The sequence below is a fragment of the Paenibacillus jiangxiensis genome, from assembly GCF_046098255.1.
Lineage (GTDB): Bacteria > Bacillota > Bacilli > Paenibacillales > Paenibacillaceae > Paenibacillus > Paenibacillus jiagnxiensis.
In genome coordinates this window covers 1-57,671 of the sequence record NZ_JBJURI010000030.1, presented here as the reverse complement: position 1 = coordinate 57,671, position 57,671 = coordinate 1, and the positions used below count along the sequence as shown (strand labels likewise).

53 protein-coding genes (1 of these 53 running past the window's edge) are annotated in these 57,671 nt (G+C 48.8%); 8 read left to right on the top strand and 45 right to left on the bottom strand.

Annotated features, from left to right (window positions below; translation table 11 throughout):
- The 13 genes from ACI1P2_RS24615 to ACI1P2_RS24555 form a co-directional block, all read right to left on the bottom strand.
- Window positions 1-1,541, bottom strand: partial view of a type 2 periplasmic-binding domain-containing protein gene (locus ACI1P2_RS24615; protein WP_355324174.1) — the 5' portion only. The gene continues 139 nt to the left of window position 1, outside the view; only the first 1,541 of its 1,680 coding nucleotides appear in the window; the start codon lies at window positions 1,539-1,541; its stop codon lies beyond the left edge, outside the window.
- A gap of 99 nt (window positions 1,542-1,640) precedes the next feature.
- Complete coding sequence (locus ACI1P2_RS24610) at window positions 1,641-3,278, bottom strand: response regulator (protein ID WP_355324171.1); 1,638 nt, start codon at window positions 3,276-3,278, stop codon at window positions 1,641-1,643.
- Window positions 3,271-5,031, bottom strand: coding sequence for a sensor histidine kinase (locus tag ACI1P2_RS24605; protein ID WP_355324168.1), 1,761 nt, complete (start codon window positions 5,029-5,031; stop codon window positions 3,271-3,273). Before ACI1P2_RS24605 ends, ACI1P2_RS24610 begins: the two co-directional genes overlap by 8 nt.
- A 184-nt stretch (window positions 5,032-5,215) precedes the next feature.
- The gene (locus tag ACI1P2_RS24600) at window positions 5,216-6,184 is read right to left on the bottom strand and encodes a formylglycine-generating enzyme family protein (protein ID WP_355324165.1); all 969 of its coding nucleotides are present in this window, start codon (window positions 6,182-6,184) and stop codon (window positions 5,216-5,218) included.
- 61 nt (window positions 6,185-6,245) lie between these two features.
- Window positions 6,246-7,706, bottom strand: coding sequence for a sulfatase (locus ACI1P2_RS24595; RefSeq protein ID WP_355324162.1), 1,461 nt, complete (start codon window positions 7,704-7,706; stop codon window positions 6,246-6,248).
- A gap of 53 nt (window positions 7,707-7,759) precedes the next feature.
- Window positions 7,760-8,797, bottom strand: coding sequence for a LacI family DNA-binding transcriptional regulator (locus tag ACI1P2_RS24590; protein ID WP_355324160.1), 1,038 nt, complete (start codon window positions 8,795-8,797; stop codon window positions 7,760-7,762).
- A gap of 228 nt (window positions 8,798-9,025) precedes the next feature.
- Window positions 9,026-10,513 carry a sulfatase-like hydrolase/transferase gene (locus ACI1P2_RS24585; protein WP_355324157.1) on the bottom strand — a complete coding sequence of 496 codons (1,488 nt, stop codon included), beginning with the start codon at window positions 10,511-10,513 and terminating at the stop codon, window positions 9,026-9,028.
- Window positions 10,514-10,535: 22 nt separating this feature from the next.
- The gene (locus tag ACI1P2_RS24580) at window positions 10,536-11,927 is read right to left on the bottom strand and encodes an MFS transporter (protein WP_355324154.1); all 1,392 of its coding nucleotides are present in this window, start codon (window positions 11,925-11,927) and stop codon (window positions 10,536-10,538) included.
- Between the two features lie 344 nt (window positions 11,928-12,271).
- Window positions 12,272-12,445: a hypothetical protein gene (locus ACI1P2_RS24575; protein WP_355324151.1), complete on the bottom strand. Its 174-nt coding sequence runs from the start codon at window positions 12,443-12,445 to the stop codon at window positions 12,272-12,274.
- A 28-nt stretch (window positions 12,446-12,473) separates the two neighbouring features.
- Window positions 12,474-12,656 (bottom strand): small acid-soluble spore protein H, encoded by a 183-nt coding sequence (locus ACI1P2_RS24570; protein WP_355324148.1) that lies wholly within the window; start codon window positions 12,654-12,656, stop codon window positions 12,474-12,476.
- A 182-nt stretch (window positions 12,657-12,838) separates the two neighbouring features.
- Entirely contained in the window at window positions 12,839-14,320 is a 1,482-nt protein-coding gene (locus tag ACI1P2_RS24565; protein WP_355324245.1) for a DHA2 family efflux MFS transporter permease subunit, read from the bottom strand.
- A 52-nt stretch (window positions 14,321-14,372) separates the two neighbouring features.
- Window positions 14,373-14,960 (bottom strand): TetR/AcrR family transcriptional regulator, encoded by a 588-nt coding sequence (locus tag ACI1P2_RS24560; RefSeq protein WP_355324145.1) that lies wholly within the window; start codon window positions 14,958-14,960, stop codon window positions 14,373-14,375.
- Between the two features lie 234 nt (window positions 14,961-15,194).
- Window positions 15,195-15,716 carry a DinB family protein gene (locus ACI1P2_RS24555; protein WP_355324143.1) on the bottom strand — a complete coding sequence of 174 codons (522 nt, stop codon included), beginning with the start codon at window positions 15,714-15,716 and terminating at the stop codon, window positions 15,195-15,197.
- A 195-nt stretch (window positions 15,717-15,911) separates the two neighbouring features.
- Between ACI1P2_RS24555 and ACI1P2_RS24550 the strand changes: the two genes are divergently transcribed.
- Entirely contained in the window at window positions 15,912-16,832 is a 921-nt protein-coding gene (locus tag ACI1P2_RS24550; RefSeq protein ID WP_355324140.1) for an NAD(P)-dependent oxidoreductase, read from the top strand.
- A 71-nt stretch (window positions 16,833-16,903) separates the two neighbouring features.
- Here the strand turns inward: ACI1P2_RS24550 and ACI1P2_RS24545 are convergent, their stop codons facing one another.
- The 10 genes from ACI1P2_RS24545 to ACI1P2_RS24500 form a co-directional block, all read right to left on the bottom strand.
- Window positions 16,904-18,805, bottom strand: coding sequence for a beta-glucoside-specific PTS transporter subunit IIABC (locus tag ACI1P2_RS24545; protein WP_355324137.1), 1,902 nt, complete (start codon window positions 18,803-18,805; stop codon window positions 16,904-16,906).
- Between the two features lie 253 nt (window positions 18,806-19,058).
- Window positions 19,059-19,607: a GNAT family N-acetyltransferase gene (locus ACI1P2_RS24540; RefSeq protein ID WP_355324134.1), complete on the bottom strand. Its 549-nt coding sequence runs from the start codon at window positions 19,605-19,607 to the stop codon at window positions 19,059-19,061.
- 148 nt (window positions 19,608-19,755) lie between these two features.
- Complete coding sequence (gene srtB / locus ACI1P2_RS24535; protein WP_355324131.1) at window positions 19,756-20,556, bottom strand: class B sortase; 801 nt, start codon at window positions 20,554-20,556, stop codon at window positions 19,756-19,758.
- Window positions 20,557-20,570: 14 nt separating this feature from the next.
- Window positions 20,571-21,344: an ABC transporter ATP-binding protein gene (locus ACI1P2_RS24530; RefSeq protein ID WP_355324128.1), complete on the bottom strand. Its 774-nt coding sequence runs from the start codon at window positions 21,342-21,344 to the stop codon at window positions 20,571-20,573.
- On the bottom strand, window positions 21,334-22,320 hold the full coding sequence (locus tag ACI1P2_RS24525) for a FecCD family ABC transporter permease (protein WP_355324125.1): 987 nt from the start codon (window positions 22,318-22,320) through the stop codon (window positions 21,334-21,336). The genes ACI1P2_RS24530 and ACI1P2_RS24525 overlap by 11 nt, the downstream gene beginning before the upstream one ends.
- A gap of 55 nt (window positions 22,321-22,375) precedes the next feature.
- Complete coding sequence (isdE, locus tag ACI1P2_RS24520; protein ID WP_408976334.1) at window positions 22,376-23,269, bottom strand: heme ABC transporter substrate-binding protein IsdE; 894 nt, start codon at window positions 23,267-23,269, stop codon at window positions 22,376-22,378.
- Window positions 23,270-23,508: 239 nt separating this feature from the next.
- Window positions 23,509-27,042, bottom strand: a complete 3,534-nt coding sequence (locus ACI1P2_RS24515) for an NEAT domain-containing protein (RefSeq protein WP_355324122.1) — start codon at window positions 27,040-27,042, stop codon at window positions 23,509-23,511.
- Between the two features lie 47 nt (window positions 27,043-27,089).
- Window positions 27,090-27,551, bottom strand: coding sequence for an NEAT domain-containing protein (locus ACI1P2_RS24510; protein WP_355324119.1), 462 nt, complete (start codon window positions 27,549-27,551; stop codon window positions 27,090-27,092).
- A gap of 31 nt (window positions 27,552-27,582) precedes the next feature.
- Window positions 27,583-28,320, bottom strand: a complete 738-nt coding sequence (gene isdC, locus ACI1P2_RS24505) for a heme uptake protein IsdC (RefSeq protein ID WP_355324116.1) — start codon at window positions 28,318-28,320, stop codon at window positions 27,583-27,585.
- A 194-nt stretch (window positions 28,321-28,514) separates the two neighbouring features.
- Window positions 28,515-28,697, bottom strand: coding sequence for a hypothetical protein (locus ACI1P2_RS24500; RefSeq protein WP_355324113.1), 183 nt, complete (start codon window positions 28,695-28,697; stop codon window positions 28,515-28,517).
- A 68-nt stretch (window positions 28,698-28,765) separates the two neighbouring features.
- Here ACI1P2_RS24500 and ACI1P2_RS24495 point away from each other — a divergent pair, with 68 nt between their 5' ends.
- The 5 genes from ACI1P2_RS24495 to ACI1P2_RS24475 all read left to right on the top strand — a co-directional run bounded on the left by ACI1P2_RS24495 (window position 28,766) and on the right by ACI1P2_RS24475 (window position 32,103).
- Window positions 28,766-29,734, top strand: a complete 969-nt coding sequence (locus ACI1P2_RS24495; protein ID WP_355324110.1) for an ABC transporter substrate-binding protein — start codon at window positions 28,766-28,768, stop codon at window positions 29,732-29,734.
- A complete protein-coding gene (locus ACI1P2_RS24490; protein WP_355324108.1) occupies window positions 29,731-30,738 on the top strand; it encodes a FecCD family ABC transporter permease in 1,008 nt (335 codons plus the stop codon). The genes ACI1P2_RS24495 and ACI1P2_RS24490 overlap by 4 nt, the downstream gene beginning before the upstream one ends.
- Window positions 30,735-31,541 (top strand): ABC transporter ATP-binding protein, encoded by an 807-nt coding sequence (locus ACI1P2_RS24485; RefSeq protein WP_355324105.1) that lies wholly within the window; start codon window positions 30,735-30,737, stop codon window positions 31,539-31,541. The genes ACI1P2_RS24490 and ACI1P2_RS24485 overlap by 4 nt, the downstream gene beginning before the upstream one ends.
- A complete protein-coding gene (isdG, locus tag ACI1P2_RS24480) occupies window positions 31,538-31,885 on the top strand; it encodes a heme oxygenase (protein ID WP_355324102.1) in 348 nt (115 codons plus the stop codon). The genes ACI1P2_RS24485 and isdG overlap by 4 nt, the downstream gene beginning before the upstream one ends.
- An 80-nt stretch (window positions 31,886-31,965) precedes the next feature.
- Window positions 31,966-32,103, top strand: coding sequence for a hypothetical protein (locus tag ACI1P2_RS24475; RefSeq protein WP_355324100.1), 138 nt, complete (start codon window positions 31,966-31,968; stop codon window positions 32,101-32,103).
- A gap of 70 nt (window positions 32,104-32,173) precedes the next feature.
- Here ACI1P2_RS24475 and ACI1P2_RS24470 read toward each other — a convergent pair whose 3' ends face one another.
- The 7 genes from ACI1P2_RS24470 to ACI1P2_RS24440 form a co-directional block, all read right to left on the bottom strand.
- Window positions 32,174-32,668, bottom strand: coding sequence for an SRPBCC domain-containing protein (locus ACI1P2_RS24470; RefSeq protein WP_355324097.1), 495 nt, complete (start codon window positions 32,666-32,668; stop codon window positions 32,174-32,176).
- A gap of 33 nt (window positions 32,669-32,701) precedes the next feature.
- Window positions 32,702-33,118: a DoxX family protein gene (locus ACI1P2_RS24465; protein WP_355324239.1), complete on the bottom strand. Its 417-nt coding sequence runs from the start codon at window positions 33,116-33,118 to the stop codon at window positions 32,702-32,704.
- A gap of 6 nt (window positions 33,119-33,124) precedes the next feature.
- Window positions 33,125-33,616, bottom strand: a complete 492-nt coding sequence (locus ACI1P2_RS24460; RefSeq protein WP_355324094.1) for an SRPBCC family protein — start codon at window positions 33,614-33,616, stop codon at window positions 33,125-33,127.
- 147 nt (window positions 33,617-33,763) lie between these two features.
- Window positions 33,764-35,239 carry a protein adenylyltransferase SelO gene (locus tag ACI1P2_RS24455; protein WP_355324091.1) on the bottom strand — a complete coding sequence of 492 codons (1,476 nt, stop codon included), beginning with the start codon at window positions 35,237-35,239 and terminating at the stop codon, window positions 33,764-33,766.
- A gap of 202 nt (window positions 35,240-35,441) precedes the next feature.
- A complete protein-coding gene (locus ACI1P2_RS24450) occupies window positions 35,442-35,714 on the bottom strand; it encodes a DinB family protein (RefSeq protein ID WP_355324088.1) in 273 nt (90 codons plus the stop codon).
- A gap of 153 nt (window positions 35,715-35,867) precedes the next feature.
- Window positions 35,868-36,032 (bottom strand): hypothetical protein, encoded by a 165-nt coding sequence (locus ACI1P2_RS24445; protein ID WP_355324085.1) that lies wholly within the window; start codon window positions 36,030-36,032, stop codon window positions 35,868-35,870.
- A 143-nt stretch (window positions 36,033-36,175) separates the two neighbouring features.
- Window positions 36,176-36,604 carry a MarR family winged helix-turn-helix transcriptional regulator gene (locus ACI1P2_RS24440; protein ID WP_355324082.1) on the bottom strand — a complete coding sequence of 143 codons (429 nt, stop codon included), beginning with the start codon at window positions 36,602-36,604 and terminating at the stop codon, window positions 36,176-36,178.
- Between the two features lie 206 nt (window positions 36,605-36,810).
- Between ACI1P2_RS24440 and ACI1P2_RS24435 the strand changes: the two genes are divergently transcribed.
- On the top strand, window positions 36,811-38,124 hold the full coding sequence (locus ACI1P2_RS24435) for an amidohydrolase family protein (protein WP_355324079.1): 1,314 nt from the start codon (window positions 36,811-36,813) through the stop codon (window positions 38,122-38,124).
- Window positions 38,125-38,190: 66 nt separating this feature from the next.
- Here ACI1P2_RS24435 and ACI1P2_RS24430 read toward each other — a convergent pair whose 3' ends face one another.
- The 14 genes from ACI1P2_RS24430 to ACI1P2_RS24365 all read right to left on the bottom strand — a co-directional run bounded on the left by ACI1P2_RS24430 (window position 38,191) and on the right by ACI1P2_RS24365 (window position 55,026).
- Window positions 38,191-38,955, bottom strand: coding sequence for a M15 family metallopeptidase (locus ACI1P2_RS24430; RefSeq protein ID WP_408976335.1), 765 nt, complete (start codon window positions 38,953-38,955; stop codon window positions 38,191-38,193).
- 143 nt (window positions 38,956-39,098) lie between these two features.
- The gene (locus ACI1P2_RS24425) at window positions 39,099-40,937 is read right to left on the bottom strand and encodes an IucA/IucC family protein (RefSeq protein ID WP_355324073.1); all 1,839 of its coding nucleotides are present in this window, start codon (window positions 40,935-40,937) and stop codon (window positions 39,099-39,101) included.
- The gene (locus ACI1P2_RS24420) at window positions 40,934-42,145 is read right to left on the bottom strand and encodes a type III PLP-dependent enzyme (protein ID WP_355324070.1); all 1,212 of its coding nucleotides are present in this window, start codon (window positions 42,143-42,145) and stop codon (window positions 40,934-40,936) included. Before ACI1P2_RS24420 ends, ACI1P2_RS24425 begins: the two co-directional genes overlap by 4 nt.
- Window positions 42,142-42,921, bottom strand: a complete 780-nt coding sequence (locus ACI1P2_RS24415; protein ID WP_355324067.1) for an HpcH/HpaI aldolase family protein — start codon at window positions 42,919-42,921, stop codon at window positions 42,142-42,144. The genes ACI1P2_RS24420 and ACI1P2_RS24415 overlap by 4 nt, the downstream gene beginning before the upstream one ends.
- Window positions 42,918-44,690, bottom strand: a complete 1,773-nt coding sequence (locus ACI1P2_RS24410) for an IucA/IucC family protein (protein ID WP_355324064.1) — start codon at window positions 44,688-44,690, stop codon at window positions 42,918-42,920. The genes ACI1P2_RS24415 and ACI1P2_RS24410 overlap by 4 nt, the downstream gene beginning before the upstream one ends.
- Entirely contained in the window at window positions 44,665-46,347 is a 1,683-nt protein-coding gene (locus ACI1P2_RS24405) for an IucA/IucC family protein (RefSeq protein WP_355324061.1), read from the bottom strand. Before ACI1P2_RS24405 ends, ACI1P2_RS24410 begins: the two co-directional genes overlap by 26 nt.
- Complete coding sequence (locus tag ACI1P2_RS24400; protein ID WP_355324058.1) at window positions 46,316-47,746, bottom strand: MFS transporter; 1,431 nt, start codon at window positions 47,744-47,746, stop codon at window positions 46,316-46,318. The genes ACI1P2_RS24405 and ACI1P2_RS24400 overlap by 32 nt, the downstream gene beginning before the upstream one ends.
- A gap of 8 nt (window positions 47,747-47,754) precedes the next feature.
- The gene (locus tag ACI1P2_RS24395; protein ID WP_355324055.1) at window positions 47,755-49,101 is read right to left on the bottom strand and encodes a diaminobutyrate--2-oxoglutarate transaminase; all 1,347 of its coding nucleotides are present in this window, start codon (window positions 49,099-49,101) and stop codon (window positions 47,755-47,757) included.
- A 74-nt stretch (window positions 49,102-49,175) separates the two neighbouring features.
- The gene (locus ACI1P2_RS24390) at window positions 49,176-50,174 is read right to left on the bottom strand and encodes an ATP-grasp domain-containing protein (RefSeq protein ID WP_355324052.1); all 999 of its coding nucleotides are present in this window, start codon (window positions 50,172-50,174) and stop codon (window positions 49,176-49,178) included.
- Between the two features lie 243 nt (window positions 50,175-50,417).
- Window positions 50,418-51,194: a (2Fe-2S)-binding protein gene (locus tag ACI1P2_RS24385; protein WP_355324049.1), complete on the bottom strand. Its 777-nt coding sequence runs from the start codon at window positions 51,192-51,194 to the stop codon at window positions 50,418-50,420.
- Window positions 51,166-51,987: an ABC transporter ATP-binding protein gene (locus ACI1P2_RS24380; RefSeq protein ID WP_355324046.1), complete on the bottom strand. Its 822-nt coding sequence runs from the start codon at window positions 51,985-51,987 to the stop codon at window positions 51,166-51,168. Before ACI1P2_RS24380 ends, ACI1P2_RS24385 begins: the two co-directional genes overlap by 29 nt.
- Window positions 51,988-52,004: 17 nt before the next feature.
- Window positions 52,005-53,045, bottom strand: a complete 1,041-nt coding sequence (locus ACI1P2_RS24375; protein WP_355324043.1) for a FecCD family ABC transporter permease — start codon at window positions 53,043-53,045, stop codon at window positions 52,005-52,007.
- A complete protein-coding gene (locus ACI1P2_RS24370; protein WP_355324040.1) occupies window positions 53,042-54,055 on the bottom strand; it encodes a FecCD family ABC transporter permease in 1,014 nt (337 codons plus the stop codon). Before ACI1P2_RS24370 ends, ACI1P2_RS24375 begins: the two co-directional genes overlap by 4 nt.
- A gap of 2 nt (window positions 54,056-54,057) precedes the next feature.
- A complete protein-coding gene (locus ACI1P2_RS24365) occupies window positions 54,058-55,026 on the bottom strand; it encodes an ABC transporter substrate-binding protein (RefSeq protein ID WP_408976333.1) in 969 nt (322 codons plus the stop codon).
- Window positions 55,027-55,346: 320 nt separating this feature from the next.
- Between ACI1P2_RS24365 and hmpA the strand changes: the two genes are divergently transcribed.
- Entirely contained in the window at window positions 55,347-56,528 is a 1,182-nt protein-coding gene (gene hmpA / locus ACI1P2_RS24360; protein WP_355324035.1) for an NO-inducible flavohemoprotein, read from the top strand.
- A 224-nt stretch (window positions 56,529-56,752) separates the two neighbouring features.
- Here the strand turns inward: hmpA and ACI1P2_RS24355 are convergent, their stop codons facing one another.
- Complete coding sequence (locus tag ACI1P2_RS24355) at window positions 56,753-57,088, bottom strand: EthD domain-containing protein (RefSeq protein WP_355324032.1); 336 nt, start codon at window positions 57,086-57,088, stop codon at window positions 56,753-56,755.
- Window positions 57,089-57,671 lie beyond the last annotated feature (583 nt).

Here is a 57,671-nt window from a genome sequence, read left to right as displayed (position 1 = left end):
ATTTTGTTCAGATAGTCCAGCTTGGATTTCATCGTTTCCGTAGTCGGTCCAGTGAACATATTTTTCTTGGAAATATCCTGCTGTTGCAGAAGGACCTGAGCCGCTTCAGGTGTGTCCTTGCCGTAGTTTACCGCAACGTCTTTTTCCAGGCGTGTCACCGGCTCTCCTCCTTCAGCCAACTTGAGCAGAGCTTTCATTTGAGCGTCCGGAATGCGCGCCCCGTCTCGGACGAGCAAATAACGCACTACATTCACATAACCGCCTTCAATCTGGTCCATGGGAACCATCTTCCCGTTCGCATCAAGATCGTAGTCATATCCTTTAAAGAGGCCATTCTTAAATTCGCTGTCCGGGTCGGAGGTCGCGAAATGATCAAAGAGATAGTTCTGGTACGTAAAGAAGGCCTCAGGATGCTCCATCTTTTTGTTGATCAGCACAACACCGTTCGTAAACTGGGTGCCATGCCGCATGGCCGTGCCGTCCGGCCCTGTCGGAATTGTAATTGGTCTCCACACGGCGTTCGGTGCGTTCTTCACCGTGTCCTGCAGCGGCCAGCCGCTCATCCAGTAAGGTCCCGGAATAATGCCTGCCGTACCTGCAGCAGTAGGTTCAGCCGTTTTATTTTCGTCCCATAGAGCTGCTTCCTTAGGGATATAACCTTTGCTCATCCAATCCTTGAGCTTCTCAAGCCCCTGCTTCATCCCTGGATGAATAGAGCCGTACTCCAGCTGGCCGTCTGCTCCGGCATTCCACTGCTGTGGCAAAGTACCGTAGGCGCCGAATACCCATGACGGATCACCCATCCAGGTATTCATGGACGTTTTAAAGCCGATGCTGAGCGGGATCACTTTGTCCGGTGACAAGCCGTCCGGGTTCCGGTTTTTGAAGGCATCCATGACTTTTTCCAGCTCGTCCATCGTTTTTGGCGGTGTCAAACCGAGCTTGTCGAGCCAGTCCTGGCGAATCCACAACACATAATCATGGTTGTAGGCAAAATCCAGCACCGGGATGCCCATTCTCTTGCCGTCACGGGTGTACTGATTCCATACCTGCGGGTCCTGGTTCATCGCTTCCTTCCAGGTGTCTGAGGCATATTTATCAAATAACGGCCCCACTTCCGCATACATACCTGAATCGATCAAGTCCTGTGCCAGCGTATTGTTCTCCGTACCGATGGTCACCACATCCGGCATTTCCTGTCCGGATGACATCGCCAGCCGCAGCTTGGTGGCAAATGCACCGTTCGTATCCGTTACCGACCAGAGAGATTGGATATTAATCCCGAACTTCTCTTTGGCCCACTGGGTGGCGACATTATTCTCAATCGTCTCGCCGTTCTTGAACTTCAATTGAGGGTCTACTCCCCATACCGTTTTAATAGTAACTTCCGGGTCGTACTTCTCTTTGTACACGTTTTCAGTATTTACCGCGCCGGATGAATTGCTTTCAGCTTCCTTCCCCGAGCATCCGGCAAGACCTGCACCCAATACCAAAGTGGCGGCAAGCATAGGCAGGAAGCGTTTTCTTGAAAAGGCTTGCATGAATGTTCCCCCTTCATTACAGTTCTACAATGTCATTATAGAGGGCTAAGTCACACCGGCCTATGTCATTAAATGAACATTTCTGCACCTTTGCCAACATCATTGATCCCTGAACTCGTTTGGCGTCATTCCGTAATGCTTTTTGAACATTTTGCTGAAATATTGCGGATTTTGATAGCCCAGCTCGGTTGTAATTTCATAGATTTTCTTGTTCGAATGCTTCAGCAGATACAGCGCCTTTTCCATACGCATGCGGATGATATAGTCCCCCAATCCCTCGCCAGTTTCCGCCTTATAAATTTTGGACAAATATACAGGATGCAGATATACCTGGTCCGCAATGGTCTTGACGGACAGCTCCTGACCGTTGTCGTTGGACACGAGCTCCTGCACCTGCTTGATTACAAATCGCTTGGACTGCTGTTCATTCGCCGCCAGCTCCCTCTTCAGCCTGTCCATGACCGCACGTGTCCACTCCTTCAGCTTCGGCAGCGAATGAATCACCTCCTGAACAGCCAGCGGATCAATCCCGGTTTGATCAAGCTGGTAGAACAGGCGGCCCTGTTTGTGAGATATGTACATAAATGCATTGGTTACAGACAAATACATCTCATGCAGATGCTCGCGTGAATAGGCGTTGTTCTCCATCTCCGCAAAAACCTGTTCCATTTTACTGCCCGCCGCCTCCCACTGCATCGATTCCAGCAGGTGTATGAGCGTCGGCGGTTTATATAAGGCTTCCAGAGGCTTTACTGCTGCGGGCCGATTCGGCTGATCTTCAAGAAAGAGCACAGCCCCCGCTTCAGCATGCTGCGACAAATACAGCGAGCTCAATCCTGTCCGGTATGCTGCCGGCAGCCCCTCCGGGAAGCTGAACCAGTCTGTAATTAACACAGTAACGCTCCCTTTCAAATAACTGCTGACATGCTTGCGAAAAAGTTCGACATCCTGCTCCAGCCGCTCCCGGCGTATCCGGGCATCATCCGTACCCCAATCTGTGCTGCTCCGGTTCCCCTCCTTCGGCTGCACCAGCAGAACGAGACAGTCATGCGGAGCTTTGCAATGCCACACATGAAAAGCGCCCGCAAAAACCTCCTCCGAAATATTGCCGATCGCATATTCAATGAGAGAAACCGAATGATGGTCCATATCCGTAAAATGTCTGCCAAGCTGGATCAATAGCATAACGGCGGGAGCATCGGTATAAAAGGAGATCTCATAAGCGCTCAATTTATCCTGAATACTTCTCATTGACAGCTGCCTGCCCAGCATCAGATCATGCATTAGCTGGGTCCGCAAAATGCCAATGTCCGTTTTACGGCTGTACATCAGCTTGTGCATTTTCTCAAAGGCCTCCCACTCTTCCTTTAAGGAAGCAACTGCGTTTGTTACGCTCTCCACCAACTCCTCATCATTGACCGGCTTCAATATGTAATCGACGGCCTGCAGTTGAATCGCTTTCTTTGCATACTCAAAATCCGAATGACCTGTCAGCAAAATGCGGCGGATATGCGGCCAGCGACTGCCTGCCGCTTCGATCAGTTCCAGCCCGGTCATGCCTGGCATGCGAATATCCGTAACGAGAATATCGATATCCTGCTCCTCCATAACGGAAAGCGCCTCTGCGCCCGAGGCCGCCTGAAAAACCCCGCTAACGCCCATGTCCTCCCATGGAAGAGTAAGGGCCAGACTTTCCGTTACATAGGTCTCATCATCAACCAGCAATATATTAATCACTTCCGTCTTCCTCCAGTGCACTTATAGATTCAGAATCAGTCCAGTACAGGGTTGCCCTTAAACCGCCGTATGCAGAACGGGAAAAAGCGAGACCCGCGCTTTCGCCGAACCGCAGCCGCATGCGCTGGTATACATTCCATACGCCGCAGCCCATGTGTTCATCCATTGGACGGTGCAGCTTCTGTTCCAGCGCGAAAATCTCCATCTCGCCCATGCCCCTGCCGTTGTCATCCACATGCACCTTCACGCAGCCTTGATCGAATTCCGACGTAATGCGAATCAGACCGTTCTCTGCATGCTGCTCGATGCCATGGATAACCGCATTTTCCACAAGAGGCTGAAGCATGAGCGGCGGAACGGACAGCCTGCCCACCTGCTGCGGCAGATCGATGCTGTAGTTGAGGCGGGGCATGCGCATGTTCTGGATCTCCAGATAGTGGGTAACAAATTCAATCTCCTCCTCCAGCGGCACAAGCTCCCGCTCCTGTCTTGTCGTATAGCGGTAATATCTCGACAGATGATGGGACATGGCAATCACCGCCTCATGCTTCTTCAGCTTCGCCATACTGGTCATGAATGAGAAGCAGTTATAGAAGAAATGGGGATTAATCTGCGACTGCAGCTGCTTCAGTCGTGCTTCCCGGACATGAATCTTCTCCATATACACCTTTTCAAAAAGCTGCTGAATCTGCTCCACCATCTGATTGAACCGATCAGCCAAAAAGCTGAACTCATGGCTGCCCTTGAGCTGCATACGCACAGCGTAATCTCCGGCCGCAAGCCTCTTAAAGCCCGCGACCAGCTGGCGGATGGGAACCTGCACCTGCGAATACAGCATGTAAGCGGCAAGGAAGCTGAGCAGCAGCAATCCGCCTGCGGATACATAAAACAACCGGTTGGACTGATCGATGGGCTGCATAATTTCGGAGAGCGGCATATAGTCGATCAGGTACCATCCGGTGTCCTCAGATAAAACCATGCTGACCATATATTGATTGCCGTTCACCTCCAATATCCGCTTTTCACCATCCTTAAGCTGGCCGCCTCCCATATCCCTCAGCAGCCGGCCAATAAGCTCATGATTCGCAGTGCGGTTGTAAATGACCCCCATATCTTTTCTGAAATAAAACGGATCGCCACGACCATCGCTTTTAAAACGGTCCAGCATGTCCTGAATGTTGCTGCTGTCGAACTCCACTTTAATAATCGTATTGGCTGTTTCCGGATGCCGCTCTGCCGAGAATGGAGACACTGTGTACCAGGAAAACACGAACCGTTCTCCCTCATCTTCCGCGACTTTCTCGACCTGCCAGCCCGGCCTGATCTCCTTGTTTAAGTCCTTTGCTTCATACCTTTGCGCATCCCGCTCGGTAACCACCCTGCCCAGCGACGGCGAATAAATGGAAATGCTGCTGTCCCAATTGGACGAACTTTCCTGAAGGCTCAGCTTGGTCTGAATGCGCTTGACCAGATTGATGGCATCCAGATTCAGGTACTCGTCCTCCAGAAAAATATCCTGAAAGCTCAGGATATCAGGATCATGGATCAGCAGATTCGGCCAGGAAGACACCAGCTCAATGTTCGTATTCACCTGGTTTTGAAAGAACACCAGCTGATTGATGTTCGAGGCGCCCAGTTCCTCGCTCAGGACATCGGTCGTGATTTTATTGGAATAAAAATAGAGCAGCATAATGGGGATCATCATAATGACCGCCAATGTGACGATTTTTGTATAAAAGTTGAACTTTAACATCTCGGGATTTCACACCTGCATTCATCAGATTTTCCGGTAAAACCTGTCAAACTCTGGTTGCGTGGGCACAATTATAACCGCTTTCATAGGATCCGTACAGGGGATTGTGAGAAGATTTAGGATAGTATGGCAAGCAAAAAGCAGGCATCTCTAAACCCATAGAGACAGCCTGCTTTTTTGAAGGTTAATTTACATCCGCAACCACACGAAATCCGCAATTACCGGAGGAGCTGTCCGGTGTATTGCTGCTTCTGGCCGCTACGCGATATCGGTTGCAGTAGGAGCGATGACACAGGTAAGAGCCTCCGCGCATGGACCGTCTTCCTGTCTCCTCTTTGAAGATTGGGTTCGTGGAGGAAGTTGTCCGGTGATAGGACGGGCTAAACCAATCCTGACACCACTCCCATACGTTGCCTGACACGTTGTACAGTCCATAGCCGTTTGCTTCATAGGCATCCACGGGAGCTGTACTGATATATCCGTCACTGGCATTATTTTTAACGGGAAATTTACCCTGCCATATGTTGCACATATGCTTTCCATCCGGCTTAAGCAGATCTCCCCACGGATAGGTTTTACCGGTCAGCCCGCCCCGCGCCGCGTATTCCCATTCCGCTTCTGTCGGCAGTCTCGTGCCGGACCATGCACAATATGCAGCCGCATCGTTCCAGCTAATATGGACAGCCGGGTGATTCAACCGATCATCAATAGTCGAGTCCGGGCCTTCCGGTTTGGCCCAATAGGCTCCTTCCACAACAATCCACCAGGGTGTCTGCTGCGCCACATTGCTCGCTTTCTTCTGCGTTTCCTCTGAAACGAGCAGATGAAAAACATACGTCCAGCCGAAGCGTTCCGCTTCTGTAATGTAACCCGTATCCTGGACAAAGGCCTGAAATTCAGCATTTGTCACCGCATACGGAGAAATCATAAAATCATCCACCCTGACTGTGCGCACAGGTCCTTCCCCATCGGACGGAAAGCCGTCCGGCGTGTTTGTTCCCATTTGAAATTCGCCACCCTTAATGAGGATCAGCTTTTCTTTTGGGTACGGGCGTCCCGCCTTGACTGCCGCAGTCGGTTCGACAGGGCTGACTCCCGCATCGCTCTTGTGCTGTTCGCGGCTTGCGGCGCAGCAGCTTTTTGTCGGTTCCATTCCGCTCCCCCCCTTTGATGCTTATTCTACTTCTATTTCTGTTTCTAGTATTCCTTTCTTATTATAACCCTAATCGGACGTATTGTTCAGCAGGAGCTTCGCTTTCATCCATAAGCTGTTTAAGCTTCCCGATCATTCGCTGCTCTACTTGCTCGTCTTGTATCGGGTGATTTTGCAGCGGATCTTCCACGACATCAAACAATAACGTACCGAAGGAATGGGACAAACCGTTACCGGCAGCTTTGATCTTCATTGTCTGCACCCCTTTGGTGAAAGAAAACGGCTCTTGCAGCTGAATGTCCTGCAGTTCCTCGACAGAGAATCTGCTGCGCATATGTGTTGGCATGAGTGTATAGTTATACAGCGGCGTATTGTCCGGGGATACCGGGGCCCGCATGTATACATATCTTCCGTCCGTCACATTGACATGTGCCCCATGAAGTCCGAACAACGCGGCTTCCCGCACAGGCTGGTCCGAAGCGATCGTTTCCTGCAGGTCCTTGCCCTGCATGTCTTTTGGAATGTCCACCCCGAACAGCTGCAGCAGCGTCGGAGCCAGATCGATCGTCTGCACGAGACTTTGTCTGCGCTCTCCCTTCTTGCCGCTGCGCGGGTCCCAAATAAACATTGGCATGTGAGCGATTTCATTATAGAACGGCATGATTGTTTTAGCCCACCAGTCATGCTCGCCCAACAAATATCCATGATCGGTGTTCACGATGAGCATCGTATCCTTCCACAGGTCAAGCTCATCCATGGTGTCCAGCACTTTCCCCAGATAGTGGTCGCACATACTCACCAGTGCCGCATATTCATAACGGACATGCTCGATTTCTTCCTTGGATTCCTTTACCGGACCGTAAGGCGGCCAATCAAAGTGTTTGCCATTGTACCCATGAGGATAGATCTCCCTGTACTTTTGTGGCGCAAAAAACGGCTCATGCGGATCAAAGGTTTCAATCTGCACAAACCAGCCGTCCTCCTTCGCGTTATCGCGAATAAACTCCATTCCTCTTTCCATGGTCTGGACCTGCGGAAAGTCTTTCTCCTCCCGCATATAACCTCTATTTACCCAGTCCTGGCGAATCAGCTGATGCATTTCCTTCATCCCGATCATTTCAGGTATATCCGGGTCCGCAACTCTCCCTTTCCACGGGTCCCCCTCTTGCCCCCGTATCAGCTCGAAGGAATTATAGCGGGTATGGTAAGTAGCGCCCCCATCTTCCCAGTAGTGCTGGTGGTCGGTCACCATATGAGTATAGATACCGTGATTTTTCAGCAGCTCAGGCATGGAATCATCGAATGGTTCCATAGGTCCCCAGCTGCGGTGAAGGAAATTATACCTGCCGGTCTGCAGCTCCCGTCTTGCCGGCATGCACGGCATGCTGCCAACATAAGCATGATCGAAAACAACCGTTCTCTCGGCCAAACGCTGAAAATTCGGAGCATGGATCCAGTCGCAGCCATAAGGAGGAAGCATACGTCGGTTTAATGTATCGAACATAAGCATAATAGCCTTCATAAAAGTTCCTCTCCTTCGTGCCTATTCCATTCATATTTAATAGAAAGGCTTCTCTATGGTTTTTTAGCCTCAGCAACAGATTGGCGTTCGATGATTTGTGGAGATAAAAGGGTTTGCTTATTATAAGCTTCCTTCTCCTCCAGGTATTCGAACAATAACATGGCTGATTCACGCCCCATTTGATATACAGGGACATAGGCGCTGGTTACAGCCGGGAAGCACTGCTCGCCGTCTTTTAAATGATGCTCCTGTGAAATAATGGACACATCCTCTGGAACACGCAGCCCAATATTGTTTACATAATTGATGACAGGCTGCACTTTGGCCAAATCCATAATCATCAAAGCAGTCGGCCTTTCGGGATGCTTAAATACATCCGTAACCACCTCAAGATAGGAGTCAACGTCCATTGGGCATTGCCGGACATCCACTTTTAATTCCGGATCGTTCTTCTTCTTCTGTCTGTACTCAGTTACATAAGTGGAGACCTGGGATTCTGCAATGTACAAAATGGTTATTCTCCGGTGCTTTCGTTCATATAGGTAATCCAGCGATTGCCACACATTTTGCCTAAACAGGGCGTATACGTTAAGCCCCCGGTCAGAAACGAGCCTTTCTCCGATGTACACCATGGGTGCATCATCTTTGACCAGCTCAAAAAATGAGGAGGTTTTCAAGGGAGCAGTTCCGATAAGCAGCCCGTCAATCCTCTTTTGCTTCAAAAACGTTGTATATTGAGGAAGAACCCCGCCAGACAGGAGCTCTTCTTCTTCCTTTGGCTCATTGATCAGAAGCAGATGATGCCCCTTTTCCATAATGACCTCATTGGCCCCGCGGATAAATTCCATGAAATACGTGCTTGTAAATCCCATAGAACTCATATAATGCGGAAAATAAACTCCGATAAGCTTGGTGCGGTGCTTGACCAGATTTTGCGCTGTGATGCTTGGTACAAAACCGAGGTTCTTCATAGCCTCATTTACTTTTGTTTTGGTTTTTTCACTGACATAACCGCTCTCGTTGATAACCCTGGAAACCGTTGAAATGGATACGCCGGCTAATTTTGCTACATCATAAATAGAAGTGTTCATGATTGATACCACCAGAAATGTTTTTTTTCAGTATAGCAAAAAGTTAGCTCAGGCATGAACTTCCTCCCCTGGCGTATGCAATCTGCTCGATTTTGAAGAAGCGCTTCCACAATTCAATAATAAAATAAGTTATTACTTAATATATAAGAAATATAATGAAAATAAGATTTGTAGAAGCGCTTCCACAAACCTTATTTTATAGGATAAATTAAATTTATGCAACCCGGTTCACTTGCTTGTCTCCCTGCTTGCTTTTACATGAGGTACGACATCGCAGGTCTCCTGATAAAAGTCCAGCAGCCTTTCTTTCAACTCAAGCAGCACCTCCGTCAAGCTCCCATCATGAATTCTGTTTTCCGTCTCTCCGGGATCTTGTTCCAGGTCATACAATTCATCCGTCTCATAATATCGTCGTACATACTTGTATTTCTCTGTCCGAATCATCGTTGCCTTCGTATGCTCCGGTCCCTCGCTTCGCTGCATCTCGCCTCTTGGCCAATACAGCATGGAGGGATCTCCGTTTGCGGGTGCTGATTCATTACAATGAAATTCTCCGTGCAAGCGTCCTCCTTCACAGAAGACGGCATGCCGATGGTTATCCCTTTCGCCCGCTATAACTGGAGTCAACGTCCGGCCAAAATGCGTGTAATCCGGTATGATACCGGCATACTCTTGCACAGTAGCCGTCAAGTCAATCAATTCAACCATGGCTTCACTGATTCTTGGTTTAATCTTGGCAGAGACCGGCGGTTTTACAATAAACGGCACTCGTGTCAAACAATCTGGAAAAGTATTCTGTGTTTTTTCAACAAGCCCGTAATCCCCGGTGAAATCACCATGATCTGAAAAGAAGAACACAGCCGTATCGTCATAGATTCCTGCCTCTTTAAGCGCTTCCATAAGCATGCCAAATTGATGGTCTACCCGGGCGCACATGCCATAGTAAGTTGCTCTAGGCTCAGTCCACCGCTCTTCCGACCAGGTTTGCATATTATATTTTTCCCGCAGCCCCGTAAGCATGGATGGTTCAGGTCCTGTAACTTTGTCATGAGAGATTCGCTTAGGCAAGAGAGCTCTATCGATCATACTAAACCACGGCTCCTCCACACCATAGGGCGGATGGGGGTAAAAAATGGGCAAATAAATACATAAAGGTTGATCTTCAGGAGCATTTTTAATCAAATCAATTGCTCCTAAAATATTGGCCCAATCCGAATCGTAATAATACGGTTCATCATTGCCCTTTTCAAGCTCCCCGATATAGAACGAATAATACGTATCACTGTCAGGACTCCCTCGCCAGCCACTCTCCCCGTGGATTCCTCCAAACATCGGCAATGGCTTTTTTTCGGGTACATATTTGGTATTGCAATAAGCTTCATATCCGTTCTCTGCCGGAACAAGATCATTCTTGCCTCCCCACCACACATAATAACCGGCATCCTTTAACGACTTTAATAATACAGGCTCGTCTGGGTTCATCATATGGTACATTGTCCGATGCCCTCTCACATGGGGATACCATCCGGACATAAATGAACAACGGCTGGGTGTGCACACCGGGTTTTGGCAAAAAGCATTTCTGAAAGAAACGGCATCATGGGCAACAAGCTGGTCAAGATTAGGTGTAATCGCGGCTGGATTCCCCATATGGCCCAGTACATCGCCTCTCCATTGATCCGGATTAAACAATATAATATGAGGTCTTTTTTTCATATGAAAAGCGTTCTCCTTCCATTCAAACTCCAATTGTATCCGCCTTCGTTTCTTTCTCGCTTATATCTTTTATAATTTTTGAATAAAACGTATTCGAAATCGAATAAAACTTCCAAATCACAATGGCGCTAAATGCAAAGCCGATGATGGGCACAAGAAAATACATATGATTAATCATGCTTAATACTGCAGGTGATTGCTGTTGCCCGGCAACATATCCTACTGATGCCAATAATGTCCCTGACAGCATACCTCCAACGGCTGCCCCGACTTTATTGGTGAAAATCATCGTGGAATGCACTGTAGCAGAACCGTTCATTCCTGTTTTCCATTTTCCATAATCGACACAATCCGGCAGCATCATCCACGGCAGTAATGCGGTAAACGGAATTAAAACCTTAACCAAAACAGATAAAACAAATATGAGCGTTACATACTCAGTTGGAGTCATTAGCAGTATAGCCGATGGGATGATTGTAACAATGCAGCTAACATTTAATACATTTTTCTTGCCAAACTTTTTCACTAAAAAGGGGACAACAAAATATACAGGAATCGCAAGCAATGTTCCCCAAATAAATAATTGTGAATATAAATCCTGCCGACCCATGTTATATTGCCAGTAGTAAATCGCTACAGCAGAATTGATAATCATGGCTGCCGTCTTTACTCCGGTTGCAATCAGCAAAGCCAGCAGCGGTCCATTCTGTGAAATGAGTTTAATTTGTTCCTTTAACGGAGGATGTTCGTTATGTGAATTCGAGGATTTATTTGCAATAATCTCGCTATTATCATAAGCTTTTGAACCATGAGCACAAAGCCAATAGGAAATGATTGTGGATACCGAGAACAGGAGTGTCGCAAAAAACCATCCCTTTTGCCCGCTCCCAAAAAATGCGACTAACGGCAGTACCGAACCGGATACGGCCAGGCTTCCGAGGTTGCCCATAAAATTTTTAGCTGTAACAAGCCAGTTTCTGGGACCGGGTTCATTGCTTATCACTGCGCTCAATGCATGATAAGGGATGTTCACAACCGAGGATACAAAAGAATAACCAACATAAACCGCAATGGCATAAGCGATTTTGCCTGACGGACTTAAATCAGGAGCAGTAAATAATAGCAGGGTTGTCATTGCCAGAAAAGGCGAACCAAAGATTAACCAGGGACGATATATTCCCCATCTGCTCTTTGTTCGATCTGTCAGCATTCCCAGCAAGGGATCCAAAAAGGCATCAATCAACCTGACAACTAAAAATACCGTACCGACGGCGGCCGGTGAAATTTTAAAAACATCCGTATAAAAGTACATTAAGAAGGATGTTGTAAACACAAATAAAAGATTGGAACCAAATCCGCCAAAAGAATATAGCAAGATTTCGCTCTTTTTGACACTAGCATTCTGTGTGCTCATATGTTTCCCCCTTTGTTGAAAACCTTGTTGTTAACCGTTTAAGCTTCTCTTCTCAATAAGCCCAATTCCAAGCTGCAGATATTTAATACCTCCCCTTCACAAATATGGTTGAAAATATAGAAGCGCTTCCACAAAGGAGAAAATAAAAAAAATCGATTATTTACCAAACTTAATTCATGAGTTTTCGATGAAATGAAAGCGCTTCTATAATTTTGATTTGAATTTTATCCGATATTTCGGATTTGTGCAACTACAATTTTAAGCACCGGATTAAAAAAACCGTCAGAGCCAACCATCTGACGGTTCTTAAGCTTTCTACCCGGTTTTATTTCAAGCTTGTTGAATTATTTATCCTTCTCCAGCTCATCAGGCACATCGTATTTATTGATGTGTGAGGTAATTGCCGCCACTGCTTCGCTGGCATTCGTCGTTGCTGGCACTTCCCTCACCACATCATCTGTACGGTCATGATCATTCAAGCGGTCTGCCTCGGCCACTTTATATTTATTTTCCTTCATTGCTGGCTCTCTCCTTTTATTCTTAGCTCTAATCTTGCTCCGTTAATGCATATAAAGGCACTTCCCGCTCTTCCTGCGGATTGCCAAGCGGATAAATGCGTGCCGTCTCGTTTTGCTCGTCTACATGCTGAATATAGATCTGTGCTCCATCACACAGCACATTCGCCATTACGGGAGATGCCGCGATTTCCTGTGCTCTTTGAATATTCATTCAGGAAGAACCTCCATTGCTGAGTAGAATTCGCCTTTACTATGTACAGGTAAAAGAACGGTTATGCATTCTCACAACAAAAATACCCCTCAGAATTCCAATCATGCTTCGGAAAGCAGATGTTAATTCTGAAGGGTGTATTTTGTCACAGCTAAAATGCTCTATGTGGATATATGATTATTTTAATGCGTGGAGCCTTGCTGGCCCATTTGGTTGTTTACTTTAACCCGTTTCACAAAGAACGAGCAGACCAGCCCGATCAATGCCAGGATAAAGGCAAAAGTGAAAGCGTGCTGTACACCGGCCGTAAAGGCAGCCAGCTTGCTTTCAGCACTTTCAGGATTGGCTGCGTGACTCAGATAACCTATCTGGCCAGCACTGAGAATGCTTACCGCAACCGCTGTGCCAATCGCTCCCGCCACCTGCTGCAGGGTGTTCATGATCGCCGTACCGTGAGGATAATATTCGGGTGGCAGCTGATTCAAGCCATTGGTCTGAGCAGGCATCATAATCATCGAGATGCCGATCATCATAAGCACATGCATGGCAACAATCAATCCATATGGTGTTGTCGGCGTGATTCTGGAGTACACAAACAGAATAACCGACACAATGACCAGGCCAATAATGACCAGCCATCTAGGACCGAATTTGTCAAACAGACGCCCCATCACCGGTGACAGGAATCCGTTCAGCAAGCTGCCGGGCAGCAGCACAAGACCAGCTGTCAGAGCGCTCAAGGCAAGACCTTGCTGCAGGTACATTGGCAAAATCAACATGGATGACAGCATCATCATCATACAGATAAAGATCAGAATCAGACCGATCGTGAACATTGGAAATTTGAATGCGCGAAGATTCATCATGGGCTCTTTCATTCTCAACTGGCGAATGCTGAACACCAGCAGCGCCAGCCCGCCAATGACCACGGTAGCAATAACAACCGGACTTGACCAGCCGCCTCCGCCTTCCCCATGACCGCCTGCACTGCTGAAACCATACACGATTCCGCCAAAGCCGATTGTAGACAGAATGATGGACAGAATATCAATTTTAGGCTTGGTCAGTTTTGAAATATTAGGCAAGAATATTAATCCGCATATCAGAGAAATAACGAAAAACGGCAGTGAAATCCAGAAAATCCAGTGCCAGGTCAGGTTGGCCAGAATCAATCCGGAAATCGTCGGCCCGCTGGCCGGTGCGAACATGATGACAAGACCGATAAATCCCATCGCGGAGCCGCGTTTTTCAATCGGGAAAATGACCAGTATGGTGTTAAACAGCAAAGGAAGCAGCAGCGCCGTACCTGCCGCCTGCAGCACCCGAGCGACCATCAGCAGTTCAAAACTCGGCGCGAGCGCAGCCACGATCGTTCCTGCAATTGAGAAAATCAATGATGCCGTAAAGAGCTGCCTGGTAGTGAACCACTGCAGCAGCAGTCCCGAAACCGGAACCAGAATTCCCATCACCAGCAAATAACCGGTAGTCAGCCATTGAATCGTTGTTGGCCCTACCTGCAGAATGCCCATCAATGGTGTCATAGCCACGTTAAGAGCCGTTTCACTGAACAGGCCGATAAACCCGCTCAGCAGCATTGCAAATAATATCGGGATGACCTTGTATTGCTTTGTTGCCTGCTGATCCTGTACAGAACCAGCTTTCATGGTTGCCTCCACGTTTCCATCCTCCTTGGTGTATCTATCTCTTTTTAGTTGTTTAATTCAGCAAATCAGCATTCTTCGTCATAACTGACAAATAATCTGCCGCATTCAGCAATGGTTCCTTGCTCTGATGGGTCAGGCTGATAATCAGCGCGCCCTCCATCATGGAGAGGATCAGCAGCGCCATCTCATGAGCTTTTTTCTCCTCAAAGCCGTCCATACGAAGCCGCTCCGCAATGATGTCCTGCCAGGCTGTGAACACTTCCTGACAGTCTTTGCGCAGCTTGTCGCTTATACAGGATGTTTCAACTGCCGCCCAGAAGCTGAATGGCAAAAATCCGGTAAATCCGGCAGCCTCCGCCTCATCTGCCGTCTCATGAATAAAATGCCGAATCGCATCCCCTGTATTGTCATATGCGGCAAATGTGTCCCGAAATTTGTGAACAATATGCTCATTCGCCTTCCCAATGCACACATGCGCGAGCTCTTCTTTGCCGTTCGGAAAATAATGATACAACGACCCCTTCGGCGCACAGCTTTCCTTGATGATCTGATTAAGGCCGGTAGCATGATATCCCTGAGAAAAGAAAAGCCTTGCCGCTGTATAGACAATCGCCTCTTTAGGGTTAGATTTTTCGCCCAATGGAACCACATCCCTAAAAATTATAACAACTGGTCTACATAATTAAATCAGTTCCACTGAAGCATGTCAATAGCGGATATATAGAAGACGTATGAGCACCGGATTTGGTTACGGAAGGATGCAAATAACCCCTGTCTGACTTGTTTCAATAAACAATAGACAGGGGTTTTATGATTTCCTACATCAATACAACTGTATTCATATATTTTGTGTCACACAGCACGACAGGAGTATCTAACTCCGGAACTCAGGCAGATAACGCTCTTTAAGGATGGTCATGTGATGAATCTCGTGGCCGGCAATGACATAAGCCGCCTGCTTTGCCGTCAGAGGGTCCTGGTTGAGGACACCCTGCCGCTGCCACGCTTCTGCCGGAAGCCCTTTTACCATGAAAAGCGTTGATTTTCGGAGCGATTCAAACTCTTCGAGCAAATCCTTAAAAGGAACATGATCAAACTGCGCTTCTTTGACAAACTGATCCTGCTCATATCCAGGATAGACCAGATTGTCGCCGCGTGCGATCCGAAGCAGCCGATAAGTCCATACCCGCTCATTGTCTGTCAAATGACCAACCACTTCTTTAATGCTCCATTTGTCGCTGGCATATCTGAAGTTTGCTTGATCTTCGCCCAGAGGCTGCAGAATGGAAAGCGTTTCTTCAATTTGATCGGCCAGAATCTCAATGATGTTTCCCTCCGGAACCTGGTTGATATAGTTGGTGAAAAAAGGCTTTTTTTCGTTCGTATTAGCTTCCATTTCGATGAACTCCCCTTCCGTTGATTAGAGTAAACTACTACGGATACATGCATGCTTCTTAAAGATAGTAGGATTATACAATAGTTTGCACAAATCTGGGAGCTGAAGGTTCATTTTCGGAAAAAACGCGTTGACTTTGACACTGGTGTCATACTTTATCATTCTATTAGTCTCATTAGAAAGGAGCTGTCAGCCTTGACAGATCAAAAAAATTTAAACCTGAATCTTGAGGGGCAAGGATCAAAAAAAGTGACTCTTATTGGTCTCGGACCGATGGGCCAGGCGATGGGGAACGCTTTCCTGAATGAAGGCTATGAATTAACCGTATGGAACCGGACCTTAAGCAAAGCTGATGAACTTGCTGCTAAAGGCGCAATCAAAGCCTCCAGTGTGACCGAAGCGCTGGAAGCCAATGAGCTGGTGATTCTGAGCCTGACGAGTTACGATGCGATGTACACTATTCTCGAGCCTGCGGCCGCTTCCCTGCAGGGCAAGGTAATTGTCAACCTCAGCTCGGATACTCCACATAAAGCGCGTGAAGCTGCAAAATGGCTGGGAAATCATGGAGCAATTCATATCACGGGAGGAGTACAGGTGCCTCCATCCGGTATCGGCAGCCCTGAGTCCTTCACCTTCTACAGCGGACCCAGAGAAGTGTTTGAAGCCAACAAGAAAACATTGGAGGTTCTCACCAGTACCGATTACCGCGGCGAAGAACCAGGGCTGGCTGCGCTTTACTACCAGCTGCAAATGGATATATTTTGGACCTCAATGGTCAGTTATTTTCACGCGATCACAGTAGCCAAGAAAAATGGAATCACGGCTGAAGAGTTCCTGTCTACGGCATCAGGCATCACAGCCGCACTGCCTCAATTCATCCAGTTCTACACGCCACGCATCGACGCGGATGAGCACCCTGGCAATGTGGACAGACTGTTTATGGGCCTGGCAAGTGTGGAGCATGTTCTCCATACCACGGAGGAAGCAGGTGTTGACTCTTCTTTGCCTGCGGCAGTTTTGGAGCTTTTCAAACGAGGCATGCAGGAGGGCTACCATAACAACAGCTTTACGAGCATCATAAAAGTGCTTGAGAAGCAGGAAACAGCATCTCTATAGAAAGGTGCCTGATAAAAAAGGAGGCTCCTGCCCTCTTGATGAGAGCAGGAGCCTGTTTATTTCAATAACACTTATTCCGGATCACCAGTTTCATCTCCGCCAATGATCTGCAGCAGCTCATCCCCCTCGCGTACCTTTCCTTGCTGAAGCGGGAGCACATCTGCGTAATCATGGCTGTTGGTTACTATGATTGGTGTAACCGTGTGATAACCGGCAGCCTTGATCTTTTCCACATCAAATTCAAGCAGCAGCTGTCCTGCTTTAACACGGTCGCCTTCCTGAATGTGGGACGTGAAGTGCTGGCCATCCAGCTTCACTGTATCGATGCCCACATGAACCAGAATTTCCGCGCCTTTATCCGAAACGACAGCCAAAGCGTGTTTTTTCTTAAATGCAACGGTTACCGTTCCGTCAAACGGAGCGACGATCCGCCCCGCAGCCGGCTCAATTGCAACACCCTTGCCCATGGCTTCTGAAGCAAAGGCCGGATCTGGAACCTCCGATAATGGAACTACAGTTCCGCTCAGCGGGCTAAACGCCTTATCACTGGCTTTTCCGGCGGCATTGGCTGGAGCGTTGTCTTTATCAGCAGTGGGTTTAGCCGTTTCTTCCTCCTCGACAGGATCCTTAAATCCGAGAATGTAAGTCAGAACAGCCGAGATCAGGAACGATGCCGTAATCCCCATGATCAGACCCGGGAAGCCTTGTCCGCCTGGACCGTAGAAAATTGGCAGGGTCAGCAGTCCCGGAGCACCGGAAGCAAACGCCTGCGTACCGGCCTGGCCGATGATGGCGCCGCCCACAGCGCCGCCAATAATGCCTGCGATGAACGGGCGCTTAAGCGGCAGGGTTACCCCGTAAACGGCAGGTTCGGTAATACCGAACAGGGCTGACAGAGTAGTGGAACCTGCAAGTGTTCTCAGCTTCTTGTTTTTCGTTCTCAGCATGACGCCTAAGGAAGCACCGGCTTGTGCAAAAACGGAAGCGGTTGCTGCCGGTTTGATGCCGTCTTTTCCATATACTGCGATGTTGTTAATGAATACCGGAATAAGGCCCCAGTGAACACCGAAAATAACGAGCATCTGCCAGGTTGCGCCCAAAATCGCCCCCGCAATGAGCGGGCTGAAGGAAAATGCCGCAAGCAATACAGATGCAATGCCGTTTCCGACATAAACCCCGAATGGTCCAAATACCATCAAAGTAAGCGGCACCATTACGACCAGCGAGATCAGTGGTGTGACAAAGTTCTTAACACTCTCATGGATGACACGGTTGCAGAACTTCTCCAGTTTGCTCATGACGATGACCGCCAGGATGATCGGAATAACCGTGGACGAGTAACTCATCATGATCACAGGAATACCGAAGAAGTCTGCTGCCGCCCCTGCATTTTTCAGCTCAATGACCGAAGGATAAAGCAAAGCGCCTGCTATCGTTACGGCAGTAAACGTATTTCCGCCGAACTTTCTCGCCGTAGTCACCGCAAGCAGCACAGGCAGGAAGTAAAACAGCGCGTCCGCAGCGGCGTACAGGATCGTATATGTCGAACCGGCCTTGTCCAGCCAGCCAAAATTGCTGGCAATGAGCAGCAAACCTTTAAGAATACCGGCACCGGCCATAACGCCCATTAGTGGAGCAAAGATACTGGAGATGACTTCAATTACGCTTCCAAAACCTTTTTTACCACTTTTCTCCTTTTCCTTTGAACCGGAGCCGGATTCGTCAAGAATGCCGCTGACCTTGCCGATGGCTGCGTACACCTCGGGAACGGTATTCCCGATGACAACCTGAAACTGTCCGCCGTTTTCCTTTACCGTGATAATTCCGTCAGTTTTCTCCAGCTTGGCTTTGTCTGCCTTGGCATTGTCCTTGAGGACAAAGCGCAGCCGTGTTGCACAGTGGACAAGCGAGTCGACATTTTTTTCGCCGCCAACGCCCTCCACAATCTCTTTGGCTAATTTTTCGTAGCTCACAGCTAATACCCCCAATTTGTAGTTAAAAAGTACATTACAGGAAATCAAGGCAAACAAAAAACCTAAGCCATGATAATAGGGTCGGCATTTCTGCCCCACTTTTAATCACGACTTAGGTTTTGCCTGCATAACCAGTAACAATCCTAGGTTGTTATTCTGTTTGATGTGTATAGAATATAACGGTTTCATCCGTTTGTCAACGCATACAATTAATATTTTTTAATTTAAATTTCGCAACTACAGCTGATATTTTTTAATAAAACACCAAATACCAGTAGAGCGCGATTTCGTCGCTTGGTTTATCAAGTGCTCTGTATACGTAGGAGTCGAAACCGCCGATAACAAATCCACAACTTTCATAGAACTTGCAAGCCTGGACATTGTTGCTTTGCGTCTCCAGCATGATTCCTGGCATACCGCACTCCTTCGCCCAGCTCTTGGCTTGTTCGATTAGTTTCCGGCCAATGCCGTATCCTCTGTAATGAGTGTCAACTTTGATGTCTGCGACATACGCATACTTGTTCCAGTTCCTTTGCAAAAGAATTTGGCCCACGACCCGATTCTCCGCGAGCGCCAAATAACAGATTTGATCCGGGTTGCCAATGTATTCCGAATAATCCGTCTCTTCTGCAAACTGATCATTATCGTAGCTTTTCTCATAAGCGGGTATCTCTTTCACCGTATATTCAATCTGTTGTCCCGTCATGGAAAGAACAAGAGCAGAATTCACGATAAAGCTGTCATTAATGTTTATCCCCCGGTCCTCGTCCCCAGCCGCCAGCTCTCTAATCAAAATATCCATGTTCGTCCTCCCGATCTAATGTTATAAAAGGTGCGAAACAGGATACGGCGGGGGACCGCGGACCTAACGAAATATGTATTGCTCCGTCATCATCACGACCTCCTGGTAAGTTTTCAGTTTGTAAACCAGTATAACTCATTATACAGTCTTACTCTCTATCCACCAACCTGGCCTGCACAACCAGCCTGCCCTCTTCAGCATCCAATGCATAATCGCAGGTTGATAACGTAACAATGCGGTTATCCGTACTCACTTGGACGCCTGTCTCATATTCGGAGCGCCCCTTCGATTGCTCGATAAATTCGGCATAATCACGTTCCGAATTAAAGGAGGTGCGTATATAATTCACCTCGGCCGTTGTGCGGTAAACTGAAAAAATCTCCAGGTCGTAGCTGCCATACAGCGTGTCATAATAAATCACCGGGTGCGCATCAAAGTATTTCTTATCAAGATACTTTTTCAAACTGCCAAACATGGAATTATCCTTCATCCGGTGACCGTAAATAACGGTATTCCGATCTGCCCCATCAATCCGGTTCCGGAAATCGAGAAAAATGCTGCCTGCCCTTGTCTGCTCCTTTTTATAATTCCTGGTCAAATAGAACTCGTTGTCTGCAGCCTGCAGAATCGGGTAATCCACCTCTGTTCCGTCAATCGTCAGCCAGCCGACAATATCTTGATTGATAGCCAAGAGAGGCTGAAACTGCGGTCTCGTCTTACCAGCAGTTGCCGCCTCATTATTCTCTGCCCCATTTGAATTCGGAACTGGGACCACTGCTTCCTGATGATAAATTCGGCTTGCTTCCGCCAAACTCCGGCGGTTCGTATAATAGTCGGCTGCATAAGCAGTCAGCTTGCATGCGGCGACCAGGAAAATAGCGGCCCAAAGCAGCCATATTGCCTTTTGTACAATCGGCTTATGGTATATAACAGTCAAATGTGCCAGCATAGCTGCATCCCTTCTCATCCTATGCCTGCCGGCAGGACATACAGCCCTGCCTCAGTGTCTCTTCGCAAATGTGCGCGGACACCATACACGGAAAAGAGCATTTCCTCTGTAACCACATCGGATGGTGCTCCTTGAGCCACAATACAGCCGTCATTCATCACGATAATATGATCGCTGTACCGGATCGCCTGATTAATATCATGCAGAACCATGACAACCGTCATACCAAAGTCCGTAGTTAACCGCCTTACCAGCTCCAGGATTTCGATCTGGTAATACATGTCCAGATAAGTCGTCGGCTCATCCAGAAAGAGCACCTGGGTATCCTGGGCAAGTGCCATGGCAATCCACACCCGCTGCCGTTCTCCGCCGGACAGGCTGTCAATCGTCAAGGCCCGCTTGGACAGCAAATTCGTGCTCCCCAATGCCCGCTCAATGGCAACCCCTTCCGAATCGTGATCCGGCGAAAACCAGCCCCGATGCGGCATACGGCCATAGCTGACCAACTTCTCCACGGTAAGATCGGCAGGTGCTTCGTTATGTTGGTGGACAATCGCCAGCTTCTGCGCAAACTCCTTGGGGGCATACTGATGAATCGCCTTGCCATCCAGCACAACCTCGCCCTTCTGCGGCTGATAGTTCCTGGACATGATACCAAGCAGTGTCGATTTGCCGCATCCGTTCGGCCCGATGATTGTCGTTGTCTGTCCGGCCGGGATATCCGCAGCAATATTATGCAGGCGGTTTACTTTGCGGTCATAAGTGAATGTAACCTGCCTAACTTCCATAGACCCTGTCTCCCCTTCTCAGCATAAAAATCAAAAAAGGACCGCCAATGACAGCCATAATCGTGGATGCAGGAATCTCCAGAGGAGCCACCAGTGTCCGTCCCAAGGTATCTGCCGTCAGAATCAGCAGTGCACCCAGCAGCGCGGAAAACGGGATCACTGCCCTGTAATCCGAGCCTACCAGCAGCCGTGCAATATGCGGGATAAGCAGTCCGACGAACGAAATGACACCGGCCACAGCTGTCGCCACGCCCGCAAGCAGCACTGCCACCGCCGAGATGACAAGTCTGGCCCGTGTCACGCGTAGTCCCAGGTTAGCAGCCGTCTTGTCCTGCAGCGCCAGCATGTTGCACCAGGTTACAAGCATGACAGATATGATTAACCCGGCCGATCCGTATGTCGAAATCATCTGCACATCCTTCCATGTCTCCATGGAAATGTTGGAGGATACCGATGCATCGGGATTGGTTCCAAGCAGATAGCTGCAGCTGATCATGAAAGCCTCATTTAATCCGGTGAACATAGCGTTCACCGCGATGCCAACCAGCACGATGCGGATGGGGCTAAGCCCTGATTTCCATGAAAGAGTGTAGACGAGAAAACACGCCAGTGCACCGCCCAGAAAGGCAAACAGTGGAGACCAATAATACAGCTGCGGCGCAAGCACAATCATCACGGTCGGAAAAAAATTGGCGCCTGATGCGATGCCGATGACGCCGGCATCTGCCAGCGGGTTGCGCATGACGGCCTGCAGCAGCGCGCCGGATACCGCGAAGCACGCGCCGGCGAACAGCGCGACAATAAGCCGCGGCAGCCGCAAATCCTTGATTACCTCCACGGTTTCATTCCCGCCTGTAAACAGTCCGCGCACAAAATCAAGCATGCCGATTTTCAGACTGCCTGTCACCGCAGACAGCACGATCATATAAATCAAGAGCACAATGACAATCGCAAAGCTCCATATTTTTTTATTCATACAGATTACTTCCTATCTCGCTCAGTATTTATCTGCTGCCAATAATCCTGAATTTTCAGCTCTCGGGATACATCATACCCATCAACTCATCCAGCGCCTCGCCCACCGCCAGATTGGCGGTCGTTCCGAACAAACGCTCTTCCAGGTCGTAGACACGATCATTTTTGACGGCACTAAAATGCTTCCAGATATCGTTTTGCTTAAATTCCTGTTCAAACATTTTCACCACTTCCTCCGGCATGCCATGAGCCGCCCGCAAAATAATGTCCGGGTTGGCCTGCTGCAAATATTCGGTGTTCGAAGCCAAATACTCGACTTTTTCTCCCTGGACAATATTGATGCCCCCGCACTGCTTCACCAGGTCACCGATAAACGAATGCTCCGTCGCGACCAGATAGCTGCCGGGCACGCCAAGCAGAATCAACACCGTTGGCTGCTTCTTTCCTTCAACCTTCTGTTTGATATCTGCCAGCTTCGCATCAATCTGCCCCCTGATCGCTGCAGCCTGCTGCTCGTGTCCGTACTCTTCCCCAAGTCTTCGGATTGTCTGCTGCATATCGGCTACGCTTTGCAAATTGAGAAAATCAGACGGGATACCGGCTCCGGAAAATTTCGGTTCAAGATCGTATTGAAGGGTCGTGACGGACAGCACATCGGTTGGCTGCAGGGCACGGATTCTTTCCAGATCGGGACTCATCGGATTGCCCACCGGAACAGCATCCCTGTACCGTTCAGGCAGTTCTTTGCTGCTTGTAGGAATCCCGACAAGATCCAGCTCCAATGCATCCATAATTTCCGTAATTGCCACTGTTGTGGATACAATTCGCGGTTCATTGCCGGAGCTTTCCGCGGATGCCGACACGGACGGCTCGGTGCTGCCGGATGCGCATGCTGTCGTTCCGAGCAAAATCAGCATGCTGATCAGTGTAAGCCAAATCGGTTTTAACATAAGCCATCTCCTAAAGAAATCGTCTATCGATATACAATAAGAAAAACATCTATCGATGTACATTCAAGGAAGCCAGATCGCTCATAGCAGAAGTTTTTCTAGCGAATATAGAACTGTTCGGCTCCGCTGAAAATGTGTGCATTCCATTCTCTTAAAAAGCAAGTCTTGATGCGCGGGTTAAGCGCACCAAGACCAATGTGAAAATATCACCAGCACTATAGCTTTATGGGATACTCCATCTATTTTCTGATTGCCTTGCGGTGCCGGATCAGAATCCATGCCGAGCCTGCGAGGAGGAGCACGTAAATGGCCAGAGGCGCAGTATCAGCAGTAGCCGGATTTTGCCCTGTGCTTCTCTTTTCAGCAGCGACAGGGTCACCCGCCGTAAGCTCTGCCTGTACAATCTTATCGGCATTACGGTCGAAGCCTGGCATGCCCTCTTTTCCTGCTTCAGGTTTCTGATCCACATCCGGATCGGTTGCAGTCGTTGCAACAGGAGCCGCCCTTTCCACTTCCGGTAAGCCAGTGGTGTCAGATGCAGCAGTGCCGGAAGTTCCGGTGCTGTCTGATCCGCTTTCCGAACTGCCTGCAGCTGTTTCATCAACAGCAGTAATGCTCGAAGCATCGAAAGTGATTTCAACCTCATACTCGCCATCGGCTGGCAAAGATGGTGCTGCTACGGTTTCCACAGCCTGAGCCTCGGCCACAGCAGCGGATGCTTCTGTACCAACAGCTGTAACGCCATTATTAGAGCTGAGGAACAGAGGAAGCTGGTAGCCTGCAGAAGCAACAACTGCTGGATGTACGATATGAAGCTTGGCTTTTACCGGTTTGACCAGACTGTCCGGAGCAAATCCCGCTACACGGGTATCAGATACCGGATCAGAGCTCACCGCATCAGTGCCGGCAAATTGACTGTCAAGCTCCACCTCAAATTTGCTGATGGATGAGCTGTGATTCAGCAGCAGCTGTGCATAGACTTTGTTGTCTTTCACCTTCAAGCCTGCACCTCTGCTGAAGAATTGTTCCACTCCTGTCGGTGCTTTAAGGCTGAAATCCACAGTGTAGGTTCCATCCTTTAATGCCGGCTCCTTTACAGGCGCCTCAACGTAAGGTTTTGGCAACCCTTCCTCCAGGTCTCCAACATTGAAGACAAACTGAAGTGCATACTCTTTTCCGGACACCTTCGCTTTGGCATACACCGGCTTTGTCAGGTCTGTCACTTCAAATGTGACCACTCTGGTGTTCTGCTTCTCGTCGCGTGATGCAACGGAGACATCCTTATAGGACTTACCCCCGTCCACCTGTAGTTCGGTCACAGAAGAGCCGTCCCGGATGGTCATGCTCACGGTATTCACCTTGTTTTTCACTGTCAAACCTGCAGGACTAACGAATTTGTCGCTGACAGAAGAAATTTTCTTACCATCCTCTTCCTTCACTTCGAATGGAACGGAGTATTCCCCGTCTTCCAGGAGGTTTACCGTCGGCGATTCGCCTATATAAGGATCCGGAGCCCCGGCTTCGATCGTAGAAGGATAAAATTTGATGATAAAATCATAATCTCCATAGTAATTCAACGCCGGAATCTCCACCTTGACCTTGGCATCTACAGGCACATTCAAATCAGCCACCTCAAAACTAATTACACGTGTGTTCTGACCCGAGTCTTCACTGATCGTCGATACCTCGTCGTATGAACCATCATGATAGACCTGCAAACTGGTGATGTAGGAGCTGTCCTTCACTGTCATATTGATCCGGTTGATGCCGTTTTCCTTGATGAGTGTTGCAGGACTGGCCAAATAATCGGCCATTCGCGACTTCTGGACTCCATCCGGATAAAATGCTCCGAAGCGGATGCTGTAAATTCCGTCTCCGGTCTCCACCGGTACACCGCCGCCCCCGCCTGGAGCTGGTGCAGGTGTCTCCGGAGTGGTCGGGGTCCCTGGATTTGTCGGAGTTCCAGGATCAGGATTGCTTGTACCCGGATCTGTTCCAGGCACTCCTACCTCTCCGAATGACAGATCGACGTTGTACTCTTCGTCATAAATGAACGGATAACCGACCGTGTCCGTCAAATCCCAATAAATTTTCACCCAGCCATTCAGCCTGGATGTCAAATCGGCGACCTCAACCCGTACCATCCGCGTGTTCGCTGCGGTATCCTTGCTTACGGTCTCGGCTTCAACGAGCTGGCCGTCTTTCTCCGTCTTAAAGCTGGTAATTTCCGCACTTTGCAGCAGCTTGAATGAAACATACTGCTTGCCGCCGCTCACGGTCAACTTGCCGCTGGCTGCATCCACATACTGGTACATGACCGACGTTTCTTCCGTACCGTCCTTCAAAATGTTAAAGGTGATTGGATACTCACCGTCGGGGATTCCAGGATTCGCCGGCTCCGGAACCTCGGGATCCACTGGCTCCCCGCCAGGATTTTCATCGGCAGTCAGTTGAATATCGACCTGATATTCAGCACTGTAGACCTGGCCATTACCCAAAACAACGTGAACCTGAACCAAAGCGTTAATCCGTTCACTAAGGTCACCGACTTCAAATCGCAGAGTACGTGTATTCTTGGCAGCATCTTCGCCGATAACTTCAGCATCGGTCAGCACACCGTCCTGCTCCGTTTTGAAGCCAGTGATGGAAGAGCTGTCCAGCAGAGTAAACGTGATGAATTTTCTGTCTTCATAGATGGACACCATGCTGCTTGAAGGCTCAACATATCTGTTCATCGAAGACGTTTCATCTGTTCCGTCTTTTAAAAATTTGAGATCAACGGCATATTCCTTATCCGGGGTTCCTTCTACCGGCGTTTCAGGCTCTGTCGGATATTCAACCGGTACACCGGAGGTATCGAAAGCCAGATCAACGTTGTACTCCTCATCATAGATAAAAGGTGCACCCACCACGTCTGTTAAATCCCAGTAGATTTTCACCCAGCCGTTTAGCCTGGACGACAGATCAGTAACCTCAAAACGCACGGTACGGGTATTGGCGCCGGCATCCTCACTGATCGTATCCGTTTCTGTCAACTGCCCGTCCACTTCCGTTTTAAAGCTGGTAATTTCCGCGCTTTGCAGCAGCTTGAATGAAACGAACTTCTTGCCTCCGCTTACGGTCAGTTTGCCGCTCGCAGTATCAACATACTGTTGCATGACTGAAATGTCATCCGTGCCATCTTTCAATATACTGAAGCCAATCGGGTATTCTCCATCAGGAATCACGCCTACAGCTGCCTGATCTTCCGGCTGCAGCTGCACCTGATACGCAGAGGTGTGGCTGAAGCGATATGTATCTCCGCCTTCATTGGAAATCGATGCGGAGACCAAAGCTACCTCTGCAGAGGCCGGCTCGTCCAGTGGCTTCACCTTGAATGTCAGCAATGCAAACGTGTTATTCGCATTGGTCGCTGCTTGTTCTGAATCCACAGACGCGGATAGATGCACTTGATCATCGGCGGTCTGGTCATAGGACAATGAATAATCGGCAAGAGCAGATTCAACCGACACAAGCTCTAGACGCTCTTCATCGAACGAGATCGTCGATTCCAGCTCATATACATTCTGATATACGCTGTCGGTGACACCCCTGAATTGCAGTTCTACCTGTAATGAGTCGCCGGCTTTTGCCGTTGTGCTGCCCGTCAATTTCGCCAGCGGTGCCTCCGTGGCAGCAAAGGCCGAGCCCATGAGCGAAGGAACTTGCGATGTACCCAGCAATAGGCAGAGGATGGTAAACATCAATGCCGCTTTTTTAAATAACCTGTTCAATTCATTCAGCTCTCCTCAATCCTTAATTTTACGGTGTTCATGGCTTATTAAGGAGTTACAGGAGTGATGCTTGCTGTATCAAACTTCAGCTGCACTTCATATTTGCCGTTGTAGTTCAGGACAGGAATAACCACTTCCGTATAAGCGTTAAGCTTGGCATCCAAATCGGCAACCGGGAAGCCAACGACTCTGGTGTTAGCTGCCGCGTCACTGCTGACGACATCAGCGTCAACATATTGGCCGTTTTGTTCGGTTTGGAACTTGGTGATCCAAGAGCTGTTTTTCAGCGTGAAGGTCACATAAGCCTGGCCTCCGGTAACCGTCAGATTAGCCGGTTTCACGGTATAACTGTCCATCATGGAAGTGCTGTCCGTTCCATCCTTCAGTACGGTGTAATTGATCGTATATTTCCCGTCTGCAGGAGCGGCTCCGGCTGCACCATAAGGCAAGAGCAATGCAAACACTACGAACGCCATTAACGACCATTTAAGCAGCAAGTTTTTTTTCATGATCAGATCAATCTCCTTTTTATAAAAAATTTTATTTGGCTTTGGACAGAAACAATCGCCGGAGCAAAAACAAAAGCGATACCGCAAAAACAGCCACCCATGCAGCAATTGGAGCGGCATCCGCTGTTGGCGGATTGATTACTTGATCGCTCGACCCTTCACTCTTTAAAGCGTTGTTATATGACTTAACTTCTTGAGCATTAGCCTGAACCCGGTTCCCCGGACCATCATTCGCTCCGGAAGCAGCAGTACTTGCCGAATTCGGAGCATTGTTTTCAGTTTTTGCAGCAGCAGATTTTTCAGCCTTCACCGGAGTAATGCTGCTGCTATCAAAGGCAAAGCGGATCGTGTAATCATGGTCATAATCTACGGATGGAACGGTCACATGGATTTTAGCGGCAAGCGGGGATTCCAGGCTCTGCAGCGGAAAACGTGCTACCCGTGTATCAGCAACACTATCGCTGCTGACCGTAGTCGTATCAACATATCCACCGCCATCCGGAACCTTGAACTCTGTGATCCAGGCGCTGTGGTTCAACCGGATTTCCGCCTCCAGCTTCCCGTTATTCACATGGATCACAGCCGGTTTTTCAAAATAATCGTTTGCCATGGAGACCGAATCGTTTTCAGCTTTTAAAATGTTGTAGTCTACGCTGTATTCTCCATCCTGCAATGCAATGGCTTCTGCCTGGACCTTGGGTGTAACGCATAATACCAGGCCTAAGACCGCAGTGAAGAAAAGGATTGGAACTCCTTTCCACCTCTTCATGGAAACCCTTTTCCTCCTCTCAATCTCTCTCATTGAATGAATCATACAAGTACAGGGATGCAATTCTCATTGATTATCATTCTCAATTATAACTTAAAAAAAATGATCCTATCAGCTTGTATGTTGTTACAGAACACTTCTTCCTCATCTCTTCTTGCTTTCCTGCAACCGTGAACTCTCCCCCTCGGTTTCTTTCAAGCTATTAACCTGTCCGGCAATCGGCTAATCACACCAGCAATCCATGGCATCCCTCCCCAGTGACAAAATAAGGTGCGGTTGCGATTTGATATTATCCCACTCTTCATGGGGGTGTCAATCAAAAAAATAAAATTTTTAGCTAACGCGAAATTGAGATTGACAGTGATAATGATTTTCATTATCATCCAAGTATACAGCATTTTCTTCCTCATTCTTCCTCCCCATCTCTCAGGAACAGGAGTATTTTATGAATAATAAAGCTGTATTGGTAAGTGCCGTGATCCTGCTTCTCTTGACCGGATGCGGGGCTGGCAGCGGTTCCATTGAAGGGCAAACATCTGCGGCCCAGTCTGCTTCTGCAGAGGAGCCATCAGAGGCTGCCACAATTACGGTGACTGATTTTGCAGGAAGAGAGGTGACGGTGCCTTATCCCCCGACGCGAATAGTAGCGCTAAGCAGTGGGGATATGGACATTGTTCACGCTCTCGGCGGCAATCTGGTCGGAAGACCGACGTCCTCCGTAGAAGCAAAGCTATCGCAGATTGAAGAGGTCGGAACCACACATGAGCTTGATCTTGAGAAAATTACTTTTCTAAGGCCGGATCTTGTGCTCGGCAATGCCGTACTGAACGCCAAGGATACCGCGATGATTGAAAGCATTGGCTCGCACATGATCCTGACCGAAGCGAACTCAGTTGCTGATATCCAGAAACAGATACGCTTGCTGGGTGAAATCCTTGATCAGCATAGCAAAGCAGAAGAACTCGTGCGGGCTATTGACGACAAAATCGGGAAACTCCGGAATGAAGAGCTTCCTTCCCGGCCAAGGGTCCTGATCATCTATGGAGCGCCCGGAACGTATTTGGCGGCACTACCCAATTCCTTGAGCGGTGATTTGCTTGAGCTGGCCGGTGGAGTAAATATCGCATCTGACTACCCTGAACTGAACGGCTTCCCCCACTACGCCCAATTGAACACGGAACGAATTGTTGAATCCGATCCTGAAGTGATATTAATCATGACGCATGGACAGCCAGAGGCGGTTAAAGACGGGTTTTTCAAGGAAATGCAGGTAAATGCGGCCTGGAACGGGATTCGCGCGGTCAAGAACGGACAGGTTCATGTGCTTCCTTCCGACCTGTTCGGAACTAATCCTGGCACCAAGGTGACAGAAGCGCTTGATAAGCTGCGTGGTTTGCTGGAGACAGTGAAATGAATGCAATTGATGTTCGGCAAAGAACGAACAGGCGCAATCTCATGTTACTCTTCTCCCCCCTCATTCTTATCGCAGCAAGCGTCTATGGACTGACCTATGGTTCAATTCCCGTCACAGTTCCGGACATTTGGTCCGCCATACTTGAGCGAGGCAGCTCTGGCTATGGAACGATTATTATGGATTTGCGCCTGCCGCGCATACTGACCGGAATGCTGGTGGGAGGCTGTCTTGCGGCTTCAGGTGCTTTGCTTCAGGGAGTAATGAAAAATCCGTTGGCTGATCCGGGCATTATCGGTGTGTCTTCCGGGGGAGGGTTGGCAGCCGTCATCTGTATGGTGGCACTGCCGCAATACAGCTACCTGCTACCGGCAGCGGCGTTCGCCGGAGCTTTTGCCACCTCGCTTGTCATCTATGGAATGGCTTGGGACAAAGGAGCTTCGCCAGTCAAAATTATTCTTGCCGGCGTTGCCGTTAATGCCCTGCTCGGTGCTGTTATGAATGGAGTTATGGTTGTTTACAGTGATCGTGTACAGGCGGTCCTCTCATGGTTATCCGGCGGACTGAACGGGAGAAGCTGGCATCATCTCTCCTTCATGGCTCCCTATGCCCTGATAGGGCTGCTTCTGACGATTCCGGCGATACGTCCGGCCAATCTGATGCAGCTGGGGGACGAATCCGCGAGGCTGCTTGGTCAGAGAATCGAGCTGCAGCGGCTCCTGCTCATGCTGCTTGCATCCTTCCTTGCCGGCACGGCCGTCAGTGTGGCCGGTTTGATCGGTTTTGTCGGCCTTGTCGTCCCTCACGCCATCCGGCTTGTTATTGGAGACGACTACCGCTTCCTGCTCCCGTTATCCGTCATGGGCGGGGCATCTTTGGTGGTCCTTGCAGACACGATCGCCAGATCCTGGTTTGATCCGATTGAGCTTCCTGCGGGAATTTTGCTGGCCGCGCTGGGTGCGCCATTCTTTTTGATTCTGCTCAGGAGACGGGGGAAAATCAGATGAAGGAGAACACACTTGCCGTTAAAGATATTTCGCTTCATAGACAAGGCTTTCAACTGAAAAGTATTAACGCTGAATTTCCGCCAGGACGCATAACGGCTATAGTCGGTCCCAACGGTTCCGGCAAATCCACTCTGTTAAAAACGATCACCCGTCTGATCAGGATCGATGCCGGAGAAATTCTCATTCACGGAAAGCCTGCTTCCGCTTTTTCGCCCAGACAGCTGGCCCGGCATATTTCCATGCTTCCGCAGACCAGAGACTCCCTACCTGATCTGACGGTACAAGAGCTCGTCGCTTATGGACGTACTCCTTACAAGAAGCTGTTTCAGCAGCGGCATACTCGTGAAGATAACCAGGCGGTCGAATTTGCACTTGATGCCGTTGGCATGAGCCGGCATGCGGAGAGACTGTTTTACACTCTGTCAGGGGGTGAGCAGCAGCGGGCGAGAATTGCCATGGCGCTGGCGCAAGGAACGGATATTTTATTGCTGGATGAGCCGACTACTTATTTGGACATCGCCCACCAGCTGGACATTTTGAATATGCTGAAGCGGATCAATGAGCAATGGGAGATCACGATTGTAATGGTCCTGCATGATCTGCAGCAGGCAGCCGCTTACTGCCATCATATGATCGCCATGAAACACGGCGTTGTTGCCGCGGCAGATAGTCCGCAAGTTTTGCTTACACCTGCATTTCTGAAAGAAATCTACGAGATTGATGCTAATGTAGCCGTGATCGACGGATACCCGCTTATTATACCTGTGACGAACTTAAATAAACCGGGAGGAATTCAAAAATGATGATTGTAACGAACACCTCGCAAATTACAAAAGGCAATGCCAACAAACTGATCGAACGTTTTAACAAAACGGGAAAAGTGGAAATGATGGAAGGATTTCTGGGACTGGAGGTGCTGTTAACGGAGAACACCAAAGACCATGACGAGGTTACGATCAGCACGCGCTGGGTCTCCAAAGAGCATTTTCAGGCATGGACGCACAGCGATGCTTTCCGTGAATCTCATTCCCACCGCGAGATGCCGGATTTCATATTGGACAACAAGATTACTTTTTATGAGGTCAAAATTATCAGACAGCCGCTGGCCGACATCGATTCCCCTCAACTGACGGATCTGCGGGCCTAAGCTTGGTTAAGTGAATCGGATTTTGTCCTAACATCCATACTGTTTAATGTAACATTAAAACTTCCCTGGAGGTAACAAATTTGGGTAAAAACAAATCCTTAAAGCAAAAAATGCAGTCAACGGCGGACAAAAGCAGCAATGTGGAGAGCGGCAAAGAGCATCCGACAACGAACACCAATATGGGCAAATTCCATATTCCTAATCGTCCGTCTGTTTGAACGAATCCAATTGATGTAAAAAGGGATGAACAGGCTGTATGCTTGTTCATCCCCATATTTAACATTGCTTTTACCCCTTGGCTGCCAAATACTGATCCAATTGCTCAAAGGTTGCCCCGAAGCCTTGCTGCATGCTGTCAAGAATCGATTTGAAGGTTTCTAACTCTTCCTCTGCTGTAGTTAATGGCACTGCGTGAAGAGTGATCATCGTCTTTCCATTTTGCTCTGAGAATGTCAAAGTATTCAGAACCTCCAGCGGCCACGTCTCGCTGAACGGTCCCCTGTTTGTATTGCCCTCTTCATCGGAAAAGGAGCTGACATAGATCACCTTCTCAGGCGCGGCAATTTCCCGGTAAACGAACTTGCTCCACATCACATTTCCATCAGCTTGCAGGCAGTAATGACAGATCCCCCCTGGACGAAGATCCTGCTTGATCACTTCCATCTCCCAACCCGCAGGACCCCACCAATGCTTCAAATGCTCCTTTTGCGTAAACGCTTCGAATACAAGTTCCCTTGGCGCATTAATCGTGCGTGTGATGACTAACTCAACAGTTTTGGACATGATGCTCCTCCGGGAAATCATAAATTTGGTATTTTACTTCACTTGAAGTGTGCTGCCCGCCAGCGGGTTCATTGAATTCTGCACGGCCGATTTCCGTCTTTTATGGTAATAAACATAAGATCCCGCGATCAACAGATAACCGACAAGGAAAACAAGCGTCCCGCCCGAGAATCCGTCCACAGCGATAGTTGAATACATGGCCCCCGCCAAATCGAAGAACAATCCGGCATACGCCCACTCCTTGATTCGCGGAAAGCCTGGAACAAGAATGGCCACAACCCCCAATAATTTGGCAGCCCCAAGAAAAGGAAGCAGGTAGACAGGATAGCCCAAGTGCTCGAACATGACCACCGCATCGGGGACGGACATCATATTAGGAATCGCCCCTATACCCATTAATGCCGCCAGCAGCACTGTGAATATCCAATAGGGAATCGCAAGCTTTTTCATCAAACATCAGCCTCCTGTAACCATTTTCAATCGTTCTGCAAGACGGTCAAACGTTGATTTGGCTCCTTCAATCGCTCCATACTCTTTAACCACTTGTTCCAGTTCCTCTACTGTTTTGAATTGCATCCGCATCGTAAGCTCGGTCTGCTTCCCCTGCTCCGCAAAGGTAACCGTAACCCGGAACGACTCATCTTCGTCACCGTCTCCATGGGAATACACGAGCTTCTCCGGACTTACGACTTCCCGATAAGTGATCTTGTTCAGATAATCCGTTCCATCCGGACCGTGCATGATATAACGCCATACACCCCCAGGTCTGACATCGAATTCTTGAACCGTGATGGTAAAGCCCTTCGGCCCCAACCAATGGGTCAAATGCTCGGGATCCGTCCATGTTGTGAATACCAGCTCACGCGGCGCATCAAATAAACGGTTGACCACAATTTCCCGGTCGATTACAGAGGTGATTGTATTTCCGGATGATTTAGAATGTTCCATCAATTCGGCGCTCCTTAGTTTAGTTTCGAATTCATGCCTTTAATATATCCTTACAGGAATATTCCTGTCAAGGAATATTATAAAATCAGCTAAAAAAACGCACTCAGGCTTTCACTTGAATGCGTTCTTTTCCAAAATTATATAAAATCATGTGCCGCAGAAGGTGCGGTACGGTCGTCCAGATGGTGCAGGCAGCTTGCAGTACTCCGCTTGCTCGGGGGAATGCGCGAAGGGGTTGGAAAGAGCCTCCAACAGCCGCTGCATCACGCTCAAATCTTCATGCTGCACAGCAGCCTCAAGCGCTTCCTCTACCCGATGGTTGCGGGGAATCAGCGCAGGATTGCTGCTCCGCATCAGCTCCCGGGAAGAATCAAGGGATTCCTCCTGTCTGCCGCGTCTCTCCTGCCACCGTTCATGCCAAGGAGTAATTTCAGAGGAACCGAACAGAGCGTTGTCCTCCTGATTATCAAAAGTTAACGCCAGAAATGTATTGGTATAATCCGCCTGGTGCTGTTCCATCAAGCGAAGCAGGTCATCCACAAGCGACTGGTCCTGCTCTTCTTCATTGAATAATCCCAGCTTCGCCCTCATTCCCGAGAGCCAGTTCCGGTGAAACAGCTCGTGATAATTTGCAATCTCCTCCTCGGCTAGCCGGATTGCTTCCTTCTGCTCGTCATGCAAGAGCGGCAGCAAGGTTTCAGCGAATCTGGCCAAATTCCAGGCACCGATGTGAGGCTGGTTGCCATAGGCATAGCGCCCCTGAACATCGATCGAGCTGAATACTGTACCCGGGTTATATACATCCATAAAGGCACAAGGTCCATAGTCAATCGTTTCTCCGCTAAGAGCCATGTTGTCCGTGTTCATCACTCCGTGGATAAAGCCGACGAGCTGCCATTTCGCGATCAGCGCAGCCTGCCGGCGGATGACTTCCCGTAACAGAGCCAGATAGCGGTTGTCTCCTAAATCAGCATCAGGAAAATGTCTCCACAGTGTATAATCTGCCAATGCCCGCAGGTCCTCTTTCGTTCCCCACCCCGCTGCATATTGGAAGGTGCCGACACGTAAATGGCTGGCAGCGACACGGGTTAAAACCGCGCCCGGCAGCTCCGTTTCACGAATTATCATTTCTCCCGTTACAGCTACCGCAAGACTGCGGGTGGTGGGGATTCCAAGTCCATGCATCGCTTCGCTGATGATGTATTCACGCAGCATCGGACCAAGCGCAGCCCGGCCGTCTCCGCCGCGGGAGTATGGCGTTCTGCCTGCACCCTTGAGCTGAATGTCGTACCGTTTGCCGTCGGGGGTTATTTGCTCACCAAGCAAAACCGCCCGCCCGTCACCCAGCATCGTAAAATTTCCAAATTGATGTCCTGCATAAGCCTGGGCAATAGGCAAAGACCCCGCGGGCATAACGTTCCCGGCAAATATCGCTGCCCCCTCTTCATTTTGCAAAGCTTGAGCATGCAGCCCAAGAGACTCTGCCAAGGAATGATTAAATGCTATAAGCTTGGGGGAGCGCACGGAATCGGGTTGAAGTCTGCTGTAGAATAATTGCGGGAGCTCTACATAACTGTTATCGAAATTCCAGCCTGCTTTCTGGATTACTTTATTCTCTGTCATACCAGCACCTATTTTCATTAAATTTTCGTCGTTATTTTTTCTTTCCCTTCGTGTATTATACCCTAACTCCATTTTTCTGCCCCAAACTGTTTTTTTAGAACCTACAAGGGAATTGCTCAGAATGCCAGCACAAAAGGCCAAGAACTGTGGGCATATCGCTCGGCTCTTGACCTTTTACCAAAGTGCAATATAAAGTTCTTCGTTATCGGGCCATCGCCGCTATATCATCGGAGGAAGGACCATAAAGCCCGGGCACCGGCTGATTGAGCAGCCGCAAATAGACGGTAATCTGAGCCCGATAATGAATCATATGATTTATTCCGATACTTCTCAGCGCAAGCAGCCGCGGCTGTTCAAACAGAATTTGTTCTCCCTGTTTCAATGTCCATTCTGCGCTTAGCTGCTCCTCTTCGATCCCACTCAGCAGAGCACTGAGAACACTGAAGCTTTCGTCAAATTCATCAATTAGCGCCATCCTGCTTTCCAGCGCCTCCCTGCGGGCTGGTATGGAGGCCAGATCCAATTGGCTTTTAATAAAACTTTTATCGAGCCTTCATTCCATACCGGGCAAAATGTATATTACAGTGAGTTTAAGCGTTCAGGCATCCTGAATGGACAACAAAAGAAATTAAATTCTCAGGTTGAGCAGCTTGAGTGTCCGCTTGATGACTTCCGTCGTCACCCAACCGCTGGATCCTGCCAGCAGGGCATTATGAAGCACCACCAGCCAAAGGTTATAAATCAGCGTTCCCAAACCGATCTCGAGCAGAATAAACGTTTTAATTGAAGACATTTCTACTACATACACTTGAAAAGGACTTTCAAACGCCGGTTTCATGCTCCACCCCGCAAATCGCTTTTTATTAAGAAAGATATATACATTGTCAGGCTTGCCTTATTCATAACTTTTTTGTTGCGGGGACCGGGCGGAATATATTATAGGTGTTGGTTGATTTTTATCAGCAATTCCTTGAGCGTCTGCTTCTCCTCTTCTGTCAGAGGTTGGACAATATCGTCCTCCACCTTTTGAAAGGATTCATCAAAGGCTTCAATTAATTCAATGCCTCTGGGCAAAACATAAATATTTTTTTGCCGCTCATTATTGGCCGGAATTTTACGCTCAATAAATCCTCTTTTTTCAAGGCCCTGCAGCATGCTTGTTATGCTGGCGCCGCGCAGATGAAATCGGTCGGCCAGGTCCTTTTGAATTAAAGCCTTATCCTGATTCTCATAAATATAGCTGATTACTTTGCCCTGATGAGCATTTAACCCCAGCTCTTTGATACTATCATCCGCTCTTTTCTTCAACTTAAGGCCGATCACCTGCATCAAATCCAAAAAAGGTGTGTCCTTACGGGCCATCATTCGGATCCTCCTAATTCACATCTAAACGTTAGGAATCTAACTGTTAACAAAACAACTATACAAATAGTTCATTCGACTGTCAATCCAACTACATTCGAACGAAGTTAAGCCTATAATGGTAATGCAACCAAAAGATAATTTATTGACAGTTAGTTTTCTAACTGTTAGTATATGTTCAGTTCGAAAATTAACTAGGAGGCAATGTTATGACAAACGAAAAGCAAAACCTTTCATCGGAAAAGATTACGGCTATTACCAATGCTCGCATTTTTGACGGGGAAAATGTGATCAATGCAAGAACTGTGGTCATCAAAGGGGAAAAAATTATTGCAGTTGGGGGAGAAATTCCGGCAGAAGCAGCGGTGATAGATGCGGAGAATGCGACATTACTGCCTGGTTTGATTGATGCACATGTCCATACTTCCATCGGCGGATTACGGGATGCAGTAAAATTCGGTGTCACGACGGAACTCGAAATGAATGGTGATTTTACGAAAAGAGGCCGCGAGATACAGCTGAAAAATTTGCATGATATCGCAGATGTTCGTTCTGCCGGTACGGCGGTTACCGCTCCTGGCGGTCATCCTGATGAATTGCTGCCGGATGACGGTGAAATCCCTGAGTTTATAATGAAGGAACTGGAGAAGCTATCAGAAGCAGAACGGGAGGCGATGCTGGCCGCTTATGCTCATGATCACGAAGAAGTGCCGCAGGTTACAACGATCGAAGAAGCGATCAAACATGTGCGTGCCCAAGTAGAGAATGGCGCTGACTATATTAAAATCATGATTGAAGAAGGAACGGTTATGGGCGCACCCGGATTGCCTGTATTAAGCGATGACATTCTAAAAGCAGCCGTGGACGAAGCCCACAAGTTTAATAAACAGGTCATTGCCCACGTATTAACTGCTCGGTCCTCACAAACCGCAATCGAGCTCGGTGTGAACGGTTTGGGCCACCTGTTTATGGATCGGCCAGAGTCAACACCGGAGCTGGTAAAATCCATCGCAGAGGCAGACGCTTTTGTTATACCATGCCTGGTATTGAATGCCTCCATCATTGGAAATTCGGCATCAGAGTTAGCTGATGATCCGCGCGTGTATTCCAAATTAAGTCCGGAATGGATCGATATCCTGAACTCCAGCTTCAACACCTTTCCACAAGGAAATATGGAGAACAGCTTTAAAAACGTGATGGATCTGCACCATGCCGGGGTCGATATTCTGGTCGGTACGGATGTTTCTCCGGTTCCCGTGCCGCAGCTTGGCGGCCTTGCCCACGGTGCCAGCGTTCATCATGAAATGCAATTGCTGGTTAAGGCAGGCTTCACTCCGCTGGAAGCACTGCGGGCGGCTACCTCCACAACAGCCCGCCGCTTTCATCTTCATGACCGCGGCCGCATCGCCGAAGGCGCGCGTGCTGACCTCGTGCTGGTCGATGGCGACCCGACTACCAAGATATCGGATAGCTTGTCCATTAAATCCGTATGGTTCAACGGTGTTCAGCAACCGATCAATTAATTGCTAAGAAAATGTCGGAAAGGGGATCACGTCCCCCTTCCCTTTTTTGTGAATTGAACCGGATCATTAAGGCTGCGCCGTCACAGGTACAGCTTCTCCAAAGTATTCCTCCAGCGTGATTCCTTTAGTGCTAATCTCTTTGGCAAACTCAATGCCTACGTAGCGGATGTGCCACGGTTCGTATTTGTAACTGGTAATTTTCTCTTTACCTTCCGGGTAGCGGATAATAAATCCGTAATCGGGCGCATGGGCTGCCAGCCATTTCGCTTCTGGTGTGCCCGCGAAGCAGGACTCTGCTGCACACTTTCCGTCACTGCCTGAAACATCGATGGCGAGTCCGGTTTGGTGCTCGCTTGTCCCCGGATAGGCACTGTAGGTTTTGGCTTTTTCTTCGCCGTCTTTGGCGGCATACTGATTAAAAATAACCTTCTGCCTCGCCTCCGAACGATAACCGGACACCCCTGCGAGATAGATTGCGTCCTTCTCTGCGGCAGTGAACATCGTCTCAAGCGCTTGTGCGGCTTCTTTGCGCAGCATCCGTTTCTCAATCTTTTCTTTGAAAATAAAGCGGACATTCGGATAAACCAAATCAGCGGGGATGTAATTTTCCGGGAGTCTGATCTGTTTATTCACCAGCACGGTTACCGCATCCGGATCGGCGATCACAGGCAGTGAGCCGTTGTCCGGGCTGTTCGGCTTCCCCTCTGAGGCAGGTGTCATTACCGCCTTTGCCCCCTCCTGCTGAGAGCTGCCTGTCTTGTTGGTATTGGCTTCGTGGGACTGAAGGGTTTGCCCTTTGTCGCACGCCGGCAGCAGAATTACCAATCCCATACAGACAAGCAGCAACCCCACATAAAACAATGCATTTCTTTTCAACACGTATGTACCTCCGATCTACATCCTACATTGTATCCTTTTTATACGATAACCGCAAAAAGAAGACGGCTTCTGATGATCAGAAACCGCCTCTGTATCTAAAAGCTATTTTTTAAAGCAGAATGAAACGGATTATACCCGCTGCCCTTTCCGGACGGCATCGCTCCCGGGACACCGTCGGCCTCCAAGAGCGGTCGAATGATCAGCTTTACCGGCCATTCCTTCTGCTCAAAAAGCGCCTTGTGCAGCCTGCTCCGGTCCGCCTCCGGAATATCGATGGTATTTAAGGCGTCCCTTAATTTCGCTTCTGTTATCTTCCAAAAGATGCTTTCCGGAATCCTATAAGCCTCGGACAAGGCTTCCATAATTGAAGCCAGGTTGACCTGGGTGCCGAGCGTTTGGACATAGAAAATCAATTTTTCCAGTGTTTCATTGTATAAACTGTTGGAATACCCCGGTCTGATATGATAACCCGGGTCCGCGATCCCGTGCCTATCCAAATACGGCTGATGCAGCCGCACTGAATCATGGTCCCGGAACAGCAGGCCAACGATTCTGTTATCCTTCAGGACAAGGCAGCAATTCTGCCCGTGGATCTCCGGCACAATGCCCACTTTAAATAATCTCATGACGATATCGTAAAATACTGTTGAAAGCTCTGTATAAAATGCGAGCACTTCTGCTTTGGAAGGTGTTCCTCCCAAAATGGTGCTAAGAAAATGATGTTTCCCGGCCAGTACCACACCCAATGAGGACATCGGTATGATTTTATATTCCTCCTGCAAAACTTCGTGCGGATAAATTCTCACCTGTGCCGCTAAATGGCGGGGGTGATCATCGAATAACCCCATCGATTCAGGCATATACCCCCACCAATGCTGTTCTTCGCATAAAAATACCCGCCCTGCGAGCTTTTCGTCACAGGCTATGGCCTGGCGGAACATCCGCTCACCGGCCAAGCCGTTCAGCAGCTTTACAACAGGAAGGTACCTGGCAGCGCCGAGCGATTTCACGCTTAGAGGAAGCTTTAACATTCGGGTTGATGCAGCCACCGCTGATAAAGAGCGTACCGAGGAGGTCGCCAGAAATTGGCCTGCTTGTACCTCCAATATCACAACAGTTTTGTCCCCGATCTCCGCTTGATAATCGGGCTGAATGATATTTTCCAGCTGCCAGGGATGCACGGGGATGATCGTGTACTGTTGCTTGGATATGCCTTTCTCCGCCAATTCATTTTCAATGGCCGCTCTTTCCAGCTCGTTCAACACATCAAGCGCTTCTAAATTGCCTTCCGGGCATCCTTTGGTAATGGAATCATTGTTAATTGCCACCCACCGCAAGCCAATCGGTTTTGCAAATTCGGCCATATACTGCTGATAGTCCTGCGCTGACAAACCTGTTTTTGCTTTCGCAAGCGGGTGAAACGGCCTGTCACGCAGCGAGGCAATTCGCTCTCCAGTCACATACCAGTCATAAGGCGTTTCGGGTACAGAAACAAGCTGGTCCGCCAACCGCTGCAGGCTCAGGTTCAACTGCTGAACGGTCATCTTCAATCCATCCAAAAATTCCAGTACTCCCGGATGTGCATAAGCCTCTGGGGATAATGAGCTGTACAGCACGATCTGAGCCAGCTCGCTCGGCGAGTTCAGTTCAACCCATTCTTGATTTTTATAGTGATATATAGGGGAATCCGGTACCCACTGAACTCCCTGCCTGCAGCTTTCCTCGATCAGAAAGCAGATTTCACCGGTGTATACCAAAGCGTCTACATACCCGGGATAAAGCTGCCGGACATTGGCGGGCACTGCTGAGAGCGGTGATACAGAGTCCCCGTTTATGCTAAAAAATCGCTCCGCGATGAACGCATTCAGCAAGTCCTTCATGATCAGCTGTTCAGCTGTTCTGCTCTGAACCTGAGCTGTGCCATGCTGCCTCATTCATATTCCCCTCCCGTAATATAGTAAAATTCCGGATGCGGGTGTCCCAGGAAATCATGGTGGGAAATCGTCCAGCAATAGGCGCCCGACTTTTCAAAAATCAACACATCCCCTACACGCAAGCTTTCCACTTCGGCATCCGTATGAAGCCGGTCCTTGGGCGTACACAGCTCGCCAACGACCGTAACCTTCCCTTGCCTGATTTCCGGCCTTGGAAATGGGTAGGGCCAGCTTTCAACAGGAACAACGTAAAACGGATGATTATGCCCCCACGAGGCAGGCAATCGGTTATGATGTGTACCGCCTCTGATCACAGCAAAATTTTTCCCCTGTGACGGCTTAATATCCACAACCTCTGCAGCGTAGTAACCGTGATCGGCGACAATCACTCTTCCCGGCTCAAAAAAGAGTTGTACTTCCTCCAAACCGGACGGAAATTCAGTTTGTGCTAACAAGCTGGTAAATCGCTGCCAGTCAAAACCCGGCGCATCATCATAGGAGACCCCGATTCCGCCGCCTGCGTTGATGACTTTAATGTCTAAATCGTATTTGCTCTTCCACTCCGCCACCTTCTGCAGATAATAATGAACCATGTCTGCATGCACATCCGGCTGCAGGTTGTTGGATAAGGAATGAAAGTGAAAACCGCTGAAGTGAACATGAGTATTGTCTGCCCCCTTTAGCAGGGAAATAGCCTCTCCAATGAACAGCTCATCCAGCCCAAACGGGGTTGGACGGCCACCCATCTGAATCTTCGTCTGTGGCAATGTATCTGTCCTCAGATTAATGCGCAGCAGCACATGTGTATCCTTTTTCCGCTCCCTCGCCAGCAGGATCAGCTTTCTTATTTCAAGCAGGCTTTCTACATGGATATAGGACACATTATGGCTGAGCGCCAGCTCAAGCTCATAGTCTTTCTTCCCCGGTCCTCCAAATAAAACCGGAACGGTTGCGGATACCCCTCTCACCTTGAGCAGCTCACCGGCCGACGCTACTTCAAACCCTGTCACGAGCGGCAACAAAGCTTCTATGATTCGTGAATCAGGATTGGCCTTGATTGCATAAAACAGACTTGCTTGTGCAGGCATCACGCTTAACATGTTGCTGACATGCTGCCGGATGCCGTCAAGATCGTAAATATAAGCGCAGATCGGCTTACTGCTTTTTTCCCGCAGCTCGTGGATCAAACTTAGTACCTTCTCATTCATGTTTCCCCTCCGGCAGTCCCTCGATATTCATTCAGCTTTTGTCCGTAGGCTCTGAAAGCAGTGTTCCGGTCATCTCCCAGCACAAAAATTCGAACACCCTTTGCCGCCCATTTTTTGTGACCGTCTATACTTCTTGAAACGGCGGCATATGGGACATTAGAGCGTTGCGCTGCTTCAAACAGCTGCATCAAATTTCTTTGCACCTCCGTATGCTCCGTATTCCACGGCACCTGCAGCGACTGGGACAGATCTGCCGCCCCCTCCAGCACAAAGCTGATTTGCGGCACTGACAAAATCGCTTCGCTTTGCCGAATGCCCTCTGCGCTTTCGATCATCGGCACGATCATGATCTCTTCATTTGCCGCTGCTATATATTCGTTTAACGGGTATTTTCCGAATACACCTGGCCGGCCGCTGTTCAGACTTCTTCCGCCAATGGGATGGTAGTAGGCATAATAAACAGCCTCTTCCACCTGTTCCTTGCGTTCCACATGCGGAATGACAATTCCCTGGGCGCCGCAGTCCAGCACCTTCAAGATTTCAATCCGGTCCACCCTCGATATGCGCACAAGCGGTGTAATCTCCAGCAGCTCTGCGGCCCGGACCAGCTCCTCGACCGTTTCCATATTGGTTGACGCATGCTCATAATCGATGATGACAAAGTCATACTCCGCATGGCCGATCAGTTCGACCACAATCGGATGCGGTATCGACACGAATAAACCGTAAACCGCTTCGTTTCTGTTTATTTTTTCTTTCAGCCTGTTTTTTCTCATGACAGTAGATCCTTTGCCAATCGCAAAGCATTTTTCACATTCCGGAAATACAGCTCTCCGTCTCCATAGATCCTTCTCTTGGTCATCTCTTCTACAAGCACAGCTTCTGAAAATAAATCAAACATCTCGTAACGTTCCTGATATTCCGGGTGCTCCTGCTGGTAGTTTAGAATCGTTTGTGCGCACGTCTGCCAAAACTCAAGCTCACTCCATCCAAATTTCTCAAGCGCAAAGCAGATTTCGCTCATGCAGATAAAGAAAAAAGCATCAAAGGTATAATCTCTTACTTCCGCCACCGATTCCGTCTGGAGAAAAGAATATCGATTAAACTTACGGTGAGTCTCCGGTTCGGGGTGTAATTTCGGCGCCCAGTCCGGCCGCAGCAGCTTGTCCGGCGTATAACGGACGCCATCATGCAGGTCTTTGACGATGATTCTTTTTGGAAAATTGTTTTCAACCACCAATATGATATTTTGGGCGTGGGATTCAAGCGCAATGCCGTGGGCATACAGCAGGTGAATGATCGGCAGTGTTACCGTGCGGATCAGCGCTTCACTCCATGGCCCGATTCCATATTGATCGATTGCCGCTTGAATAAAGGGCTCCCCGTTTCTTTGGGTATAAAACAATGCATTCAATGGCCACGCTTCTTCATTAGCTTCAAGACAGGCCGAGATATTCTCACGGTAAATGGCACCGAGCGTTCCATAAGCCAACCGATATTGCACTGGAGGCAGTTCATCATAGCGAAATGAAATTCCCATGACCTCTCTTAAAATTTGAAACCCTTCCCGCTGCAGCAGCGGATCATTTTGAATGATTTTGTGCAGCCAGCTGCTGATGAGCGGCGCATTTTGCGTTGTGTGATGAGCCAGGATGCGGCTTGTTGAAGTATTCGTGATGCTCAGCGCAAGTTTAATATAGCTCGCTTGGGCATTGCTGCGATGGGACAAGGAACGGATCGATTGCTGTGCCCTGTAAGCACTGCTCGAAGCTCCGAGATCAACAATATCCTTATCCCCCCATTGCTGAACGAAAAGAGATTGAATCCGATGCCCCCACTGCCACGGATGCACAGGCAGAAAAACGTACTGTTTATCCCTGCTGCCCCGCTCCTGCACAATTTGCTTGAACAGGGTCATTTCATCTTCCTTAATATGCTGACGGTAAATTTCATCCAGGGACGTTTCTGTAGAAACATCCGCCAGTTCCCTGTTTACCGCGATCCACCGGATATGTACGTTTTGGTTAAACTCGGGACCGTAAGCCAGGTTATCTGCAAGAGAGAAGCCGATCCGGGATTTGTAGCTTGGATGATAAGGGTGCCCGTCCGTCATATGGCTTTCCAAAGCTTCATAATGTCTCTCTTCCCGGGCAATTCGCTCTGGCTGCAGCTCCTTTGACTGCTTGTCCTTCACCAGGGTTTCCAGCAGCTCCTTTATAAATTGATCCACAAGCAGCCCATCCAGCTTATTCTGAATCACTTCTTCGAGAAAAACATAAATGTTGCGGCAGACCTCCCCTTCTCTCCGAATGGAGCCCGGTTTAATTTTAATTCTGCCGAAAGACCACTTCTCGTCTGCCTGGCACGAATACCGGACACTGCCTCCGTCTGCCGCTTTCCCTGTAAATAGCCTCTCTTTTCCTGATTTATCAACATCCATAATCCCTTCATATATGAAGGCTTCCAGCGTTTGACGCATAATTCTTTCACTAACATCCTCCAGGCACGAGGCCTCCTCGTTATGCAAGCTGCTTATCGTCTGCATTCGTTTCACTCCCTATCCGCTTCATTACGTTGACTACCGGAATATAAGATGGTCTTTCACTATCTCCCGCAAGACAGCTTATCAGGTTCTTTTTCGCATAGAAGGCATCGGCATTCAGCAAATAATGCACAAACTCGTTCTCCTGCCTCGCATTTTCTTTCATCAGCACTTCCTGGACCAGCTTCCAGTAACGCTCCTCCGGAGCCCGTGCACCGTATGCAATCGCATGGATCAGGGAGCCTAAATGATTGACAAAAAAATAGTACGCCGTTCGCGCCCAAGCCTCTTCCTTGGCATAGAACAGCGGTCCGTTCTTCTCCTCGTCAGTGCCAGCCTTCTCCCTGTCCACACTGACTCCTTCCAGATCGCGGATCATAAAGGTATGAGGCATCCCATCCTTGATCGTTAATAAAGAATTTTGCAAGTGAGCCTCAAAATGAATCCCTTCCTGCTCGGCTATACGAACGATGGGCAGCAAGGAAATTTGCAGATAACGTCTGAACCATTTGTTGATGTCCTGACTGCCGATCAGTGAAAAAAGCCGCGGCCGCGCGCCTGCCAGGGGCACTTCCACGAGACTGGACAGGACATACGTGGACGATTCATCGAAATCGACGGCACGATAGGCTAACGTAAACAATTTGGTAATATCATCATTAGCGAACCGGCACGTGCAGACGCCTGTCTCATAAGCAATGCGGGTATTCGGTTCCTGTGCAAAACAGCTTTTTCTTAATAAATAATTTGCCGCATCCATGGTTCTTCGCATTTGCTCCCGGTCGTTATTCCTCAGCAGATTCGTAATTTGTATATTCAGCGAGAGCTTGATGTTGCATTGCATCTCAGGGATATACACGGTTCGCACCGAAGAGGTCGGATAGACCATGGGTCCAAAACTTCCGAGCGGAATAAGCTTATCCTGGTCGATATACTCTTGCACAGCCTGAACCGTCTGAACATGCTCGTACTGCCAGGGATGAACGGGCAGTATGGAATATCTGCGGCCTTTATCCTTAAGCATGCTCCGGACCTGCACATCCACGTATTCATAAAAATCCATTCGCCGCTCATCCGCCAACCATTCTTCTGCAAAGACATCCTCCCGCACGGCAAAATAGCACAATTGAAACGAGGTGTGCAGCTCCGGACAATAGGCCATTACTTCCTGTTCGCTAAACCCCATTGTATTTTTGGGAAAAGGATGAAACGGGTGGCCATAAATCAGCGATTGCTCGGATGATAGGTAATCCCCTACCTCTTGGCCGGCGGCATGCTTCAGAAACAGAGCCAGCTTATGAAAGCTGTTCTCTGTTTTGGCAGCGAAATCAGCGGACCGTTCAGCCGTAATGGACGGGTCATGCTGCTTCAGCTCTTGGATAATCCAACGGACCAAATCAGCATAGTGCAGCGCTTTTCCTTCATCCACATAAAAACTTTCATATTCATGCTCTCCCGCTGCTGAGAAGAATGCCAATCTTCCACAAATTTGAACCTCGCTTGCCCGAAAGCGAAGCTTGAACGTACCTTCATCAGGTTCAATGGAGATCGTCTCAGGATGCTCTTGGCAAAATTCTCGGATATAACAGTTCAACAATACCTTGCACTGATGGAAATTGGCCTTTATTTCAGACTGCAGATTGTCTTCTGTTTCCAACATCGATAGCTACCTTCTTCCTTTTCACAACTAAAACAAGCGGCAATGTCACCAGCATCAGGATGCCTAAAGTTAAGCACTCTTCTTTCAAGGCAAGCCATTTCGCAAGCTCGGCAGTCTCTCCCGCGGATGCTATCGCTTGCCAGCGGACTTCGTAATAAACGGCCAGCAGCATAACCGCAAATGAGGACGTCAAACGCTCGATCGTACTGGATAACACGGAGCCTTCGTGCAAGTCCTCCTCCGGCAATGAGTTAAGCCCGACCGTAGTTATCGTTAAACTGGACAAGCCATTTCCGATTCCTCTGGCCGCCATCATAAGAGCAATGACGATAAAGGACACCTGCTGAGAAAAAAAGGCAAACACCAGCACGGAACCGGCAATGAGCACAATGCCATATGCAATAAAATTTAATGATTTGCCTTTATCAACGAAGCTGCCCCCAATCCAGGAGAACATGCTTGTAAATATCGCTGCCGGAATAAATATGGCTCCTGTCATGGCAAGCGAGAAATGAAAAACCTCCTGCAGCAGCAGCGGCAGTACAAAAATGACACCAAACATAACGGAATCCTGTATGGCGGAAATAAGCACCGTCATTGCATAAACGGGATTTCCTTGCAGCAGCCGATAGCGGATTAACGGCTCGGTTCTGCCATTCTCTTTTTGTATAAAACGGACTCCCGCTGCTGTCCCCAGCAGCATCAGTGTTACTGGCAGCCATAGTGAAACAGCCTTCACCGAAATGAGATGAATCCCCAGACTCATAGCGAAAATACTAAAGAGCATCAGGACCACCCCTTCGGGGTAAAGCGTTTTACGGCGGTTCGGCTGGTAGGATGCAATTTGCGTACAGCACAAAATCAGGGAAAAAAGGGCAAAGGGGACATTGATCCAGAACAAATACTTGATTTCGCCAAATTCCATAATCAAGCCACCCAGGGTCGGACCGATGGCCGGAGCGACCATCAGCAGCATCCCCCATAATCCGGTGATTCTGCCGCGCATTTCATGACCGTAATGATCAAACAGCAGCACCAGCGACAAAGGAATCATCAGCCCGGCGGCGGCACCATGCATGAGGCGTACGAGCAATACAACCTCAATATGCTTATAAAACAGCCCGCCCATAATAGAGAACACGCAGTAGACGGCAAGTCCCATGATATAGGCTCTCTTTCTGCCGATCCGGTCCACGATGAGCGAGGTCAAAGGCATGGTCATCGTCATCGCCAGCATGTACAGGGTAATCATCCATCCGCCAAGAGCCGCCGAGATATCGTAGATCCGCACAAACTCAGGCAGCAAAACATTAAAAGCGCTGTTCGTCAAAACCAATAAAAAAGCGCCGCTCGCAATAGCCAATAAAATGATATGTTTGTTTGCTTTTCCGGCCTTCATCCTGTTAATCACAGCATGCCTATCGCTTCTTCTATAGACTTCTCAAATATATACAGCACTTCCGTAGCCTCATGCTCTGTAACCGTAAGCGGTGGCAGGAAGCGCATCACTGCGGAGTGACGGCCGCCTACTTCAATAATCAGCCCGTTTTTAAAGCATCGCTCTTGCACAAGGGAGGCCAGCTTCCCAAATGGCGGATAATGGCCGAGCTGATCTTTTGGGGCTGATGGATTGACCATCTCCACACCTATCATGAGCCCTCTTCCGCGCACATCGCCGATCTCAGCGTATTTGGCTTTGAGGCTGTTCAGGTAAGCGAAAAATTGCCTGCTGCGCTGCTCCACATTTTCAAGCACACGGTTACTCTTCATGTACTTTAAGGTCGCCAAGCCTGTGGCCATGGCCAGCTGATTGCCACGAAATGTGCCTGTATGCGCTCCCGGATTCCATTGATCCAGCTCCTGCTTGTAAATCACAACCGACATGGGCAAGCCTCCCCCGATGGCTTTGGAGCTAATCATGACATCCGGAACAATATCCGCATGCTCGAAAGAGAACATTTTGCCCGTGCGGCCAATTCCGGTTTGCACTTCATCGATGATTAACGGAATTCCCCTCTCGGCAGTGATGCGTCTTATCTCGCGCAGCCATTCAATATCCGCGGGGATGGAGCCGCCCTCCCCTTGCACGGTCTCCAGAATCATACCGCATGGAGCAGCGATTCCACTTTCGCAGTCATCCAATACATTTTCGATATATCTGGCGCTGATTCTGGCCGTCTCTCCCCGGCCAATGCCGAAGGGGCAGCGGTATTCATAGGGGAATGGCAGGAAGTGCACATCAGGCAGCAGACTTTGCAGATGCTGCTTCTTGCCCAGATTGCCGCTCATGGACATGGTAGCCTGTGTCGAGCCATGATAGCCGCCCTGGAAGGCCAGTATGGATTTTCCTCCGGTTGCGTTCTTCACCAATTTGACGGCGGCTTCCACGGCATCCGCACCCGTCGGGCCGCAAAACTGAATTTTAGCCGTATCTCGTAAGCCTTCAGGAAGTATGGAGAAAATCTCCTGCATAAATTCGATTTTTAAGGGAGTTGCCAAATCGAGCGTATGCAAAGGGATCTGCTTGTCCAAAACGTCCTCAATAGCCCTGATCACGACTTGATGGTTATGTCCGAGTGCCAGCGTGCCTGCCCCTGACAAGCAGTCATAATATTGTCTGTCTTCAACGTCCGTCACCACCATGCCCTTCGCTTTGCTGATCACGAGCGGGAAATGACGCGGATAGGACCTGGCATTGGACTCTTTTTCGTTCTGTATTTGCAAGTATGCATTCTCGACATTTACCGGAATCATGGTTCGTACACTTCCTTTTTCAGTAGTCTGGCGAGCAGTTTCCCTGTAAGGCGGATGAGATCAGATGCCGTGCATTATTCCTTAAACAGATACCGCAGGTAAACCCCCGCCACGTCTCTGGACTTTCCCCGGAACGGAAAGATATGGTCAGTCAGATCAGGTAAAGCGTTAACCTCAAGGATTCCTTCAGACTCCGGATTTAACGGCAGGCTTATATCCTCGCATCGGAAATCAATGCCCGCTACGTCGATATTCAATGCCTGTGCAGCCCGCACAGCCATTTCAGCATTCGCCTTACATATCTCCTCCGTACGGTCAATGACGATTTCTGTAATTTCATCCTCCGTTTCAATATCGCTGCTATAGAACAGCTGCACACGTTCCTTTTTCTCCAAAATATTCCGAAGTGTCCTGCCTTGACTTGCAAGGTTCTTGAGCAGGCGTTCGGAATCTCTTCTTATCACCTTCAAGGTTTCGAATTCCCTTGCGCCGTGACGCCCAAGTCGCTCTTCATTAAGACTGTCTATAAGCTGCCCGATCGTGGAGTTACCATCACCTTCGACAAACGCCGGTTGATACTCCAGCACACCTGCCACCTCACCATTGATCACCAGCACCCGGCAGTCATAACCTGAGATGTGCTTCTGTACAATGACCAGCTCGCTATGTAATCTTGCGGTATGGATGGCATCTATAAGGTCAGCCTCCCTTTCGATGCCTGTGGTTACCCCAGTGCTGCGGCTGGCATCCAGCGGCTTTACAACTACTTTTTTATTTCTGTTCAGAAAATCCGGCAGCTCGCCGCTCATCTCGGCTACTATCATATATTCCGGCACCGGCAGACCCATTCTTCGTAGTAAAAGACTGCAGGCATCCTTGTTTCTGGCGAGCAATCCGGCGATCAGCGGCAGCCGGTCGGAGCGGGTTTTATTGATAATCAGCTCTTTATCCTTATATTTCAGTGTCAAAAAATCCTCACAGCCCGGGATAAGCAGCTTGCCTTCGATCCCCATTTCTTTTGCCTTAATAAGAATCAGCCTGTTTTGGATGTTATGAATCCTATTTTCGCTCAATAAAAACTCCCCTCTGTTGATTTGATATTTGGACGGGAATCGCTCAAAAAATCACTTCTTCCGTAAATTTTGTAAGTCATATGCTGGTAATCTCAGCATAAATGATAATGATTATCATTGTCAATATCTGTGAAACACATTGTGCATATTTTTGTTGAAGCCTGTGGAAAATGCGTGAATGATGAGAGCTGAAGAGTGGAAGGTTGATAGGGTGGCATAACGGCCACCCGCGTGGTCAATGGACTACTCCTTTCTTAAGGGGCAAGTTGTGCAGTAGCCATGGTCCTCGGAAACTTTATAGAGCAGACAGCATGTTTTGCGCTTTCGCTTGGGGATATTTGAGGAGGTAATGATCATTTCAGGATTGTTGAATCTGGCCAGAGGATTGTACTCCTCTCCGAACAAATGTGCCGGCGCTTCATGCAGCAAATAATGAAAATCAGCCTGGATTTGCAGCTTTTGCTCCTCCGAGGCCTCCTCCACCATCCGCTGCTCATATAGCCAGTACAGGGAAATCGCCATGTTCTCCCACAAAGTAGCAACGGGAATTCTGGCGGCTTTGGAAATGGAACGCCACACTTTGGCTATATTGTCAGCGAAGATGCTGCTGATGACGCGATCACGCCATTCGTCCCGTTGTTCTGCTGCAGGTTGCGTGACGTACCGGTCGCTCAGACTTACTTCAGGCAGCCAGGAGCTGCCTTGGAATACGGACTCCATATGGCAATTTTCAATCCCATAATTCATTCCTTTGTTAAACATGGTCATCGCATACAAACCGGATGCCATCGTCATGTAGGCATACCGCTTGGAAAACTGTGATGCCGCGGCAGCAACGGCAGGAGTTTGAAAAATGGCTGCTGCCTGCTCCAGATAAGCCCGGCACTTTTCCAAATCCAGCAGCTCCTCCGCTGGAACAGATAATGGGCTATCAGCCTGTCTGCCTGGAGACAGCCGATAATTCTCCGCTAATATTTGCAATTCTTCCGGACTAAAGTGCGAAATTTGCACGTTCTGCATTGGTGATCTTCCTCCCTCTGCCATGCGGAACGCACGCAGGTGTCCCGAACAGCGGATCGATGGTAATTTCACAGCTCATGCCGAATACCGCCTGAACCATTTCACGTGTAATGATATCCTCGGGTTTACCCTGGACATAAACCTGCTTGTTGTGGATAGCGACCATATGATGGGCGTAGCGGGCAGCCAGATTTAAGTCATGCAGTACCATCACAATGGTCCTCTGCTCTTGTTCGTTCAGCTCAAACAGCAAATCAAGAATTTCAACCTGATGAGCCAGATCCAAATAAGTCGTCGGTTCATCCAGAAGCAGGATATCCGTCTCTTGGGCAAGAGTCATGGCAATCCAGGCTCTTTGCCGCTGGCCGCCGGAGAGGGCATCGACCGGCCTGTCCGCAAATTGCTTGATTTTCGTAGCCTCCATCGCCCTGTCCACCATCCGCTCATCTTCCTCCGACCATTGCTGAAGCCAGTTTTGATGCGGATATCTTCCCTGCTTCACCAATTGCAGCACGGTTAATCCTTCAGGGGCAATCGGTCCTTGGGGTAAAATGGCGATATTTCTGGCAACCTCTTTGGTCGGTGACTTGGCAATCGCTTTTCCGTCAAGCAGCACCGCCCCTTTTTGCGGTTTTAACAGCCGGGCCAATGAACGAAGCAAGGTGGATTTCCCACACCCGTTGCTTCCGACGAAGACGGTGATTTCCCCTTCGGGGATTTGCAAATGAAGCTCATCTATAATCGGGCTGCTCCCGTAGGACAGCGTTAATGCCTGGGTTTCCAGTAAAGGCATATGTTCATCCCCTTTGTTCACTGATGACGGTTGCGGAAGAGCAGATATATAAAAAACGGCGCTCCGATGCCGGATACAAAAATGCCTGCCGGAAGATCCGATGGCAGAAAGGCCGTTCGGGCCACTACGTCCGCCAATAACACGATCATGCCTCCGATCAGCGCCGACACAGGCACAAGGCTGCCAAATGAGCGGCCAACCAGCTTTCTGGATATATGAGGAGCAAGCAGACCAACAAAGCTGATGCCTCCGGCATAGGCAACCGCCGATCCCGCCAAGGCGACACTAATAAATAAAAGCACGAAGCGATGCAGCTGCACCTTTACTCCTAAACCGGCAGCCACCTGATCTCCCATTTCCTGAGCATTGGCCGTTCTGGCAAAGAACAGAGATAATGGGGTGAACACCAATACCCAGGGCAGCATCGCATAGACATCATCCCATTTAGCGCCGTATACACTGCCGGTTAACCACAAATAAGCTTGGGTAGTGGATACAGTATCGCCAAGCACCATCATCATCGTGGTCATGGCACTCATGGCGGCCGCCATACCTATTCCTATAAGTACGAGCCGGATGGGCGTAACCCCGCTTTTCCAAGCCAAAAGATAGATAAGTGCTGAAATGCACGCAGCTCCGGCAATCGCAGCCACCGGCAGCCAATCGATACTGACCGTACCGGCGAAGTAAGTAATAAATATGACCGCCGCCACAGATGCTCCCCCGGTCACACCGATAATATCCGGTGAGCCCAGCGGATTTCTGATCATCCCCTGCAAAATAAGTCCGGATACGCCCAGTGCAGCTCCGACCAGCATCGCCAGCATCATGCGCGGCAGCCGCAACGTATCAATGATATATGTATAGTCCTCATTCCCCGCACCGAGCAAATGCTTGATGACCTCAAGCGGCGAAATCAGGGTGCTTCCAACCGATAAACCGGCCACAAGAAAAACTGCCAGCAGGATTAACAGCATCAAAAGCACGGCGAGTGTTCTCTTCTCGACCAGAAAAGATAATTTTCCTGATCGGGTGCGCAGTGTAATATATTTGTTCATTCTCTGGAGAACCCCCTGCGTGCGATATAGATAAAGAAAGGGGTTCCGATCAGTGCGGTCATCACACCAATAGGCACCTCCTGCGGCATGATGATGAATCTTGCAGCAACATCCGCGAGCAGCAGCAGGCTAGCGCCGAGGATTGCACAATACGGAATAATCCAGCGGTAATCGATTCCGACAAGTCCGCGGACAATGTGCGGCACAATCAAACCGATGAATGCGATAGAACCGCCAACCGCAACGGAGCCTCCAGCGAGAACAATGATGACCACCGCCATTAAAGCCTTAACTGCAACGGTCCGCTGCCCCAGGCCTTTAGCAATGTCATCCCCCGAAGTCAGGATGTTCACCGGCTGCCCCAACAGGAATGCAACAATCCATCCCCCGATCATGAACGGCAGAAGAGGCATCAGCATATCCACTGACCGGCCGGCTACGGAACCCGCCAGCCAGAATAACGCCCCTTCCAAATTTTGCTCGCTGATCACCAATAAAGCCTGCGACAAAGAAACGAATAAAGCGTTAATAGCCGCTCCGGCCAGCACAATCTTGATTGGAGACAGGCCGTCTCTGCCAAGCGAACCCAGAAAATAAACCAAAACGGCCGCAATGCCTGCACCGATAAATGCCACCCACATATAATCCGTTAATGAAGACACCGAAAAAAACGAGAGCGCCAGCACAACAAAAAAAACGGCGCCGGAATTGAGGCCAAACACACTTGGTGAGGCAAGCGGATTTCTCGTCAAAGCCTGCATAAGCGCTCCCGCAACCGCGAGGCTTGTGCCAATCACGGTTGCGATAATGGCGCGGGATAATCTGGATGTCGTCAAAATGATATGTTCAGTGGACTGGTCATCAAAATGCAGAAATGCTTCTATAGCAGTCTTCAGTGGAATGGGTGTTTGACCGAACACAATGCTTGCAGCAAAAGAGACGATAAAGATGCACAAACCAAGAATTAAGCCCGCATATTTAGCAGTTCGGCTGGAAAGTAAATGCGTCATGTTTATTTATCTAATCCAAAGTGTGCATAGAGCTGATCAAGCATCAGATTCGCGGCAAGCGGGCCTCCGCCCATATTCCAGGCCACTTCATCAATCTGGAACACTTGACCGGCCTTTACCGAGTCAAGATTTTTCCAAAGCGGATGCTTCGTCCATTCCTCATAATTTTTTTGCACCGCTTCATCATTGCCAGGATCCGACAGGAACACGAAATTAACATCGGCATTCATGCTTGGGATGCTTTCCTTATCCGTCAGCCTGATCACGACCGTTCCTTTATCAGCTTCCTGCTGCAAATATTCGGAGCGTACAAAACCCAGCTCATCGAGAATATCTCCGGCAAAGCCGGTTACATAAATCCGGGCATGGTCTGCTCTGAAGTTAAGGACGGATGTTTCAATAGGCCATTTATCTCCGAGCTTGGCGCTGATTTTACCTTTAAAATCGGCCACCCTCTCATCCCATTGGGCCAGAATATTCTTCGCCTCTTCTTCCTTGTTCAGCGCTTGCCCCATTAAGTCAACAGTCTCCTTGAATTTATACAACGTTTCATGGGTGACGGTTGGTGCGATTTGGGATAGCTGTTCATAGATTTCTTCATGGCGCGTTTTGGAAGCTATAATCAGATCCGGTTTCAGCTTCGCAATTTCCTCCAAGTTCGGCTGCGTTTCTTCCCCTACAACAGCAACCCCGTCGAGATCATCGCGGATGTATGTATAAAACGGCTGCTCCAGCCAGGATTCCACAGCGCCTACCGGCTTGACTCCCAAGGCTATGGCAGCATCTGTAGCTCCTTGATATAAAGTCACGATTCTCTGTGGTGTGCCCTTAATCTCGGTTTTGCCCATGGCATGCTCAATGACCCGGACATCCCCCTGATCCGCAGGCTGTCCTGCCGCTGCTGACTGGCCTGTTTCAGAGGTGGTGCCTGCTTCATTCCCCCCGCAGCCTGCAAGAACAAATACAATCATGAATATTGCAGCCAGCATGAATATGCTTTTCTTCGCCTTCAACAATGTCCCCTCTTCCTTTCTCTCTATTCAAATATGAATAAAAATTGGCATTGATATTGATTATCATTACCATCAATGTTCAGTTAACCACACCCATCTGACATTGTCAATAAAATCCTCTGCTTACGCGTCATTATTGGATGCGCTTTCTTTTTTCACGGAAATGTTATGCTGTTACTTAAAAATTTAAATGTTGTGAGTGCAATCACAAATTTGTCCTTAGTTTTGAAATACAATCATTTTATTAATAAAAATTTTAACTAAGGAGGCTTCCTATTATGCTGACTGCAGAACAACGAAAAATCGTCAAATCAACCGCCCCTGTTCTGGAAGAACACGGAACCACGATTACTAAGGTTTTTTATCGGAACCTGTTTGAAGCTCATCCGGAGCTTTTGAATATTTTCAACCATGCCAACCAGGCAAAAGGCCGCCAACAGACCGCTCTCGCCAATGCTGTATATGCAGCCGCCGTTCATATCGACAATCTTGAAAATATCCTCCCTGCCGTCGTGCAGATTGCACATAAACATGTGAGCCTCGGCATCAAGCCTGAGCATTACCCGATTGTAGGTGAACATCTGCTGAAGGCGATCAAGGAGGTGCTTGGGGACGCGGCTACCGCAGAAATTCTTGACGCCTGGAAGGAAGCCTATGGCGTTATTGCCGATGCATTTATCGGGGTTGAGTCAGAAATGTACCAGGAAGCAAGGGAGCAGGAGAATGGATGGAATTTCTTCAAGCCGTTCATTGTAGCCCGAAAGGTGAAGGAAAGCGAAAATATCATGTCATTCTATCTGAAGCCGGCAGACGGTTTAAGCGTGCCTGCATACCGGCCCGGACAGTATATTTCCGTCCGTGTTACGATTCCGGGCGAGAAATATATGATGATCCGTCAATACAGCTTGTCCCAGGCGCCAAACTCGGACGAATTCCGCATTTCCGTGAAACGGGAAGCGGACAATGATCCTAACGGCGTTGTCTCCGTGTATCTGCATACACAGGTCCATGAAGGTGACACGATTGAAGTGAGCCCGCCTGCCGGCGAATTTGTGCTCGACACAACGAAAACAACTCCGGTTGCCTTCATCTCGGGCGGAGTCGGTATTACGCCAATGATGAGCATGTTCGAGACTGTCTCCAATTTGACACCTGACCGTCCGACGGTATTCCTGCATGCCGCCCGGAATGAAGAGCTCGCCGCCTTCCAGCGCGATATTGAGGAAAAAGCCGTGGAAATGAGCAATGTCAAGTACAATACCTTTTATTCCAGTCAGCCGGATGGCTTTATCAATCGTGCCGTGCTGGAAGAGTATGTCGATATTACGGGCGACGCTTATGTATGCGGACCGGTGTCTTTCATGGAAAGCATCATTCGTGAGCTGCGGGCCATGGGAATGGGTGAAGAGCGTATTCACTATGAATTTTTTGGTCCTGCCATGCAGTTGGCCAACGCCTAATGGACTTCCGCGACCGGACTTTCTCCGGTAAGAAAATGCATGCCTCAAGGCACGCCAGAAAGCAACGAAGAGCACTGTCGAATTGTGTTGGTGCTCTTCGTTGCTTGGCAGCATTCTACTGTCTTAGGATTTTGGGTCCAAGTACCTTCGGGATTGGAGTAATACGAACTGTTGATCCTCCTCAGCGGCACCAATTGCGGTGATACGACGGGCGATTCACAAAGTTAGAGTACTACTTTCTCTTCTGTGACCATGACACCGACAGAACTGAAGTCGATGAACTTCTTTTCGTCGGGTTGAACTTTTTGCAGGTAGTTGTCCGACGCGAAGAACGCATCGTGGTCGGCCCAACCGTCGAACCAGATTTCAGTAAGCCCATCATACGCGGGCTGGGGATAGCCCTCGGCTGCAACCGGATGAGACACCACATATTTTCGAACATACTTCTTGGCCTCCGGGATCGAGGTAAATAGGGGGGCGTGGTTAAATCGATGATATTCTACGAACTTATCAACACTCATCCCCTCGATCCGATTAATCATGTAGACGAACTTTATCATGTCGTTTTCCACCTTTCTATAATAGCGGCTGAGAGTTGAACTCTCAAAACTGGACAATGACTGAGTAACAGATCTAAACCTGACTTCATTGTCAGTTTTCAATGATCAACTTCTCCTGCCAAAAAATAGTTCAAAGCCATCAGGTCTCCATTCATTCAAATCAATTATTATATTTCTAAAAATATCGAATAATTGACCAAAAAAATTTACGTCTTCAGATAAGGTGCCTATTAATTCGCCAATTCGCGATTCAGGTTTTTAGCGTTCCTCTACCTCCGTGTACATTCCGTTCGCCTAATTCTATATTTCTAAATTTATAAAAATATAGTACAGTATTTTTTCTTTATTGTAAATCTCCCATCCGAAAAAATTTTATGGTGCTGACACGCTAGATTGCAGAGGAACTTTACCAACTCGGCCTAATCCCGAAAAGGATGTACTTACCATTGTAGCTACTGGGTTCTGAGGAATTTGCAGCCCTTTTTGGCAAGTTTGCCGATATCATACTGGTCGAGTAGACGTGAACCTCACGGCTCACGCCCCTCACAGATCCGTACGTGCCCAATTAAGGCATACGGCTCCT

Coding starts and splice junctions, on each gene's coding strand:
- ACI1P2_RS24415 (WP_355324067.1), bottom strand. CDS start 42,921: ATGAGAAAAAACAGGCTGAAAGAAAAAATAAACAGAAACGAAGCGGTT.
- ACI1P2_RS24600 (WP_355324165.1), bottom strand. CDS start 6,184: ATGGAACCGACAAAAAGCTGCTGCGCCGCAAGCCGCGAACAGCACAAG.
- isdC (WP_355324116.1), bottom strand. CDS start 28,320: ATGAAGAGGTGGAAAGGAGTTCCAATCCTTTTCTTCACTGCGGTCTTA.
- ACI1P2_RS24495 (WP_355324110.1), top strand. CDS start 28,766: ATGAATAATAAAGCTGTATTGGTAAGTGCCGTGATCCTGCTTCTCTTG.
- ACI1P2_RS24375 (WP_355324043.1), bottom strand. CDS start 53,045: ATGAACAAATATATTACACTGCGCACCCGATCAGGAAAATTATCTTTT.
- hmpA (WP_355324035.1), top strand. CDS start 55,347: ATGCTGACTGCAGAACAACGAAAAATCGTCAAATCAACCGCCCCTGTT.
- ACI1P2_RS24355 (WP_355324032.1), bottom strand. CDS start 57,088: ATGATAAAGTTCGTCTACATGATTAATCGGATCGAGGGGATGAGTGTT.
- srtB (WP_355324131.1), bottom strand. CDS start 20,556: ATGCTGGCACATTTGACTGTTATATACCATAAGCCGATTGTACAAAAG.
- ACI1P2_RS24365 (WP_408976333.1), bottom strand. CDS start 55,026: ATGATTGTATTTGTTCTTGCAGGCTGCGGGGGGAATGAAGCAGGCACC.
- ACI1P2_RS24580 (WP_355324154.1), bottom strand. CDS start 11,927: ATGAGCACACAGAATGCTAGTGTCAAAAAGAGCGAAATCTTGCTATAT.
- ACI1P2_RS24485 (WP_355324105.1), top strand. CDS start 30,735: ATGAAGGAGAACACACTTGCCGTTAAAGATATTTCGCTTCATAGACAA.
- ACI1P2_RS24605 (WP_355324168.1), bottom strand. CDS start 5,031: ATGTTAAAGTTCAACTTTTATACAAAAATCGTCACATTGGCGGTCATT.
- ACI1P2_RS24410 (WP_355324064.1), bottom strand. CDS start 44,690: ATGCAGACGATAAGCAGCTTGCATAACGAGGAGGCCTCGTGCCTGGAG.
- ACI1P2_RS24540 (WP_355324134.1), bottom strand. CDS start 19,607: ATGGATATTTTGATTAGAGAGCTGGCGGCTGGGGACGAGGACCGGGGG.
- isdE (WP_408976334.1), bottom strand. CDS start 23,269: ATGTTAAAACCGATTTGGCTTACACTGATCAGCATGCTGATTTTGCTC.
- ACI1P2_RS24490 (WP_355324108.1), top strand. CDS start 29,731: ATGAATGCAATTGATGTTCGGCAAAGAACGAACAGGCGCAATCTCATG.
- ACI1P2_RS24400 (WP_355324058.1), bottom strand. CDS start 47,746: ATGAAGGCCGGAAAAGCAAACAAACATATCATTTTATTGGCTATTGCG.
- ACI1P2_RS24530 (WP_355324128.1), bottom strand. CDS start 21,344: ATGGAAGTTAGGCAGGTTACATTCACTTATGACCGCAAAGTAAACCGC.
- ACI1P2_RS24385 (WP_355324049.1), bottom strand. CDS start 51,194: ATGCAGAACGTGCAAATTTCGCACTTTAGTCCGGAAGAATTGCAAATA.
- ACI1P2_RS24430 (WP_408976335.1), bottom strand. CDS start 38,955: ATGGGATTGGTAATTCTGCTGCCGGCGTGCGACAAAGGGCAAACCCTT.
- ACI1P2_RS24525 (WP_355324125.1), bottom strand. CDS start 22,320: ATGAATAAAAAAATATGGAGCTTTGCGATTGTCATTGTGCTCTTGATT.
- ACI1P2_RS24585 (WP_355324157.1), bottom strand. CDS start 10,513: ATGAAAAAAAGACCTCATATTATATTGTTTAATCCGGATCAATGGAGA.
- isdG (WP_355324102.1), top strand. CDS start 31,538: ATGATGATTGTAACGAACACCTCGCAAATTACAAAAGGCAATGCCAAC.
- ACI1P2_RS24425 (WP_355324073.1), bottom strand. CDS start 40,937: ATGAGGCAGCATGGCACAGCTCAGGTTCAGAGCAGAACAGCTGAACAG.
- ACI1P2_RS24380 (WP_355324046.1), bottom strand. CDS start 51,987: ATGCCTTTACTGGAAACCCAGGCATTAACGCTGTCCTACGGGAGCAGC.
- ACI1P2_RS24420 (WP_355324070.1), bottom strand. CDS start 42,145: ATGAATGAGAAGGTACTAAGTTTGATCCACGAGCTGCGGGAAAAAAGC.
- ACI1P2_RS24555 (WP_355324143.1), bottom strand. CDS start 15,716: ATGGAAGCTAATACGAACGAAAAAAAGCCTTTTTTCACCAACTATATC.
- ACI1P2_RS24440 (WP_355324082.1), bottom strand. CDS start 36,604: ATGATGGCCCGTAAGGACACACCTTTTTTGGATTTGATGCAGGTGATC.
- ACI1P2_RS24470 (WP_355324097.1), bottom strand. CDS start 32,668: ATGTCCAAAACTGTTGAGTTAGTCATCACACGCACGATTAATGCGCCA.
- ACI1P2_RS24460 (WP_355324094.1), bottom strand. CDS start 33,616: ATGGAACATTCTAAATCATCCGGAAATACAATCACCTCTGTAATCGAC.
- ACI1P2_RS24575 (WP_355324151.1), bottom strand. CDS start 12,445: ATGAAGGAAAATAAATATAAAGTGGCCGAGGCAGACCGCTTGAATGAT.
- ACI1P2_RS24595 (WP_355324162.1), bottom strand. CDS start 7,706: ATGAAGGCTATTATGCTTATGTTCGATACATTAAACCGACGTATGCTT.
- ACI1P2_RS24510 (WP_355324119.1), bottom strand. CDS start 27,551: ATGAAAAAAAACTTGCTGCTTAAATGGTCGTTAATGGCGTTCGTAGTG.
- ACI1P2_RS24570 (WP_355324148.1), bottom strand. CDS start 12,656: ATGAATATTCAAAGAGCACAGGAAATCGCGGCATCTCCCGTAATGGCG.
- ACI1P2_RS24370 (WP_355324040.1), bottom strand. CDS start 54,055: ATGACGCATTTACTTTCCAGCCGAACTGCTAAATATGCGGGCTTAATT.
- ACI1P2_RS24395 (WP_355324055.1), bottom strand. CDS start 49,101: ATGATTCCGGTAAATGTCGAGAATGCATACTTGCAAATACAGAACGAA.
- ACI1P2_RS24435 (WP_355324079.1), top strand. CDS start 36,811: ATGACAAACGAAAAGCAAAACCTTTCATCGGAAAAGATTACGGCTATT.
- ACI1P2_RS24590 (WP_355324160.1), bottom strand. CDS start 8,797: ATGAACACTTCTATTTATGATGTAGCAAAATTAGCCGGCGTATCCATT.
- ACI1P2_RS24405 (WP_355324061.1), bottom strand. CDS start 46,347: ATGTTGGAAACAGAAGACAATCTGCAGTCTGAAATAAAGGCCAATTTC.
- ACI1P2_RS24500 (WP_355324113.1), bottom strand. CDS start 28,697: ATGAAAATCATTATCACTGTCAATCTCAATTTCGCGTTAGCTAAAAAT.
- ACI1P2_RS24565 (WP_355324245.1), bottom strand. CDS start 14,320: ATGAAAGCTGGTTCTGTACAGGATCAGCAGGCAACAAAGCAATACAAG.
- ACI1P2_RS24465 (WP_355324239.1), bottom strand. CDS start 33,118: ATGAAAAAGCTTGCGATTCCCTATTGGATATTCACAGTGCTGCTGGCG.
- ACI1P2_RS24450 (WP_355324088.1), bottom strand. CDS start 35,714: ATGGCGCTAATTGATGAATTTGACGAAAGCTTCAGTGTTCTCAGTGCT.
- ACI1P2_RS24455 (WP_355324091.1), bottom strand. CDS start 35,239: ATGACAGAGAATAAAGTAATCCAGAAAGCAGGCTGGAATTTCGATAAC.
- ACI1P2_RS24445 (WP_355324085.1), bottom strand. CDS start 36,032: ATGTCTTCAATTAAAACGTTTATTCTGCTCGAGATCGGTTTGGGAACG.